This is a genomic window from Actinosynnema sp. NPDC002837 (assembly GCF_040295345.1).
In the GTDB taxonomy this organism is placed as follows: Bacteria; Actinomycetota; Actinomycetes; order Mycobacteriales; family Pseudonocardiaceae; genus Actinosynnema.
The window spans coordinates 1-57,671 of record NZ_JBEOVG010000022.1; the positions used below are offsets into that span (position 1 = coordinate 1).

Genomic DNA, 57,671 nt, shown 5'->3' on the forward strand with positions numbered 1-57,671 from the left:
GGGGGGGGGGGGGGGGGGGGGGGGGGCGGTGGGGGGGGGGCCGGGGGGGGGGGGGGGCGGCCCCCCCCGGGGCCGGGGGGGGGCCGGCGGCGCCCCGGTGGCCCGGCCCCCCCCGGCCCGGTGCCGGCGCCCGTGCTCAGCGCAGGCGCTTGATCTCGCCGCGGGTGCGGTAGAACGAGCCGCTGGCCGAGGTGAGCACTTCGGTGACCAGGTACCGGGCGCCGGGCACGCGGATGTTCTTGGGGAACTGCACGCCCCACGTCCGGTCGTAGCCCTCCGAGACGACGTGCACCCTGACCCGGCCCCCGACCTGCACGCACTCGACCACGACGCCGTCGCCCGGCGCGACCTGCGACACGACCTCGACCTCCGCGGTCGCCTCGACCCGGTCGATGGCGCCCGCCTTGATGTCCTGGCGCTGCGGCAGCTGCCCCTGTTCGGCCGCGCGCACGGCGGCCGGGCTCGCGTCGAGGCACGCGAGCGAACCGTCCGTGGTCACCAGGTAGAGCCGCTCGTCGCGGTACTGCATGGAGAACGCCGAACCGCACCCCGTCGCGAGCTTCCACAACCGGGTCCCGTCGGCGGCGAAGCAGTACACCGAGGACTGGTTGTCGCCCGCGAACACGAACTCGCCGTCGGGCGACGTGGCGCAGGAGAACACGGCCGCGTCGCAGCGGTAGTCGCCGGTCATCCGCCCGTCCGACTTGGCGAACCGGTGCACCCGGCCGCGGCTGGTGCCCGCGAACACGGCGTCGCGCTCCTGCCAGCCGAACAGCACCTGGCCGACGGTGTCGGCGTGCCACGCCCGGTGCCCGCGGCCGGTGTAGTGGGTGACGCCGCGGGAGTGGCCGTGGAAGACGCCCTCCGGCGAGCAGCGGACCATCCAGGCGCTGTCACCGGTGGCCGGCACCGACCACTGGAACTCGTCCTCGTGGTCCACCACGGTCACCCGGCCCTGGCGGTCGGACACGCCCAGCACGCCGTCGTGGATGTCGAGCCAGTAGATGTCCACGTCGTCGGCGATCTCGTAGGCCACCCGGGGCACCTTCGCGCCGAGGTCGTACACCTGGCCGTCGTCGCACCCCGCGTAGATCCAGAAGTCGTCGGCCACGATGCACTTCACCGCGTCGGGCAGCCCGAACCGCCCGGTGACCCGGCCGTCGTGGGTGAGGGTGTAGACGTCGCCGTTCTCGTTGCCGACCCAGGCGTGGTCCTCGCCGATGAAGATCCCGAACGCCGGCGCGCCGGAGGCGAACCGCCACAGCACCGGCGCCTGGGTCGCGGTGGAGCGGGTGCTGACGATCTGCCGCCTGCTCACCGACCGGCGTTGGCGCACGCCCTTGACGGCCGGCGCGTAGCCCTTGCGCACCTTCTCGCCGATCTTCTTCTCGGCGGCCTTGAGCGCCTTGGTGTGGTCGGCGAAGGTCGCGCTCCTGACCTGCCCCTGCTCCCCGATCCGCCCGTAGGTGATGGTGACCTCGGTGTCCTCGACCCGCACTTCGTAGAACTTGTGCGCGCCACCGTCGGCCTCGGACAGCTCCAGGTACGTCGTGGCAGACATGCGTTCGCTCCTTCTTCGCGTGATCTGTGGGCACGCTATCGAGCGACACCGACAATTCCGCGCGGAGGCGGCCTGGGCGCTGATCGGACGCGGTGTCGCCGCCGAAACCGAGCGTTCCTCGCACGAGTGCCGGTCGTCGCCCCTTGGCGCCCGGAATTGCGCATCCGATCGACTGGCAGTTTCCCGAGTGGCGGCAGGTCCTGGACCTGTACCGGGCCCAGAACCGCACCGCCGAAGCCGGCGACATCCGGCAGCGGCTGCGCGAGCACGTCTCCAGACCAACCGTCCTCTGTGGACTCCGCTCCCCGGCAGGCGTTGAGGTTGCGCAACTCCGACGCGGTGGATCAGCCGAACGGGCCGCGCCCGATCGACGTCATCGAGACGCGATTCGCCGGTCCGCACCACGTGCCCGGCCACGGCCCCGTGCCACCGTGGGTCGACCCACCGGCGGGAGGGGATGACGGAGATGGCACACAGGCGCGGGGCCACGGCCCTCTTGGCGGTCGCGGCGGTGACCACCGTGCTCGGCGCGGGCGTCACCGCGGCGGCACCGCTCGGCGCGGGCGGCGGCGACTGGCCGACGTGGCAGAAGGACCTCAAGGGCAGCAGGCACAACGCCGCCGAGTGGCGGATCACGCCGCGCAACGTGGACCGGCTGGAGCTGAAGTGGGCGTTCGCCTACCCGGCGAGCGGCACGCCGTTCCCCGTGCGCAGCCAGCCCGCCGTGGTCGACGGGACGGTGTACTTCGGCGGTCCGGACGGCCGGTTCCGCGCCCGTGACGCCCGCACCGGGGCGGACCGGTGGACGTTCGACCTCGGCGGCGTCGAGCCGGGCGCCAAGCCGCGGCCCGCCATACCGTGGGACGGACCGTCGGTGGCGGGCGGGAAGGTCTACTTCGGGGACATCCGGGGCTTCGTCTACGCGCTGGACCAGCGCACCGGGCAGCTCGCGTGGGCCAAGGAGGTCGACGAGCACCCGGCGGCGACGGTGACCAGTTCGCCGCTGGTGCACGACGGCCTGGTGTACGTGGGCACGTCCAGCGGCGAGAACTCGCTCAACAGCCCGGACGGCACCGCCGACGACCCGGACTACCCCTGCTGCACGTTCCGCGGCCACCTCGACGCCCTCGACGCCCGCACGGGCGAACTGGTGTGGCGGCACTACACCGTGCCCGAACCGCGGGCCGTCGGGACGTGGCCCAGCGGCGCCACCCGCCACGAACCGTCCGGGGCGGGCGTGTGGTCCTCGCCGGTGGTCGACCAGCGCACCGGCACGCTGTACGTGGGCACCGGCCAGCTCTACACCGGCACGACCGGCGACTTCGACACGCTGCTCGCGCTCGACCACCGGACCGGTGCGGTGAAGTGGCGCAACCAGGTCACCAAGGCCGACACGTGGCGGCTGCTGTGCAACCTGCCGGACGGCGCGCCCTACTGCCCGGGCCTGGCCGACGGCTCGGCGCTGGACTACGACATCGGCGCCACGCCCAACCTGTTCACCGTCGACGGGCGGGCGCTGGTGGGTGTGGGGCAGAAGCTCGGCGTGTACCACGTGTTCGACGCCGCGACGGGCGAAGTGGTGTGGCGGCGCGCGCTCGGCCTGCCGATCCCGGGCTCGGGCTTCGGCGGCATCCAGTGGGGCACGAGCTTCGACGGGCGCCGGCTGTACGTCGCGACCTACTTCGCCGACCCGGGCAAGGTGTTCGTGCTCGACCCGGCGGACGGGGACGTGCTGTGGGAGACGCCGAACCCGGCCGACGGCTGCACGACCGGCGGTGCGGCGGCGTACCCGGACCTGTGCACGCTCGCCCACGGTCCCGGCGTGACCAGCAGCCCCGGCCTGGTCTACGAGGGCAGCAACGACGGCAAGCTGCGGGCGTACTCGGCCCGTGACGGCCGGGTGCTCTGGACGTTCGACACGCTCCAGGACTTCACCGGCGTCAACGGCCTGCCGGGCCGCGGCGGGTCGGTCTCCGGCAGCGGCGGTGGCGCGGTGGTGTCCGGTGGCATGGTCTACGTGCAGGCGGGGTACTGGCCGACCCACCCGAACCCGAACGGCAGCGTGCTGCTGGCCTTCGGCCTGTGACCCGACTCGTCCGGCAGGTCGATCGGTGCCGCCCGGCCGCGGGGAATTGCTCATGCGCCCCGGTCACCGGCACGGATAACGTGGGGGACGTGATCACTTCACCGCGGATCGCGGCGGTCGCGTGCGCGGGCGTGCTGCTCGCCTCGTGCGGTGTGCTGGACGGTTCGGCCGCGGTCGAGGAGGAGCTGGATCGGCGGTCCGCGACCCTGGCCGACGCCATCGGCCACCCGCACCAGCCGGACGCGGCCGGTTTCGCCCGTGCCGCGTTGGCCACGAGCCTCGGCAAGTCGCCGGGCTTCAGCGTCCTGCGGGCCGAGGACCTCGCGCACCAGGACCCCGAGGACCCGATGGCGCGCCTGGTCTGGCGGATCCACCACGACGCCCACGACTCGGGTTGGCAGCAGACCCCGGCGTTCGACGCCTGCTACGAGGTGGAGTTCGACTACTACGGCGCGGTGTCGGAGCCGTCCCGGGTCGCCTGCCCGGACGACGCCACCCCGATCACGCCGCCGCCGCTGCCGAAGCGGGACGTCCCGTCGGACTTCGCACCGGCCCTGGAAGCCACCCTCGGCGCGCTGCCCGGGACGCCCGGCGAAGCCGAGGTGCGCGCCGCGCTCGCCACCGGTCTGCCCGCGCCGCGGGTGGACCCGGAGACCAACCTGGCGAGCATCCCGCCGCGGGTGCTGGTGCGCGTCCGGGGCTCCGACGTCGGCGTGGCGCTGTCGGCGAACAACGGCGGCGCCAAGGCCTGCTTGCTGGGCCGCCGCGTCGCCGGCGAGGTCCGGGTGTGGTCGCTGAACTGGCGCGAGCTGGGCCCGATGGAGAAGCCGTGCACCCCCGAGGCCGCCCTGGCCGTCTCGTGACACCTGACGAGCGGTGACCGCGACACCCGTCCTCCACGAGCGGCAACCGCGACACCACCGGCACCCGTCGCCCTCGACCCGACCTCGCGCACCCCGGTGTACCAGCCGTCACGCCGGCCGGCGGCTGCTCGTCGGGGGACTCGGTTGCGCGGTGTCCAGGTCGGTGGTTATGCTGCGTGACATCTCGTTCTCGCGGACGTAGGTGGCGTCAGCCCCTCCCGCGACATCTCTCGAAATCCCCGGCACCGGTCGGACGTGGCTCCTCGAGCCTTTCCCGACGTGGTCCCGGGTTCCCGCCGCGGCGTCGCCGCGCGTCCACCCATTCCCGCGATCAGGGAGAAAACCCTTGAACCACAACGATTTTTCCGACACCCGCCTCACCTCCGGCGTCCTCGACGTCGTGGACCGCCGCGCCGTCCTGCGCACCGAGGGCTACCTGCCCGGACCGCGGGACGTCGCCGTCGCGCAGCACCTCGTGGCCGAACACGGGCTGCGGCGCGGTGACGAGGTGCACGGCCGCGTCGCGCCACCGCCCAGGGAGGGCAAGGCGCCGTCGATGGTCACCGTCGAGGCCGTCAACGGCGCGCACCCGCGCCACGCCCGGTCCCGGCCGTCCTTCGCCGACCTCGTGCCCACCCACCCGCACGAACGGCTGCGGCTGGAGACGGAGGCACACGAGCTGACCACGCGGGTGGTCGACCTGGTGATGCCCATCGGCAAGGGCCAGCGCGCGTTGATCTTCGCCCCGCCCAAGGCGGGCAAGACCACCGTGCTGCGGTCCATCGCGCACGGCCTCGCCAAGAACCACCCGGAGTGCCACCTGATGCTGGTCCTGGTCGGCGAACGGCCGGAGGAGGTCACCGACCTCGCGCGAGCCGTGCCCGCCGAGGTCGTCGCCGCCACCTTCGACCACCCGCCCCGCCACCACACCGCGCTCGCCGAACTCGCCGTCGAACGGGCGAAACGCCTGGTCGAGCTGGGTCGCGACGTCGTGGTGCTGATGGACTCCGCGACCCGACTGGGCCGCGCCTACAACCTCGCCGCACCCGTGTCCGGCCGGACCCTGTCCGGCGGCGTGGACGCCGGCTCCCTCATCGGCCCCAAGCGGTTCCTGGGCGCCGCGCGCAACGTCGAGGGCGGCGGTTCGCTGACGATCATTGCCACCGCGCTGGTCGACACCGGCTCGGTGGGCGACTCGCTGCTCTTCGAGGAGTACAAGGGCACCGGCAACGCCGAGCTGCGGCTGGACCGCAAGGCCGCCGCCCGGCGCGTGTTCCCCGCCGTGGAGGTCACCCAGTCCGGCACCCGCCGCGACGACCTGCTGCTCACCCCGCGCGAAGCGACGGCGACCCGCCTGCTGCGCCGCGCCCTCGCCGGCAAGGAGGACGCGATCGACGTGCTCCTCGACGGCCTGCGCAAGACGAGCGACAACGCGGAGTTCCTCGTCCGCCTCACGAACACCACGCCGCACTGACGCCCACGCGCCCCGTCAGCGGCGCGACCCGACGCTGACGAAGGCGACCGCGCCGAGCACCACCAGGCACCCGACCAGTTGCGGCGCGCTCGGCCGCTCGTGCAGCAGCACGACACCCATGAGGATCGCGCCCACCGGCTGCAACAGCATCATCGTGGCGCCCGTGGCACTCGACAGCCGCGGCAGCGCCGTGGAGATCAGCAGCCAGCCCGCGATCTGGCCGATCAGCGCCAACGCGACCAGCCAGCCGAGCACGGGCCACCCCGGCGACAGGTCGAGCCGGCCCGTCGGCACGCCGATCGCCACCGCCGTCACCCCGGCCGACACGGTGGCCAGGAACAACGTGTGGTCGCGGGCGCCGGGTCCGGTGCTGCGCCGCATCAGCACCAGGTAGGCGGCGAACCCCACACCCGCGCCCAGCGCCAGCACCGCGCCCAGGACCGGGTCGGGGCCGAACGCCGGCGTCCCCGCCAGACCTCCCGCGAGCACGATCCCGCCCAGCAGCACGGGCGCGGCCCACACGAAGCGGTTCGACGGCCGTTCCCGGAACACCAGGTAGGCCACCGCGGGCACGATCACCACCTGCACGGACAGCAGCACGGTCGCGATGCCCGCGCCGACCAGGGCGATCGCGTCACCCCACAGCACGAAGTCCACGCCGAGCCCGACCCCCGCCAGCAGCGGCAGCAGCAACCGCCGCCGCGCCGTGCCCCGCCGCCGCTCCCACCACACCAGCACGCCCAGCACCGGCAGCGAGAACAGGCAGCGCCAGAACGCGCTGGTGCTGCCGCTGGCCCCGGACACCTTGATGAACACCGACGACAGCGCGATGCAGAGGCTGCCCGCCATCGCGAGCAGGGCCGGGTTCACCCGCGTGGCGGGCAGCACGGTCGCCGGTCGGGCTTCGGTCGTGGTCACCCGTCCACCCTGAGGTCCACCGACCATCAAGGACAAGCGAGTTGTCGTGAGCGGAATTCGGTAGCATCTCTACCGTGTTCGGTTTGGAGCGGATGCGTGCCCTGCACGCCGTGGCGACCCACGGGACGGTCGCGGCGGCGGCGACCGCGCTGCACGTCACCCCGTCCGGCGTGTCCCAGCAGCTGGCGAAGCTGGAACGGGAGGCAGGCCAACGGCTGCTGGAGCCGCACGGCCGCACCGTCCGCCTCACCACCGCCGGGCACGTGCTCGCGGGTCACGCGGCCACCATCCTGGCCCAGGTCGACAAGGCGCGGTCGGACCTGGAGCTGTTGCGCGAGGACATCACCGGCCCGCTGCGCATCGGGGCCATCCCCACCACCGTGCACGCCCTGCTGCCGCCCGTGCTGGCGACGTTGCGCGCCCAGCACCCCGGCCTGGAGGTGACCCTGCACGAGGGCGAGGCCGAGGAGACCATGCCGCTGGTGGTCGACGGCAGGCTGGACGTGGCGGTCCTGGAGAGCTGGGAGCACCGGCCCGTCACCGTGCCGCCGTCGACCTCGCGGACCACGCTGCTGTCCGACGTGGCGGACCTCGCCCTGCCCGCGGGCCACCGTCTGGCGCACCGCAAGGCCGTCGACCTGGCCGAGGTGGACGACCTGCCGTGGATCGCCTGGAGCGCGGGCTCGGGCTGCCACGACTGGCTCGTGCACGTGCTGCGGCAGCAGGGTTTGGGCGCGCGGATCACCTGCACCGTCGGCAGCTACCCGACCCAGCTGGCCCTGGTCGCGGGCAACGTGGGCGCCGCCGCGATCCCGCGCCTTGGCCGCGACTCGGTGCCCGAGGGCGTGCGGCTCCTCACCACCCGCCCGGCCCTCAACCGCACCATCTACGCGATCAACCGCGCCGAGGACGACGACCGGGGTGCGATCAGGGCCTGCGTGGACGCGTTGACGTCGGCGGCGACCGGGTTCCACCACCTCGCCTGACGGCGGGGGATCCGCGCGCCCGCCCCGACCGGACCGGCTCGGCGGCCCGGTCGAGGGTGAGCGCCCTGCTCAGACGCGCGTGAGCTGGAACTGCTGGTTCTGCCCGGAGTTGCACGGGTACTGCTTGAACTGCAGGTTCTCCTGCGAGCTGCTCGGCAGGTCCAGGCACTTGCCGGAGTGCCGCGCGACCAGCCTGGAGTAGCCGGAGCCCGCGTCGACCAGCGACCACTGCTGGTTCTGCCCGGAGTTGCAGCTCCACTGCACGACGGCCGCGCCGTCGGCCGTGCTGCTGTCGCTCACGTCGAGGCACTTGCTGGAGTGCCGGGCGATCAGTTGGTAGTAGGCGCCGCCCGCGGACTGCAGGCGGAACTGCTGGTTCGTGCCGCTGCCGCACGGGTACTGCATCAACGCCGCGCCGTCCGCGCCGCTGGCGTTGGCGACGTCGAGGCACTTGCCGGAGTGCCGCACGCTGATCCGGTTGTACGTCAGGGCCACCGGGCTGATCGTGCCGGTCGCCGTGTCGATGACGATCTGGCCCGCGTTCGACAGGCTCATGGTGGTGTTGTCGGAGAACGTGATCGGGAGCCAGACGTAGCTGGAGTCGCTCACGGGTCCGTTCCAGGCGCCGGCCCAGCGGTCGCCCATGTAGAGGTAGGACGTCGTCTGGGTGCCCTGGATCGGCAGCACGTACGCGGGTTGCGAGCGGTACGTGGTGGAGTCGCCCACGTTGCGCATCTCGCTCCACGGACCGGACACGCTGGTGGCGGTGGCGTACTTCGCCTGGTTCGGCGACCACCCCGTGGCGCCGGACGTGAGCATGAAGTACACGCCGTTGCGCTTGAACAACGCCGGGGCCTCGCGGTGCCCGCCCGGCCACGGGTTGCCGACCAGTTGCGCGACATTGCGGTAGTCGGCGTTGAGGCGGTAGATGTGCAGGTCGTAGTTCTCCCGCGCGGCCGAGATCATGTACGCCGTGCCGTCGTCGTCCTTGTACAGCGTGATGTCACGCGACATGTGCTGCCCGAGCGGCCGGAAACTGCCCTGGTAGGTGTAGTTGCCGTCCACAGTGGACGAGTACGCCACGGCGGCCCGTGCCTCGCCGTAGTGCTGGCCGTTCTCCCAGTGCATCCACATGACGTACTGGCCCGTGGACGCGTTGTAGATGACCTTCGGTCGTTCCACCCAGGACGTGCGCAGTTCCGAGTGGCTGTTCTGGGTGAGGACGTTGTTGCGGAACTCCCAGGTCTTCAGGTCGGTGGACCGGTAGACGGACACGGCCCGGAACAGGTTGTCCGGGTGCCGGTTCTCGCCGAACCAGTAGTAGTAGCTGCCGACCTTGATCACGCCACCGCCGTGCGCCTGGACGAGGTTGCCGCTCGTGTCGGTGAACTGCACCCCCACGTCCACGGTGACGGGCGCGGCGTGCGCCGTGCCGCCGGGTAGCAGCAGGGTTGCCAGGCCGACGGCCGCGGCGGTCAACGCCGCACGCCACCGCCTCGGGGACAAGCGGGACATCTGGACTCCTTTGTCCGGCCCACCACAGGGATCGAACGGCCGGCGCCCGGCGTGGGCGAATCCGCGCGCTGGCCCATCCGGGACGGGGCACCGTCCCGTTGAGCGGCCCTCGCGCGGTCGGGCCAAGGCGCTGTCGGGGGTTCCCGACGGGCGCCGTGCGGCGGCGTTGCCGTCCCACGCGCAATGTTTACGCAAACATCGGGACCAATGCTGGCAGTGCGCCGTGCGTGCGTCAAGACTCGGCCGGCGCGACGGACGCGTTGGCGTCGCGTGGGCGCCGCCGGCGTGCGTGCGATGGGACCGACTGGATCAGGTGGTCACCCGTCACGTGCCGCGGGCGTGGTTCACCAGTGGCGGTTGCAGCATTCGACGTGCAGCCCGATGAACGGGTTGCGGGCGTCCCCGTTGGACGTCCTGCAGCGGCCCAGCCCGATCTCCGCGCAGCAGTGCGTGTCGGGTGAGGTGGCGAGGTGGGCCGGGCAGTCCTCGGCGAGCGCGCGCAGCTGCTCGCCCCGGAGCTCGTAGGCGCGCCGACTGCCGACGACGAACAGGGTGTCCGCGGCGATGCTCCAGCGCAGGTGGTCGCGGAACTCGCGGTGGAAGGAACGCTCGTGCTCCTCGCGCCCGACCTGGCGGAACGCCTCCGGCGGCAGCGTCACCTTGTGGGTGGCGGCCGGTGACAGGCCGGCGCGGACCTGCTTCCACCGCGACACCGGGAACCGGAGGCTGTGGTGCAGCAGCACGAGGTCGAGCCTGCGGCCGCCGTACTCCTCGCCGCAGCGGGACGGGCTCGACCGCAGCGGCAGGTAGACGAGGCTGCGGGGTGAGCGCGAGGCCAGCCACCAGGCGGACGCGAGGTCCGCGGTCGCGGCCTTGTCCACCGACATCTGCGGGCTGTGCGAGGCTTCGTGCAGGGACGCGTGGGCGATCGGTCGCGAGGGACGGATCACCCGGTAGCTGTCGCCGCCCAACCGCACGGCGCTGACCAGCGTCCGCCACTCCCGCCCGGCCAGCCGCACTGGTCCACCCCTTCCCCGCCTCGATCGACGGCGACACGGTAGGCAGCGGCGTGCGCCGATGACCAGCGAATTGTTGGCGCGACCGACATCGCTACGCAGCGGAACCGTGCACTCGACCGGCTCACGTGGCGTGAATGATCGGGTGAACCCGGCTTCGACGCCTCCAACCCGGAGCCCGACGGCGCTAGCGTTCCCCGCGTCCGGCCGTCGAGCACGAGGAGGTCGTCGGATGCGCGGGTTCGCCAAGTTCGCCGCCGCCGTGTCGTCAGTCCTGTTGGCGTCGGCGCTGGCCGCCGCACCGTCCGCCCAGGCGGCCCAGGACGACGCCGCGGCGCGGAACAACCCCACCCAGTGCTCCGAGGAGCTGTACCAGGGCGACCGCAGGCTCGGGCCCGAGCGCCTGCCCGTGGCGGGCCCGGTCGGCCGCCAGCTGGTCGGGTACGACCGGACCGGCGGCCTGCCCGAGGCGGAGTTCTTCGACACCTACTACAACAGCGAAGCGAACTCGTGGCGCTACCCGCCGGCGGACGGCTACCAGCTCGACCAGGACGGCAACCCGATCAAGCGGCGGGAGACCCTGGACCAGGGTGAGCGGATCGACCGCTACGGCAGCGAGTACGGCGCGTTCCTCGCGCCCGAGGGCCTGCCCTACACCAGCCGCTCCATCCCGCCGCAGAACCTCGTCGGCACGCCGGCGGAGAACTGCAACTACCACGTCTACCTCGTCAGCAGGGACTTCGACGTGGACGCGGGCCCCATCGCGCCGTGGTTCGCCCAGTCCGGCGGCGGCACACAGTACCAGCTGAACCGCGCGTTCGTGCCGGACGCGCCGGAGCGGCTGAACGTGGCGTGGTTGCTGGAGCACGACTACCTCGAACGCCTCCGCTGACGGCGGCGTCACCCGGTGCCTCCCACGAACGTCAGCCGGTGCGGTGACGCGCCGGTCGGCGTTCGTCCTCGTGATCGGCGCCGTCCCTGATCACGGTCGGACCGCGCGTGTGAACGGCTCGATCGGCAAACCGTAGTCGACGGACCGCGCCCCGACCGCCACGATGGGGGAGAGCGCGGGAGGTGCGGCCAGTGGACCCGGCAACGCGGATTCCCATGGCACGAGGTCGATTACCGGTCGTCGGGCACGCCTGGCCGATGATGCGCGACCCGCTCGGCTTCCTCGGTTCCCTGGCCCGCCAGGGACCGCTGGTGCGCATCGCGTTCGGGCCGGTCAAGGCGGTCGTGGTCTGCGACGCCGAGTTGGCGCAGCAGGTGTTCCGCGACGACCGCACGTTCGACAAGGGCGGCCCGTTCGCCGACCGGGTGCGCGACGTGGTCGGCAACAACCTGTCCACCTGCCCGCACCACGAGCACCGCAGGCAGCGGCGGCTGCTGCAGCCCGCGTTCCACGTCGGCAGGTTCGACGCCTACGGGCGCACGATGTCCGCGCAGATCGCCGACCGGGTCGGCGCGTGGCGCGACGGGCAGGTGCTCGACGTGCCCGCGGAGATGGGCATGCTCGCCACCAACGTGCTCACCGCCACCATGTTCTCCGACACGCTGTCGCCCGCGGAGCTCAAGCAGTCGCAGGAGGACGCGGACGTGCTCGCCACCGACGTCCTGCCGCGCATGATGATGCCCAAGGCGCTCACCAGGCTGCCGCTGCCGGTCAACGTGAGGTTCGAGCGCGCGCACGCCCGGCTCAGGGCGATGGTCGAGGCGATCGTCCGCGCCCGGCGCGAGGAGGGCGGCGACCGGGGCGACCTGCTGTCCGCGCTCCTCGCCGGGTACGACGAGGAGTCCACCGGCGCGGACCGGACCTTGTCCGACCACGAGGTGGTCAACCAGATGCTCACCTTCCACCTCGCCGGCAGCGAGACGACCGCCGTCACGCTGGCGTGGGCGCTGCACCTGATCGCACGCCACCCCGACGTCGAACGCCGCCTGCACGCCGAGGTGGACGCGGTGCTGGCCGGGCGGACCGCGGGGCCCGGCGACGTGTCCGCGCTGGAGCTGACCGGCCGCGTGATCACCGAGACGCTGCGCCTGCGGTCGCCGGTGTACGTCCTCACCCGCGAGGTCACCGCCGACACCGAGCTCGGCGGGCACCGGCTGGCGGCGGGCACGGTGCTGGCCTACAGCCCGTACCCCATCCACCACAACGCCGACCTGCACCCGGACCCGCAGCGCTTCGACCCCGACCGCTGGGACCCGGCCCGCAAGCCCGCGCGCCACGCGTTCGTGCCGTTCGCCAACGGCGCCCGCAAGTGCATCGGCGACAAGTTCAGCCTGATGGAGGCGACGTTGGCGCTGGCGTCCATCCTCGCCCGGTGGCGGCTGGAGCACGTGCCCGGCGGCGAGGACGTCCGCCCCGCCGCGGCCGCGGTGATCCGGCCGCGCCGGCTGCGGATGCGTGCGACGAGCCGGGTGTCCTAGCCGCGCGGCCCGGGTCGATACGCTGGCTCCGTGACCCCCGATCTCGTCCTGCTGTCCGGGGTGTCCTTCCGCGGCCACGAGATCGCGGGTCCGCGGCTGCGCGGTCTCCTGGCCCTGCTCGCGGCCAACCTGCGCGCCGGCTGCGGCACCGGGCGGTTGGTCGACGGGCTGTGGCCGGACGAGCGGCCGGAGAACCCGCCCAAGGCGGTGCAGATCCTGGTGTCCCGGGCGCGGTCCCGGCTCGGGGCCGACGTGATCGCGCGGACCGCGACCGGCTACCGGTTGGCGCTGGCCGAGGACCAGGTCGACAGCTCGGCGGTGCTGGTCCGGGCCGAGGACGCCGCCCGGTGCTCGCGGGCCGGCGACCACGCCGCCGCGCTCTCGCACGCCGACGCGGGCCTCGCCCTGTGGCACGGCGACCCGGGCGACGACGCCGAGCCCGTCACCGCGTTGCGGGCGGAGCGGGACGCCACCCATCGCGCACTGGTGCGGGCCCGCGCGCTCGCCCTGGCCCGGCTGGACCGGCCCGCCGAGGCGGTGGGCCCGTTGGCCGAGCTGGCCGCGGACCACCCGCGTGACGAGGAGGTGCTGGTCGAGCTGTTGCGGTGCGAGGCGGCGACGGTCGGCCCGGCCACGGCGCTCGCCCGCTACGACGCGCACCGGCGGGCGTTGCGGGAGGAACTCGGCGCGGACCCCGGCCCGGCGCTGCGGGCGGAGCACCGGCGGCTGCTCCAAGGCGTGGCGCCCGCGGTCCGGCACGGTGTCGCGCACGAGCCGAACCCGTTGCTGGGCCGGGACGAGGACGTCGCCGCCGTCGAGGCGCTGCTGCGCACGTCCCGCGTGACGTCGATCGTGGGTCCGGGCGGCCTCGGCAAGACCCGGCTCGCGCACGCCGTCGCCCGCCGCGCGCAGGCGCCGGTGGTGGTCGTCGTGCCGCTGGCCGCCGTCGTCGCCGACGACGACGTGGCCCACGAGGTGGCGATGGCCCTCGGCGTCGGCGAGCACCGGTCGCCGGGCGGGCCCGTCACGGGCGGTGACGTCGCCGCCGCCATCGCGGCCAAGCTCGCCGCCGGCCCGTCCCTGCTGGTGCTGGACAACTGCGAGCACGTCGTCGCGGGCGCCGCCGACCTGGTCCGCGCCCTGGTGTCGCTGACCGCCGAGCCGCGGGTGCTGACCACCGGCCGGACACCCCTCGGCCTGTCGTCGGAGTCCGTCCACCACCTGCCGGAGCTGAGCCTGGCGACGAGCGCGGAGCTGTTCGCGCAGCGGGCGCGGGCGGCGCGGCCCGGCGTCGACCTGCCCGAGCCGGCCGTGGCGGAGCTGTGCCGCCACCTCGACGGGCTGCCGCTCGCGGTCGAGCTGGCCGCCGCCCGGGTGCGGATCATGTCCGTGGCGGAGATCGCCCGGCGGCTCGACGACCGGTTCGCCCTGTTGCGCGGCGGCGCCCGGGACGCGCCGCGACGCCACCACACGCTGCACGCGGTCGTGGACTGGAGCTGGAACCTGCTGGACCCGGCCGGTCAGGCGGCGATGCGCGCTCTCTCGGTGTTCACCGACGGGTTCACCGCCGACGCGGCGCGCGTGCTGCTCGACGGGCTGCCCACGACGACGGGTGAGGTGGACGTGGTGCTGGAGCACCTGGTCGACCACTCGTTGATCAAGGTGTCCGACACGCCGTCGGGCGCCCGGTTCCGGATGCTGGAGACGGTCCGGGAGTTCAGCGCCGCGCGGCTGACGGCGGCGGGTGAGGCCGACGACGTGACGACCGCGTTCCTGGCGTGGGCGCGGGCGTTCGGGCTCGCCGAGCACGCGAGCCTGTTCGGCTCCGACCCCTACGACACAGCCGCCGCGGTCAAGGCGGAGCAGGAGAACCTGCTCCAGTCGCTCCGGTCGGCGCTCGGGCGCGACGACCGGCCCACCGTCGCGGCGGTCACCGCGGTCCTCGGCGGCGCGTGGAGCCTCGAGTCGAACTACCCGCGGCTCACGGCGTTGATCCGGCAGACCTCGTGGGCGCTGTCGCACTACCGGCCGGAGCCCGCGTTCGTCGAGGTGGCCCGGACCGCCCTCACCGTGGCCGCGGCCTACACGTTCGGCGCCGAGGGCCCGAAGCCGCCGCGGTCGGTCGTCGCGCTGCGCCGGCTCCGGGTGGCGGAGCCGGACACGGTGGTCCGGGCGATCGGCTGGGTGGTCGCCGCGCTGGGCGACCGGGCGGAGCTGCACCGGCTGTGCGACAGCGCCGAGCCGCTGGTGGCCGGTGTCGCGAACGCGTTCGCCGGCTACCACTGGGAAGCCGTGGGCGACGTCGACGCGGCGCTGGTGGCCGCCCGGCGGGCGCTCGACGTGTTCACCGGGCACGACCTGCCGTGGCCGCGCTCGTTCGGGCACGGCCGGGTCGCCGAGATCTGCCTGCGCTCCGGGCGTGGCGCGGAGGCACGGGACCACCTGGTCGCCGCGCTGCCGCTGCTCCAGCGACTCGGCGCGCGGGTCGACGCGGTCGGCGTCCGGGCGTGGCTCGTGCTGGCCAACCTCCAGCTCGGCGACCCGGCCGAGGCCGAGCGGTGGCTGGACGGCCTCACGCAGGTCGCGCTCGACGAGGAGGAGGCCGAGTCGGTCGGCTACGATCTCGCCATCCGGGCCGAGGTGCGGTTCGCCCGCGGTGAGGTGGAGGCCGGCCTGCGGCTGTGGCGGCGGGCCGTGGAGCGGGTCGGCGACGCCCGCGTCCCGACCGACCGGGACCCGTGGGCGGTGCAGGCGCGGTCGGTGGCCGTCGTCGCGCACGCCCGGCACGACCGACTCGACCTCGTGGCCGACGTCGCCGACGCGCTGCCCGGACCGCTGGCCGAGCTGTTGACCCCTTCGCCGGACCCGGTGGCGCAGTCGCTCTGCGGCACCCTGCTGGTGGCCGTCGCCACGGCCGACCTCGCCCGCGCCCGGCGCGCCGGCGACCCGTGCCTCGCGCGGTCGGCGGCCCGGATGCTCGCGGTGGCCGAGCGGGTCGGGTTCTGGTGCGACTTCCAGCCGACGATGTCACCGGCCTCGATCCGGGCGGACGCCGAGCGGGCCGACCGGGCGGCGTACGACGAAGCCGTGTCGTCGTACGCCGCCCTGGACCGCGCCGGTCTCCGCGCGGTGGCACTGGACCTGGTGCGCGGGCGTCCGCTCGGCCGCTGAGCGCGGACCGCTCAGCGGGTGCGGTCCCGGTTGTAGAGCCGCTTCGCCCACGCGTACCCGGCCAGCGCGATCACGGCGCACCAGCCGAGCGCGACCACGGCGCTGGTCCCGATGGGCGTGCCGAGCAGCAGGCCGCGCAGCGTTTCCATGACCGGGGTGAACGGCTGGAGCTCGGCGAACCACCGCAGCCCGGCCGGCAACGAGTCGGTCGGCACGAACCCGCTGCCGAACAGCGGCAGCAGCGTCAGCGGCATGGCCAGGTTGCTCGCCGCCGCGACGGTCTTCGTCACCAACCCCATCGCGACGGCCAGCCACACGAGCGCGAACGTCGTCGCGGTGAGCACGCCGGCGACCGCCAGCCACTCGACCGCGGTCGCGTTCGGCCGGAACCCGACGAGCACGGCCGCGCCGAGCACGACGGCGAGGCTGAACAGGGTGTGCAGCACGCTGCCGAGCACGTGCCCGGTCAGGACGGACACCCGCGCGATGGCCATGGTCCGGAACCGGGCGATGATGCCCGTCGTCATGTCGATCGCCACCGAGATCGCGGTGCCCTGCACGGCGCCGGTGATCGTGACGAGCAGGATCCCGGGCGTGACGTAGCCGACGTAGGCGCCGCGACCGCCCGACCCGCCGCCGAGGCCGTCGCCCAGCATGCCGCCGAGCACGTAGACGAACAGCAGCAGCAAGACGATCGGCACGGCGAGCAGCATCAGCGTGACGGACCAGGCGCGGGACATGTGCCGCAGCTGGCGGCGCAGCATCGTGGTCGAGTCGCGGACGGCCAGGGTGATCGCGGTCATCGGGTGGTCGCTTCCGGTGAGGGGGGAACGGCGGCCGTGACGGGCCGGCCCGTCACGGCGAAGAACACGTCGTCCAGGTCGGGGGTGCGCACGGCCAGCCCGTCCACGTCGACCGAGGCGGCGTCGAGGCGGTCGAGCAGGGCTCTGAGGGAGCGGACGCCGCCGTCGCCGGGCACCCGCAGGACCAGCGGCTCGTCGGCCGGGTCCGGTGCGACGCCCAGCGCGGCGGCGGCGTCGGCCAGGGCGCGGTCGTCGGCGAACCGCAGCTCGACGTGCCCGCCCGGCGCCAGCCGCTTCAACTCGGCCGGGGCGCCCTCGGCGACGATCCGGCCGTGGTCGAGCAGCGCGATCCGGTCGGCGAGCTGGTCCGCCTCCTCCAGGTACTGCGTGGTGAGGAAGATCGTCACGCCCCGGGCGACGAGGTCGCGCACGATCTGCCACAGGTCGCGCCGGCTGCGCGGGTCGAGCCCGGTGGTCGGCTCGTCGAGGAAGACCACCCTCGGGTCGCCGATCAGGCCCATGGCGAGGTCGAGCCGACGCCGCATGCCGCCGGAGTACGTCACGCCCGCCTTCCTCGCCGCCTCGCCGAGGCCGAACCGTTCGAGCAGGTCCGCCGCGCGTCGCCGGCCCTCGGCCCGGCCCAGGTGGTGCAGGTCGGCCATGAGCAGCAGGTTCTCCTCGCCGGTGAGGAAGTCGTCCACCGCCGAGAACTGACCCGTGACGCCGATCGCGGCCCGCACGAGGTCGGGTTCGCGGCGCACGTCGTGCCCGCCGACGCGGACCTCGCCCGCGTCGGCGCGGATCAGGGTCGACAAGATCTGGACCACGGTCGTCTTGCCCGCGCCGTTGGGGCCGAGCAAGGAGAAGACGGCGCCCTCGGGCACGTGCAGGTCGATGCCGTCGAGCACCACCTGCCTGCCGTACGACCGGCGCAATCCGGTCACCGCGATCGCGGGGTTGTTCGTCATGCGGAGCACGGTGCCGCCGCACCGGATCACGACGGTTTCACCGCGGTTTCACCACCCTCCACCGGTCACGGTCGCCGGGCGGGCATGGCCGTCGGCCGAGCTGTCACCGACCCGGCTCCGTCTACAACGGACAGTGGTCCTTCGGGTCGACCTCTCGTCAGGGCGAGTAGACGTCGAAAATGTTGCGTGGAGCGAATTGGGACGCCTTTGACAGCAGATCACCCGGGAGGCCGATCCGATTGCTCCGACATCGGCACACCGGCCGATATCGCGACTGCCGGAAGTCCGTTGGCCGGGATTGCCGCCTTCGGGCGCGACCGGGTTTACCGCTACGGTTGGCGACCAGGAGTGGCTCCCTGTGGTTATGTTGGAGGGTGATCGTGCGCCGATCGGCGAGCGGGCCGATTGCCGCAGGTCGGGGCGAGGGGGTGGTGATCCGATGTCGGCGGGCGACTGCGCGGCGGACGCCATTCCCGGTCCGGTGGAATCGACCTGGCCCGATCGGAACGGGCGACAACGCGCACTCCACCGAATGGCACGGCCGACCGGCCGCGGCGGGCGGAAGCGGTGACGGCTGCCCCCGTCCCCGTCCGGGTGGAACTGCTGGGCGCCGTCCGGGCCTGGCGCAACGGGGTCGAGGTCGAACTGGGCACCGCCCGGCAGCGCGCGGTGTTCGCCCTGCTCGCCCTGCGAGCCGGGCAGGCCGTGTCCAAGGACGAGCTGATCGACGGCGTGTGGGGCGACTCGCCGCCCGCGACGGCCGGCGCCGGCCTGTACACCTACATCTCCGGCCTGCGCCGGGCGTTGGAGCCGGAGCGGCCCAAGCGGTCCGCCGGCGTGGTGCTCACCTCCGCCGGGTCCGGGTACTGCCTGCGCGTGCCGGTCGACGGCGTGGACGTCCACCGGTTCGAACGCCACCGCGAACGGGCCAGGGAACTGGCCGACCGCGAACCGGCCCTGGCGCTGGCCGAGCTGGAGCAGGCGCACGCGTTGTGGCGCGGTGAGGCGCTCTCCGGGGTGCCCGGCCCGTTCGCCGAGTCGCAGCGGTCGCGGTTGCACGAGCTGCGGTTGGCCACCGCGGAACGGCGGGCCGAGCTGGCGCTGGTCGTCGGGCGGCACGAGGACGTGATCGCGGACCTCGCCGCGCTGACCCGCGAGCACCCGGTGCGGGAGGGCCTGCGCGCCCTGCTCATGACCGCGCTGCACCGGGCCGGGCGGCAGGCGGAGGCGTTGGAGGTCTACCACGATGCACGCCGGGTGCTCGTGGAGGAACTCGGCATCGAGCCGGGCTCCGCGCTGCGGCAGGCGCACCGGATCGTGTTGGAGGACAAGGCCGACGACGTCCCGGCGCCGCGGGTCGGCGCCTCGCCGATGATCGAGCCCGCCGTGTTCGTCGGCCGGGAGGAGGAGGCGGACGTGCTGCGCGGGGCCGTCTCCGCCCTGGTCGCCGGTCGGGGTGGCGCGGTCTGGGTCGGTGGCGAGCCGGGCATCGGCAAGTCCGCCCTGCTGGCCACCGGCCTGTCCCGGGCGGCCGACGCCGGCTGTCGGGTGGCGTGGGCGGCGGGCGACGAGTTCGGGCCGCGCACCCCGCTGCGCGTGCTGCTCGACTGCCTCGACGTCACCGAGTCCTCCGGCGATCCGCGCCGGGCCGCGTTGGCGCAGGCGCTGCGCCGCCCGGCCGGCGCGTCCGACGACCCGGTGCCGCTGGTGATCGAGCGGATGATCGGCCTGGTCGACGAGTTGTGCGACGAGGCGCCGCTGGTGATCGTGGTCGACGACCTCCAGTGGGTGGACGAGGCCAGCGTCCTGCTGTGGCACCGCCTCCTGCGGGTGGTGCGCCAGTGGCCCCTGCTGCTGGTCGCCGCCGGTCGGCCGGTGCCGCGGCGGGCCGACGTGGACCAGGTGCGGCGCGCGGTCGTCGGCGCCGGCGGCCGGGTCGTCGAACTCGGCCGCCTGTCGGACGAGTCGGTCACCGCGCTGCTGACCGCGCGCTTCGGCGCGCCGCCCGGTCGGAGCCTGCGCGCGCTCACCGACCTGGCCGCCGGGAACCCGCTCTACACCAAGGACCTCGTCGACGTCATGCAGCGCGAACGCGCGGTCCGGGTGGTCGGCGGCCTGGCCGAGCCGGTCGCGGGCGCCGACCAGGAGTTACCCCGCTCCCTGGTGTCGGTGCTGGTCCGCAGGCTCGGCTTCCTGTCCGCCGCCACGACGGACGTGCTGCGCTCGGCGGCGTTGTTGGGCGACGAGTTCGCCCTCGGTGACGTCGCGACCGTGACGGGCCGCGCGCTGGGGAGCCTCGTCGCCGCGGTGGAGGAGGCGACCGCCGCCGGCGTGCTGGACGACGGCGGGTCGAAGCTGGCGTTCCGCCACCGGCTCCTCCGCCAGGCGCTCTACCTCTCCGTGCCCGCCGGTGTCCGGGCCGCGCTGCACCGCCAGGCCGCCGAGGCGCTCGCCGAGGCGGGCGCACCGGTCGAACTCGTCGTCGGGCAGCTGGCCGCCGCGCCGGGCACGGTGGACGAGTGGGCCGCGGACTGGCTGGTCGCGCACGCGGTGGTGCTCGTGAGCCGGGCGCCCGACCCGGCCGTCGAACTGCTCCGCGCGGTGATCGCCGAGTCCACAGTGGACGCCGAACGCCGTGAGCGGCTGGCCGCCCTGTTGGCCACCTTGATGTTCTGGCTCGGCCGATCGCCCCAGGCCGCGGCGAGGTACGTGCTGGCCCGCACCAGGGACGCCGACCGGGCCGCCGGGATGCGCTGGATCCTCGCCTACACCCGGTACCGGGACGGCCAGGTGAGCGAGGCCGTCGACGCCTTGCGCACGGCGGTGGCGGACGACGCGGTGCCGCCGTTGTGGCGCGCGCGGCTGGAGTCGTTGCTGGCGGTGGTGCAGCGGGAAGGACTCAACGACGTCGCCGCCGCCGAGGAGACGGCGAACCGCGCCCTCCGGCGTGGCGAGGACGTGGGGGACGACCTTGCCACGGCCCACGCGCTGCAAGGGCTGTGGCAGGTCAGCACGGTCCGCCGCGACCACGCGGAAGCCCTGGAACGGGTCGACCGCGCGCTGGCCCTGACCGACGGGCACCGGGACCTCACCACGCTGAGGCTCGACCTGCTGGACGACAAGGCGTTCACGCTGCAGAGCCTGGACCGGCTCGACGAGGCCGACGATGTGCTGCGCGCGGCCCGCGACCTGGCCCGGTCCGGCGGGCTCGGCCCGCACGTCACCACCGCCGTGCAGGACTACTGGCGCGGCCGGTGGGACCGGGCGTTGGCCGAGGCGGACGCCCTGCGCGACGACCCGCCCGCCGGGCTGCGCGAACGTGGGCCGCTCCTGCTCGTGCACGGCGTGGCCGCGCTGGTCGCCGCCCGACAAGGCCGGACCCGGGTGGCGGAGGACCACCTCCGCGCCGCCGCCGAACTGCCCCTCGTCACCCCGTCCGACCGGGAGAACGGCGACTTCCTGCTCGTCGCACGGGTGGTGCTGGCCGAGCACGCCGAACGGCTCGACGAGGCCTTCGCCGCCGTGGAGCCACTGCTGACCGCCCACCCCGCCCACCTGCCGCGGCGGCACCAGTGGCTGCCCGACGTGGCGCGGCTCGCCGTCCGGACCGGGCGGTCGGACCTCGCCGAGCGCGCGCTGGCCGCGTCCGTCGAAGAGGCTGCGCTGGAACGGGTTCCCGGCCGGGCGTCCACCGCCGAAGCCCGCTGTCGGGGGCTGGTGGAGGGCGACCCGGAGCCGGTGCTCGCCGCCGTGGCGCGGTACCGGTCCGCCGGACGGCCGGTGGAGCTGGCGGAGGCGTCGGAGGACGCGGCGGTGCTGCTCGCGGCCCGGGGTGACCGGGCGGCGGCCGAGGCGGCGTTGCGGGAGGCGTTGGCGGGCTACGAAGGCCTGGGCGCGGTGCACGACGCGCGACGGGCGCGCAACCGGATGCGCGGTGAGGGACAGGAGTTCGGATGGGTCGGTGCGGGCTGACGGGCTGCGGTCGGGTGGGGCGGTCGGTGAGGTGACGGTCGACGTGCGGCGGTGCGCGGGCAGGGTGTCGGACGAGAGGTGGTCTGCGGGATGACGGGCGCGTTGCGGGTCGAACTGCTGGGCACGGTGCGCGCATGGTGGGGTGAGCGGGAAGTGGAGTTGGGCTCCTCGCGGCCGCGGGCGCTGTTCGCGATGCTGGCGCTGCGTTCCGGTGGCGTGGGGCGTGACGAGCTGGTGGCGGGCGTCTGGGGCGCCGACGCGCCGCCGACGGCCGAAGGCAGCGTCCACACCTACGTGTCGACGCTGCGCAAGGCGCTGGAACCGGACCGGCCACGCGGCGTCCCGGCGCGGTCGCTGGTGTCGGTCGGCTCCGGCTACCGGCTGCTGGTGGACGGCGGGCTGGACGTGGCGGCGTTCGAGTCGATGCGCGACCAGGCCCGGCGGCAGCTCGCCGACGGCGACCCCGGCGCCGCCCGGCGTTCGCTGGACGAGGCGTTGGCGCTGTGGCGCGGCGAGGCGCTGGCGGGGCTGACCGGTCCGTTCGCCGAAGCGCAGCGGCGCAGGCTCGGCGAAGCGCGGACCACCGCGCGGGAACTGCGCGCCGAGGCCGCGCTGGCCTCCGGCGCGCACGCCGAGGTCGTCGCCGAGCTGGTCGACCTCGTGGCCGAGGAACCGCTGCGGGAACGGGCGCGCGAGCTGCTGATGCTCGCCCTGCACCGGTCCGGGCGCAGCGCCGAGGCGCTCGAGGTGTTCCGGGACGCGCGCCGGGTCCTGGTGGCGGAGCTGGAGGTCGAGCCGGGACGACGGCTGCGCGCCGCGCACGAGCACATCCTCAGCGGCACGGACCCGGAGCCGGTGACCGCCGTGCGGCGACCGTCCGTCGTGCAGCCGGTCGACCCGCCGCCCGACGCGGGGCTCGTGGGACGGGACGTGGAACTGGCGGCCGTGCGCCGGGTGGTCGACGACGTCACCACCGGCGCGGGGCGGCTGCTGTGGATCGAAGGCGAGATGGGCATCGGCAAGTCGGCGCTGCTGGCCGCGGTGCTGGAGCAGGCCACCCGGTCCGGGCACCAGGTCGCCCACGCCGTCGCCGACGAGCTGGGCAGCCGCTTCCCGCTGCGGCTCGCGCTGGACTGCCTGCGCGTCGAGACGCGTTCGCCGGACCCGAGGCGGGCGGCGACCGCGAGAGCGTTGCGCCAGGAGCGACCCGCCGGGTCGATCTTCGCCGACTCCGACCCGGTGTTCGGCGCGGTCGACCGGCTCGTCGCCCTGGTGGAACAGCTGTGCGCCGACGGCCCGCTGGTGTTCGCGCTCGACGACCTCCAGTGGTCGGACGAGACCAGCACCCAGGTGTGGCACCGGCTCACGACCGTGGCCCGACGCCTGCCGCTGCTGCTGGTCGGCGCGGCCAGGCCGGTGCCGTACCGGGCCGAGGTCGCGCGGCTGCGCCGGGACGTCGAGTCGGGCGGCGGCGCGGTGCTCGACCTCGCGCCGCTGGCCGACACCGAGGTGGCCGGCCTCGTCGGACGCCTCGTCGGCGCGTCGCCAGGGCCGGGGCTGCGCCGGATCGCCGCCCGTGCCGGTGGCAACCCGCTGTACCTGCGCGAGGTCGCCGACGCGCTCGTCCGCGAACGGGTCGTGGAGGTCGACACGGGGGTCGCGGACGTCGCCGCGCACGCGTTGGACCGGGTGCCGGTGTCGCTGGTGTCCGCGGTGACCGGCCGGCTGGACTTCCTGTCCGACCCGACCCGGGAGGTGCTGCGGTGGTCCGCCCTGCTCGGCGGCGAGTTCGCGGTCGACGACCTGTCGGTGGTGCTCGGCACACCCGTGTTCGACCTCGCCGGACGGCTGGAGGAGGCCGTGGCGGCGGGTGTGCTGCGTGACGCCGGTCCGCGGATGGCGTTCCGGCACCCGCTCATCCGGCAGGCCCTGTACGAGGGGACGCCCGCCGCCCTGCGCACCGCGTTGCACCAGCAGGCCGCGCAAGCGCTCGCGGCGTCCGGCGCGCCCGTGGACCACGTGGCCGAGCAGCTGCTGGCCGCGTCCGGCGACGTCGGTTCGTGGGTGGTGGACTGGCTGGTCGCGCAGGCGCCCGCGCTGGTCTACCGCGCGCCGTTGGTGGCGGTCGAGCTGTTGCAGCGCTGCCTCGGGTCGTCGGTGGCGCGGGACGAGCGTGACGCGACGTTGATGGCGCACCTCAGCAGCGCGTTGTTCCGGATCGGGCGGGACGCGGAGGCCGAGGAGCACGCGCGCCGGGCGTTGCCGCGGTTGCGGTCGCCGGACCTGATCGCGGAGGTGCGGTGGACGTTGGCGTACATGCCCTACCGGGGTGCGCGGGCGGAGGAGGCGGTGACGGCGTCGCGGGAGGCGTTGGCCGATCCCGTGCTGTCGGACATGTGGCGGGCGCGGCTGTTGTCGTTGCTGGCCTTGGTGCAGCGGGCGGGGATCGGTGAGCTGGACGGCGCCGAGACCAGCGCGCGGGCGGCCATCGAGGCGGGCGAGCGGGCCGCCGACCCGTTCGCCATCGGTCAGGCGCTGGAGGTGTTGTGGCAGGTCGAGGCCGTGCGCCGGGACTACCCGCGGGCCGTCGCGTACCTGGACCAGGCACTGGACGTGGTCGGCACCGACGTCAGCCTCACCGACCTGCGGCTGTTGTTGCTGGACAACCGCATCTTCACGCTCCAGTGCCTGGACCGGCTGGACGAGGCGACGTCGAGCCTGCGGGCCGCGTTCGAGCTGGCGGGTCGCGGGACGCCGGTGGCCGGCCTGCACCTCGCCGCCGCCGTGCACCAGTTCTGGCTCGGGGGGTGGGACGAGGCGGTGGGGCGGCTGGAGGCGGTCGTCGGCGATCCGGAGTTCACCGGCTTCGGCCTGCGCGAGGGCGGGCCCGTGCTGCTGCACGGCGTGGTCGCGCTGATCGCCGCGCACCGGGACGACGGCGAGCGGCTGCAGACCCACCTGACCACGGGGCTGACGTTGCCCTTGGTGACGGAGGCGTATCGGGAGAACTGCGACTTCCTCGTCGCGGCCCAGGCGATGGCGGCGGCGCGCGAGGGTGATCACGCGGGTGCGGTGGCGGTGCTCGGCGCGATCCTCGACACCCGGTACGCCGACATGATGCTGCGGCACCAGTGGCTGCCCGAGCTGGTGCGCCAGGCGTTGGCGTGCGGTGATCAGGCGACGGCCCGGGCGGCCGTCGAAGCGTGCGAGGCCGAGGCCGCTCGGGAGACCAAGGCGGCCCGTGCGGCTGCGGCGGCGCGGCGGTGCCGGAGCGTGCTGGCGGCGGACCCGGAGGGCCTGGTGCCCGTCATCGGCCACTACCGCGCGGTGGGCCGGACGTTCGAGCTGGCGCAGACCTTGGAGGACCAGGCCGTGCTGCTCGCCCGGCGCGGCGAGGCGGCGGAGGCCGCGGGCGTCGTCGGCGAGGCGATCGACCTCTACCGCGGTTTCGGCGCACGGTGGGACGTGAGGCGGGCCGCCGCACGGGTCGCGGAGGCGGGTTGAGCCGGGGTGCGAGCCGGGGGCGGATCCGGTGAGGTGATCTCAGCGACTCCTGATCGACGCGACCACCGGCTGCCGTACAACCGGGCAAAGGGAAGGGACGGATCATTGCCCTCACGGTCCTTCTTCCCGCGTAGTACCGACTGGCAACCTCGGGCGCGCCCGTCACATCGCCTCAACCGCCAGGAATCGAGGGCTCATGCGCGCGCAGGACCAGGAAGCGGCCGGCCCAGGTCGATCGCAGTCACGGCAGGTGCCCACGCGGGCTGCCGATCGAGCGCAGACGCCGGCGCAACCGGCGATACCCCTGACCTCGCAGTCGACCCTGCACCTGCAGCGCACGATCGGCAACGCCGCCGTAGCCCGCCTCGTCGAGTCCCAGCAGCAACAACCGCATTCCCACGGGGACGACCAGCCCGTGCAGCGCTCGGCCGTGCCCGACGTCCTCCGATCCCCGGGCCGCCCCCTCGACGACAACACGCGCACCGAGATGGAAGCCCGCCTCGACGCGGACTTCTCCGACGTGCGCCTGCACGTCGACACCGCCGCCCAACGGTCCGCAGCCGAGATCGGCGCCCGCGCCTACACCTCCGGCAACCACGTGGTCATCGGTGAGGGTGGCGCCGACACCCACACGCTGGCGCACGAGCTCACCCACGTCATCCAACAACGTCAGGGACCCGTAGCCGGGACCGACCGCGGCGACGGGTTGCGGGTCAGCGACCCGGGCGACAAGTTCGAGCGGGAGGCCGAAGCCGTGGCCTCGGGCACCATGCGACCTCCGGTGAATCGGAGCGCAGCCACATCGGAGGGCGCGGTGCAGCGGACGGTTGACGGCTCGGAGGGAAGGCTGACCGATACTGCGGAAGTTCTCGAGAAGTTGGGCATCGCGTCGGGGGATGAATGGGAGGTCGCCGCGGCCCAGTCGCTCATCGACGATCATGTTGCTCACAGTATGGTCCAGGGAACACCGGAGGCGGTGAACCGGGTCCGAAAGAGTTTGGGCGAGCGGGTCAAGCTGGCGAAGGCGATCATCTCCGTAGCGAATAACGGCATCCTCACGAAAAAAGACCGGGAGCGGAACGGTATTCAAGCGCAGCAATCAATCGACCCGGTCAACGCGACCGTTGCGAGCAAGATCAGCCTCAGCCAATCCGAGACCGGTCCGGAGAACAGTGCTGAACGGGTGGCGGGCCTGCTCGAGCACCAAGCGATGAGCGTCAGGATGGAAAAATATGTGGAAGAAAATGGCAAGCAGGTTCTCGAGGCGTGGATGGATCCTAAATCTTTCAAAAAAGGGGAGTATGTGAATGCCATCAAAAACGGGCTGGGGATGTCCGAGCGTGAGTGGAACGAGGTTGCAGATCAACCCAGGATGCAGAACGCAGTGTACCTGGAGGTCATGAAATTGCGCGGAAAAGGGCCGCATGCGGCCAAGGCGCTGGCAGAGCGGGCATCCAACTCGGCCATTTTTGGCGGGTCGACCAGTCGTGCGGAAGACCCAGAGGTTCAGCAAGCGTTCAAGGAAATGGGGCTTGATCGCCCCAAGGAGGGTTCGCACGAAGTTCGGGCAAGTCGCTCCATGCCTGCCAGTGCTCTGGAATTCATCCTGCTTCCTGGCTGCCTCTTGCCCTTCGACAAGTTGCTCCGCAGGGACATCGAGAATGATCTCCCCCTGCACTATGTCGATGGCACGCACACGGTCGGAGTCAGCTGGGCCCCGAAGGTGGGCATGCCGCAAGTGCGCTTCGACATCGAGTCTCCGAACTGGAAACAAAAACTGCAGGAGATCCTGGAGGAAGAAGAGCGGATCTTCGCCCACGTAACCCGTCCTCTGCAGTAGTCTCCGCCACAACCACCCAGTAATCGCCACAGTTCATGACCGTCAAAGGCTTTGAAGCCCTGAGGTGATCTCGGCTCCATCCGCCCAGACGGCTCCACGTGATCGCCTATCCCGCCATCTCGACGTTCCCCACGACCTGGTGACCAGCGTGTCGCGGCTGTCGGCCGCGGAGCGGCGGGCGCGTGGCACTCGACGCAACAGTTGAGCGCTGAGCTGTGGGAAGCAGGCCCTGCTCGCGTTGACGTGGTTCCGCTAGCGCGAAACATTCCGGTGCCGGGTGCCGGGTGCCGGGTGCCGGGTGCCGGGTGCCGGGTGCGGCAAGGCCTTCTACGCCGACCGGTGTCCGGAGAAGACCGCCGGCGTGAAGGGCGACCAGATCGATCTGCGGTCCTCCGGCAAGGCCCACGCCCACGGCGGCAACGTGCAACCCCTGTCCGCGCCGACCGGCATACCGCCAACTGGCCATACCGTTGTGGGCCAACGATGTCGCGCCCGGATCGCGCACGATCTCACCGCCGCCCGCACACAAGTCCTGGGAACCTCGTACTGGGCCTACTCCCAGCTCGACCTGCCCAGCTCGACCTGCCCACCCTGGCTGATCCAGGCCACGACGCCGCCGGAATCGGCGTGCACACCCTGGTCAACAACCCCCGGCAACCAAGTCCTCGACATCGACACCCGCACCCGCACCCGCACGCGCGACGCCCTGGTACGCGGCCTGCGCTGCCGGGGCGAACGCGGCTCCACCCGTCCTCATCGGACGCTGGCGCGCCCTTCAACACGTCACCACCAGCCCCAGCAAGATCGGTGACGTCGTCAGAGCAGCACTCGCCTCACACGCTTTGAACACGACCGAGTCACCTGCACGACCGTCTCACCTTCACGACCGGCTCACCTGAAAGTCGGTGAGATCACCTCAGTCGGCGAGATCGGCTGTATCGCGGAAGCGGGCTGACAGGAGGGCAGGCGGCTCGCAGGGCCTCGCAGGGCAGCGTTCGCGGCAAGGCGCAGGGCGTGGCCGGCAGGTCGTCGGGCGGAGTTGGCGGGTCGTCGGGCGGGGTTGGCGGATCGTCGATCAAGGTCCGGCGGGTTGTTGGGCAGTGCGGCGATGGCTAAGTGTGCGTCGTTGGGTGTGGGTCGTTGGGTGTGGGCCGGTGGGCGGGGGCCGGTGGGCGGGGGCCGGTGGGCGGGGGCCGGTGGGTCGCGGCGAGGAGTGATGGGCGAGGGCTGGGGGGCGTTGGGTGCTGGTGGGTCGGCGTTGAGGGCTGGTGGGGCGTTGGGTGAGGGTCGGTCGGTCGTGGGGTTGGGCTGAGGATGCGCGGCGGTGGGCTGGGCAGATCGTTTCGGGCCGTCGCGCCACACCTTCTTTTCCCGGCAACAAATTTACCGTTTCCATTCATCCCCGACGCCTGTGCCACTTTTGGGTGATCTCGGAACCAAGCGGGATGGGTTAGGGATCCGGGGTCTCGGTGGTAGTGGTCTCGTCATGTGAGGGAGCGTTGATGACGCCGTCCGACGACATCACCCACCTGGCCTCGCCATGCGGGCGGACCGGGTGGGGGGTGCGGGACTTGGCCCGGATGCCCCGCAGCGCCAGGTCGACCACGTGCCGAAGCGCGGCCGGGTCCTTCCTCGTCACGTCCTTCCTCACCGCGGGCTGAGCCTCCGACATCTCAAATCATCCCCTTCCGAAGGGCGTAAGCGACCGCGTGCGGCCGGTTGCGCAGGTTGAGCCGGGTGGTGATGCCGTAGAACACGTTCTTGATGGTCCGCTCCGAGTACGACAGCCGGCCCGCGATCTCGGCCGTGTCCAACCCGTCGGCCATCAACCGCAGCACGTCCGTCTCCCGCGCCGAGAGCCGGTCACGCCCCCCTTCCGGCTCCAGCACCTGCCGCTGCAACCGCTGCACGTGCCGCAGCAGCTCCGCCACCATGTTCGGCGGCATCGCGCCACCACCCGCCGCCGCGGTCAGGACGCTGCGCAGCACCAGCTGGTCGGTCACCGTGGCCCGCGGCAGGATTGCCACGATCCGGCACTCCACGGCCGTGAGCACGTCGGACTCACCGACCTCGTCGACGATCAGCACCACCGGCGCGCCGACGTGCGCGGCGGCCCGGCGCAACCGCGCCACCACCTCGACCCCCAGCCGGTCGACCGCCATGACGACGACGTCCGGCTTCGCGTGGACGGCGCCCTCCAGCAGTTCCAAGTCGGGCCTCGAACCGAGGTAGGTGATCAGGCCCGTCATGCTCAGGTGATCCGCCGCTTGGACCACGACCCGGATTCGCTCCACCGCTGCCTCCCGCAGTCTCGGATTGCACCACCGAGTCTGCGAGCCGAGGCTTCACGCGGTCTCAAGCCCGTCTAAAAGGATTCTTCACGGCCGCTGGATGATGTCCGGACGACGTGAAGAGACGCGCTCCGAACTCAACACCGGGGAAGGCCGCCGGTCAAGAGGCGCGAGGTGGCGAGAGGCGAGTCAAGAGGTGACCGGCGAGCCGCTCAGCCCCAGCTCGTCGACCTCGACCCAGTGCTCGTGCACGGACCGCAGGACGTCGGCCAGGTCGTGCGCCGGCCGCCAGCCCGGGTAGTCGCGGCGGAACTTGCGGGTATCGGTGATCCAGCACCGCACGTCCGCGAACCGGTGCTCGGGCACGTACTCGAACCGCACCTCCTGCCCGGTCAGGTACTCGTACCGGGCGATCAGCTCCAGGATCGACGTGCTCCGCTCCCGCCCGCCACCCGCGTGGTAGACCTCGCCGGGACGGGGGTCCAGGTAGAAGTGCCAGAACATCTCCACCAGGTCACGCGCGTCCAGCACGTCGCGCACCTGCTTGCCGCCGTGCCCGATCACCGGGAACGTCGCACCGCGCACGGCGCTGCGCACCAGGTGCGACAGGAAGCCGCTCTGCTCCACCCCCGCCTGCCTGGCCCCGGCCACGCTGCCGCACCGGAACACCCCGACCCGCAGCCCCAGCAGGGCCGCGTACGACTGCGCGGCGAGGTCGGCGGCCAGGTTCGACACCCCGGCGAACGTCCGGTTCCCGCCCAGCCGGATCGACTCGTCGACGCCGTGCTCGTGGTAGGGGTGCGCCGGGTCGATCTCCCACCTCGTGTCGGTCTCCACCAGCGGCAGGGAGTCCGACAGGTCGCCGTACACCTTCGTGGTGGACGTCAGCACGACCACCGCCGAGGGGCAGTGCCGCCGCACGGCCTCCAGCACGGTCATCGTGCCGACCGCGTTGACCTCCAGATCCGCCAGGGGCCGGTCGGCCGCCCACACGTCGCTCGGCTGCCCGGCCGTGTGCACGACCAGCCGCACGTCCGTCCCGTACTCGCCGAACAACGTGCCGAGCGCGCTTGCGTCGCGCACGTCCACCTGGTGGTGCCGGTAGTTCGGGATGCGCTCGACGTCGGCCAGGTTGTCCGCGACGGAGCCGGCCGGGCCGAACAGGCGCCGCCGCATCCCGTTGTCCACCCCCACGACCAGGTCGAACCTCGACGCGAGCGCCCGCACGGCCTCACCACCGACCAGGCCCGCCGATCCGGTGACCACTACCACGTCCACGTGCCGCTCCTTCCTGAAGTCTGCAATGGACACTCAAGGCCGGCGGAAGAACTCCACCTCGCCCAACGCGATGTGCCGCCCCTGCGCCTGACCAGCCGCCGCCCGCACCACCAGCCGGACCCGCACCACGCCGCTCACCGCCGTGTCGACGCGCTGCGGACCCACCCGGTCGGCCAACGGCAGCGGCACGGTGCGGCTGGACCCGTCCGCCGTGATGACCACCATGTCCATCGCGGAGACCCTCGCCTGCCCGGTGAACGCGCGCTCCTCCACGCCGGCGCCCGTGTGCACGACCACCGACAGCAGCCGGTACGGGGTCGCGAAGCCGAACTCCACCGCGTCGCCCACGGCCGTCGCGCCCCAGTACCGGTTCGACAGGCCGTCCACGGCCGCCGCCGCGGGGTGACCGGGCACCTCGGCGGTGGCGGTGGTGCTGGTCGGCCCGATCGCGACGGGGGTGGAGGTCTTGTCGCGCACGTCCTCGATCAGCGCCGACGCCGTCGGGTAGAACGCGATCACGGCCAGGAGCAGCACCGCGCCCGCGGCGAACGCGACGAGCCGGCGCAGCCACCGAGAGGTGTCGCCGTGCCACCGCCACCGCCGTCGGGCCTGCCGCCGCGGTTCGGTCACGCCGGGGCGCAACGGCGTGGCGCACCGGCGGCAGAACCGGCGTCCCGGCGGGTTCGCGACCCCGCACGCCGGGCACGGCGGCCCGACGACCACCTCGTCGTCCACCGCGCTGGGCAGCGGTCGTCGCGCCTCCGGCCGACCCGGCAGCACCGGCCCGGGCCGCTCCTCGGCCTCGTCCTGCGGCGCCTGCGGCACCTGCGGTTCGGCGGCCCAGCCCAGGTAGGTGCCGCAGTTGCCGCAGAAGTCGTCCGCGTCGCGCACGGGCGCGCCGCACTGCGTGCACAGGCGCATGTCAGTCCCCGTTCCCGCTCGGCACTTCGACGGCGCAGGTCACGTGCAGCGGGCACACCGCCTCGACCAGCGCCACCACCCGGTCCAGGTCGACCGCGCCGGACCGGCCGGGCCGCACCCGCACCAGCACGACGTCCGACGGGCGGGGCAGGGCGGTGTCGGGCGTGGTGGACCACGTCGCGCCGGGGCCGTCGACCACCTCCGCCCGCACGCCGAGGCACAGCTCCAACCGCGCCACGAGGCCACGTGCGGTGCCGCGCAGGCGGTGCAGCTCGACGGCGCGGCGCACCACCTCCCGGCGCAGCGGCTCCGGCCACGCCGGGTCGAGGTCCGCCGCGACCCAGGACGACAGCCACGTCACGAAGTCCGCGGGCGCGAGGTCCGGGTCGAAGTGCTCCGCCAGGTTGTCGAGGGTCGACAGGATCGCCGACAGCACGGCGTCCAGGCCCGAGGTGAACCGCTGGGCGAAGTCGTCGGCCGCGTACAGCGAGGGCAGCATCCCGCCCAGCGGGTACCGGCTGGGCAGTTCCGGCAGCGCGGCGCGGCTCACGACCCCACCACCACGATCTGGTGCTGGTAGGAGAACACCAGCGCGTTCGGCGCGACCTCGACCCGGTCCACCGGCGCGCCACGCGCCCCGGTGATCGGATCGGCCGGGAACAGCCTGATCTCCTCCACCAGCCGCACCCCGCCGACGCCTTGGAGCACCGCGAAGACCTCGCCGTACTGCACGGGCCGGCCGAACTCCCACCCGGCGCCCTCCGTGCCGCCGCGCAGCGGGTTGAGGTAGCGGTAGAGCGCGTCCAGCGCGTCCTCGCGCACCCGGTTGCCCTCGGCGGCCGGCGCCACCACGCGCGCGACCACCGTGACGCCCTGGTAGCGCGGCGGTTCGACGACCAGCCGGGTGCCGAGCAGCCGCCGTTCGTCCAACCGCCGCGCCACCGCCGACACCACGTCCTCGGTCGGCACCAGCTGCTCGAACCGCAGCCGGTCGCCCTGGTCGGCCACCGCGTCGGGCACCACCAGCACCCGGGCCGCGCCCGGACCGTCGGGCAGGCACCGCACCCTGGCCAGCGACGGCGCGGCCAGCTTGGCGATGTGCTCGTGGTCGGCGGCCGTCACCGCGCGTTCCTGCACCCGGAGCTGGTGCGGCGCGCGCACCTTCGCCTCCGCCACGGTCTCGCCGTCGACGCCGCCGCGGGCGGCCTCGCGGTTCTCCACCGCCGCCACGTACGGCACCGAGCTGCGCAGCGCCGAGATCGCGCCGCGCGCCACGTTGCCCGCCCGTCCGCCACCCGTGCGGTAGCGGGGCACCTGCACCACCGAGCCCTTGGGCGGCACGGCGCCGTAGCGGCGCAACGTCCCGTCCGCCTCGCGGACCGCCGGCGGGAAGTGGAACTCGCCGCGCACGGCGTCCAGCACCACGTGCCGGTCCTGCGGCGTCGACTCGCCGAAGTGGTCCACCACGGTCCAGTCCTGCCAGCCGTCGCCCGACGACACCCGCACCACCACCGGGTCGCCGTCCAGCAGCACGGGCGAGCGCGGCGCGGTGAACCGCTGCCCCGGCACGCCCGCCGTCTCGCCCAGCAGCACGTCGGTCTCCGTCTCGGCGTGCTCGGCCGCGGTGGTGCCGCCGATGGTGAACGCCTCGGCCTCGCGCACGGTCGGCGACTCCGAGTAGAACGGCTGCTCCCGCACCGGTTCGGTGACGCGGCAGCGCAGCCAGCCCGCGCGGTGGCCCGCCACCGCGGACTCGGTGTGCCCGGCGGGCACGTGCAGCACGACCTCACCGGGCCGGTTCAGGCCGCCGGTGCTGTCCTCGTCGACCTCGCACGGCTGCCAGTCCTGCCCGGTCCACGCCTCCCACACCAGGGGCGGCTGCCGCGGGTCGACGCCGATGCCCTCGACCCGGCTGTCCAGCCGCAGCACCACCACGCAGCGCGGCACGGCGGCCGACAGCCCGAACAGCGTCGCGTCGCCGGGCGTCGGCGTGGCCTGGAAGCACCGCACGTCCCGGCCCGCCTCCAGGTCTTTGGTCCGGTCGGTGTGCTCACCCGACGCCGCCCTGGTCACCAGCCGCCGGACCGAGCACGGCACCACGGTCAGCTCGTCGGTGGTGGCGAACACGACCGCCTCGGAGCTCTCCGAGCGCGCCGTGGCGACCTCGGTGCCGACGGGCAGCACGACGGGCTGCGGCTGCGGTGCGGACAGCCAGAACGTGACGTCGGCGCGCGCGGCGGTCGGCGGGAACAGCGTGACGCCGAGCAGGTCCAGGAACGCCAGGTGGTTGCGCTCGGGCACCCGGTTGAGCCGGTAGACGAGCTGGTCGACCATCTGCGCGAAGGTCTCGATGAGGGTGACGCCGGGGTCGGACACGTTGTGGTCCGTCCACTCCGGACAGCTCTGCTGGACGTACCGCTTGGCCTCGTCCACGAGCTGCTGGAAGCGCCGGTCGTCCAGGTTCGGTGCGGGCAGCGCCATCACTCCACGCCCCCCTCGGCCGGGATGGTGTAGAAGGGGAAGACCAGGTTGCGCCGGTCGTTGGTGGACCGGATGGTGTAGCGCACGTCGATGTAGAGCGTGCCGACCTCGACGGCGTCGAACGCGACCACCACGTCGTCGACCTCGATGCGCGGTTCCCAGCGGTCCAGCGCGGCGCGCACCTCGCGGGCGACGTGGCCCGCCGTGGCGCCGTCGGCCGAGGCGAACACGTGCTCGTGGATGCCGCAGCCGAACTCCGGGCGCATCGGCCGCTCGCCCGGCGCCGTGCCGAGCACGAGCCGGATGGCCTCGGTGATCTCCTGCTCGCGCTCGACCATCCCGATGCCGCCGGTCGGCCCGGTCCGCAGCGGGAAACCCCAGCCGCGCCCGATGAAGCTCTCGCTCATCACCTGCCCCCGATGAGCACGGTCGGCGCGCCGGTGAGGACGTTCGCCTGGCAGGTGGTGCTGTCGCCGACCCGTGCGGCGACGACCCCGCCGATGAGCACCTGGCCGCCGACGCGGGGCTTGACGATGTTCGCGGGCCCCAGGACGGCGTCCTTGGGGATGACGCACACGTGCAGGCTGCCGCCCACGGCGGCGGGCTTGCCCTCGATCAGGACGGTGGCCACCTTGGCGGCCACCGCGGGCGGCGGGGTGCCGACGGCGCCGCCGTGCGACGTCTTGTCACCCAGTCGGGCGGCGGGGAACATGGTGATCTCCTTCGGGTCAGTTGATCCGGACGATCGCGCCCTTGAGCACGGCCTGGGCCCGGCCTTCGACGGAGGCGTCGGCGCCGCTGACGGACACCGAGGTGGTCGCCTCGACGGACACCGTCTTGCCCTTGAGCACCAGGTCGCCGAGCCCGGCGTCGACGGTGATCCCGCGCGCGTCCAGGCTGATCGAGCCGAGCACCCGGCGACCCCGCGGCGTGCTCACCCGGATGTCGATGCTCCCGGTCTTCTCGTCCAGCGTGATGTCCAGCCGCTTGTCACCGGTCTGGAGGCGGACGCCGGCGGCGGTGAGGCCGTCCAGCAGCTCCAGCCGGTTGCCCGTGCGGGACACCAGCGACCGCCGGTTCACCCGGCCGCTCGTGCGGTCCACCAGCGGCACGTCGTGCGGCGAGGGCTGGTCGACGCCGTTGTAGAGCCCGCCGAGCACGTACGGGCGGTCCAGGCTGCCCTGCTCGAAGCCGACCAGCACCTCGTCGTTGACCTCGGGGCTGAACACGCCGCCGCCGCGGACACCGCCCCACTGCACGGTGCGGACCCAGTCGGTGACGTAGTTGTCGTCCAGCCAGGGGAACTTCAGCCGCACCCAGCCCCGCTGGTCGCGGCCGACCTCCTTGATGTCGGTGACGATCCCGGTGGCCAGGCCCGGCATCCGCGGCGAGCGGCCGGGCGCGTTGCCGCCCAGCGCCAACCCGGCCAGCGACCGGTCCGGCGAGCTGCTCACCGTGACGATGCTGCGGTAGCCGTGCTCGGGCTCCAGCACGTGCCGCACCGACGTCGCCGTGTAGTGCCCCCTGAACGCCGGCCCCACGTCGGCCAACGTGATCGGCACGCCCGCGCGCAGGTGCGGATGGCCCTTGGCGACCGCCTCGATCTCCGCGTACCCGGCGCTGATCGACTCGGCGAGCGACCGTGCCGCGGTGTCCGTCTCGGCCTGCGTGCTGTAGGGCGTGTCGGCCACGAGCGTGGTGGTCCTCTTGCCGGCCACGGACTCGCCGAAGCCGGGCAGGACGGTCTTGCTCCGGGTGGCCGGCTCGACCGCCACGAACGCCTTCTTCGTGGCCACGTCCCAGGAGCGCACCTCGACCCTCTCCACCTGGTCGGAGCCGGTCAGCGACGCGCGCAGGGCCAGCAGGTCGCCGTGCCGGAGCACCAACGGGCTGGTGGCGGTGAACGCGGGCGCGGTGGACGCGGGCTTGGGCTTGAGCAGCTCCAACGTGCCCTTGTCGTCCACCTGGACGGTCACGCCGTGCTCGCGGGCGAGCTGCTGGAGGAACTCCCAGTCCGACACGTTCGCCTGGCTGAGCTGCGTGTACCTGACGGGGGAGAGCTCGACGCGGCCGACGGTGAGCCCGGCGTTGCGGGCGACCTGGCGCACCACGGTGGCGGCCGGGACGTTGTGGAACGCCTCCACCCGACGACCCCGGAACAGCCGGTGCGCCTTGCTCATGGCGCGGATGACGGTGAACGAGCCGGTCGAGTCGCCGTCCGTCTCCAGCCCGGTGACCTCGCCGCCGAACAGCTGCTCCCGGGCCTTGCTCTCGACCGCCACCACGGACACCGTCAACGGGGTGCCGATCTTGATCTTGCTGGCGGTCAGCAGCTCGTGGTTGCCGTCGCGGTAGGTCAGGACGGCGAGGTCGGGCAGGCCGACGTTCTCGTCGACCACGCAGCTGACCAGCCGCTTGTCCCACGTGCTCGACAGCGAGGCCGCCGTCACGATCGGGTCGGCGGCGAACGAGCGGAACGACTTGCCGGCGGGCGGTGTCATCGGGCCTCCTCCATCGCGGGCACCAGCAGTTCCGCGCCCGGCACGAGCAGCATCGGGTCGTCGATGTCGTTGGCCTCGGCGATGACCCGCCAGGCGGTGGCGTCGCCGTACTCGCGCCAGGCGAGCTGCGGCAGGCTGTCGCCGGCCACGACGCGGTGCGTGCGGCGGGCCTCGCGCGAGCCGGACGTCGGGTTCTGGCCCGGGGTGTCGCTGCCCGCCTCCTCGATCGACAGCGAGCACTTCGCGCGCAGCGGCCGGCCGTCGACGTCGAACAGCGAGTAGTCCACCGACAGGTTCGACAGCACGCCGTCGAACGACGTGGTCTTGGACGTGCCCCACTCGAAGCGGACCCACGGGCTCGCGGGCTTCTTCGTCGCCAGGCTCTTCTTGGTCGGCACGCAGGCGGTGAGCAGCTGCTCCACCCTGGTCTCCACGGAGTTGTCGTGCGTGGCGGTGGCGTCGAGGAGCACGTCGACCGACAGGTTGCGCGGTCCGCTGCCGACGAACTCCGGCATCGACGTCTCGTCCGCCAGGCGGGACGGGTTGCGGCGCCACTCGGTGTTCTTGCTCAGCGCCAACGTGTTCGGGTTGAACTGGAACTTCACCGTGGCCAGCTTGGCGCCCGGCTTCGCGCCGGCCTGCGCGGGCGGCTCCATGATCACGAGCTGGGCGCGGGTGAGGCTCGCTCCCGGTTTGCCTGCCATGTCAGCCTCGTCTCAGGACGCGTCGATGCCTTCGTGGGCGAATTCCAACGTCTCCACCGCGGCCTGGGAGCTCGACGGGTCGAACGACGGGCCCTGCCAGCGGACCGGGACGATGCCCTGCACCTGCCAGCCCGCGATCCGGCTGCCGTCCGGGGTGAGGGCGACGATCTCGCCGTCCTTGCGCTCGACCTTCTTGATGACCTCGTTGAGCCACTTGACGACCTTGGCGGTGTCCGCCGTGACCGGGCGGGTCATGGTGATGTTGGACCACGTGATGCGGGTGGGCAGCTGCCAGGCGAAGCCGTTGTTGCCGCCCTCGGCGAACTGCTCCACCTCCATCTGCGCGCCCATGCCGTCGCAGGTGTGGAAGGCGCCGAGGTCGTTGCCCGCTATGGAGAGCCGGAAGAAGACGCTGGTGGCGAAGAGGGTGTCGGACATCGGTACCTCCTGGTTGGTCGGCCCGGGGTGTGGTCAGCGGCGGCGGTCGTGCAGCAGGCCCGCGCGCTCGCGGCCGTGGCGCAGCTCGGCGCGCAGGAGCCTGCCGACCGGTTCGAGCAGGCGGCGGGCCAGGTCGTCGAGGTCGGGGTGGGCCGGTCCCGTCGGTTCGGCGGTGGGCTTCGGGGTCGTGGTGCGTTCGGCGACGCGTTGGACGGGCGCGGGTTTCGTGGTGACGCGGATCGCCGGCGCCGGTTGGACCGGTTTCGGCGGTGTCTGTGGTGCCGGTGGTGTCGGTGGCTTTGGTGCGGTGACGGGTGGGTGGGTGATCCCTTGGTGCGCGGTGTCGGTCGGGTCGGCGGGTGGCGTCGGGCGGACCACGGCCGGCCGGCCGGTTCTGGCGGGTCTCGCACCGGGCAGCACCGGGTCCGGGTGCCTACGCGCGTCCCCCTTGGCCTGCGCGCGTTGGACGTCGGGCCCGCTGCCCGAGGGCCGGCGTGCCGCCGAACCCCCGGACGTCCACCGGAGTGGGACCGCTCGGGGCAGGTTCGCGGTGCTCGGCGGGAGGTCGGTGGTGGTGGGGGAGATCAGCGGCCGCCGGGCTGGGAGCAGGGGTGTGGTGGTGAGGTGCTGGTGCTGCACGGTCGGGCGGGTCAGCGGCACGACCGGCAGGGGTGCCTGGTCGGGTGACCTCGGTGGCCTGGCCGGGGCGGTGCGGTCGGCTTGGCGGTTCGAGGGCTTGCCGGCAGGTCGGCGGTCCAGGTTGCCGGCGGTCTCGCGGTTCGGGGTGTCGGCGATTGGCCGGTGCGGGGTGGTCGTGGTGGGTGGTGTTGCTCGGCGCTGCACCATCTCGCCGGTTCGCGCTGGTTCGTGGGTCGGCTTGGCGGCGGTGCCGTGCGGTAGGACGGCGTTGGCGGGAATCCGCGCCAGTGGCTCGCCCAGGACCGGTCCGGTTCTTGGTTTGCCTTGGGAGGGCGCCGGTGGTTTGTCGGGCGTCGGTCCGGGTTCCGGCTTGCGCTGGACTACGGCATCGGCGGGGAGGCGGTCGAGCGGTTCGCCCAGGATCGCCGTAGTCCGCGACGCACGCTGTGGCGCGGGCGTGGCGGCGGTCGGTGCGTCCGCCGGTGACGTGGTTGACCTGCGCCACACCGGAGCGGCGGGTTCGCCCGGTTCCGGCGGTGCGATCGGTGGCTCAGCCGTGGGTCGCGGTCCGGGCTGCGGTAGCGATTCGGCGCGTTGCACGGCTTGACCGACCAGCGGCGCCTGTTCGGTCGGCGGGGTGGGTGTCGGCTCGGCGGCCGGGGTTGCGGTGGCGGTGGCGGTGGCGGTGGCGGTCGGCCCGGTCCGGGTCGGTGCCGCATCGGGAACGGCCCGGCGCTGCACCGCCGGTTTGTTCGTCGTTCGGGCGATCGGGATGGGCCGCAGTGGCGTGACGTCCCGACGTGCCACGGTCAGTGGGGTGCCGACCGGGTGCAGGGAGACCGGGCCGGCTGGTGATCGCGGCGCGCTCGTCGGCTCCGGTGCGACTTGGCCGGCTCGGTCTGTCTGGACTGCTTGGCTGACTGGGGCGGCTGGAGTGGCTGGGACGACTGGTGTGGCCGAGACGACTGGTGTGGCCGGTGATCGCTGCGCGATTGTCGGCCTCTGCGCCACCGGGAGGAGGGGCGCGACCGGGATGGCGGAGGCGCGCGGGGTGGCGGAGGCGACCGGGGTGGCCGAGGTGAGCGGGGTGGCCGAGGTGAGCGGGGTGGTTGGCGGCTGCGCGGCTGTTGGATCGAGGGCCGGTTGGGCGGCGGCCGCGGTGGGGGCGACCTGGTCGGCGGGGCGGGAGGTTGGGGCAGGGGTGGCGGGGGAAATCGGGGTGGTGGCTGGTGATCGCTGCGCGATCATCGGCTCCGGGGCGACCGGGGCGACCGGGGCGACCGGGGCGACCGGGGCGACCCGAGCAACCGGGGCGAGCCGAGCAACCGGGTCGACCGGGGCGGGCCGAGCAACCGGAGCGACCGGGGCGGGCCGAGTAGCTGGGGTGACCCGAGCGCCTGGGTTGGTTGGAGTGGCTGGGTTTGGAGTGGCCGTCCGCCGCTGCGTGACGGCCGGCTTCGAGGTGGCCGGCGACCGCTGTGCCACCGTTGGCTTCTGGTCGGGCTGGCCGACCTGTGCGACCTTGCCGACTGGGGCGACCTTGCCGACCTGTCCGACTTTGCCGACCGGGGCGGTAGGGCTGGTGGTCGGGGTGGTGATCGTGCCGGTGGTGCTGGAGCTGTCGGTCGGGGATGGGGATTCTTGCGCAGCAGGGTTGTCGGGCAGGGCGACGGTGAGGTGGTTCGTCCCCGCGTAGCCGCCGGGTGCGCCGGTGGGCCGGGCCAGGCCGTGCATCACACCGACCGGAGCGCCTGGCAGGACCGCGTGGCCGAGGTCGCCGCTGAACGTGTGGTCCTGCCAAGCCGCCAGGCCGCTCCGGAACCGCAGTCCGTCACCCACCGCGATGCCCTTGCGCTGGATCACCCCCTCCATCGGTCGGGTCGCGCGCCAGCCACCGTCCGAATCGGACCCAGGAGCCGGAGCCGCAGCCGCAGCGGGAGCCGCAGCCGGCGTAGGCGCTACGGCCTTGCGGCGGAACCTGTCCCAGAAGCCCATCACGTCACCCCCCTTCGTTCACCCTGGTGTTGATGCGCGCGATCTCGCGGACCCAACGCCTGCGCTCGTGGTGCTCCAGGTCGAGGATCCGGTCTCGTTCCCAGTGGAAGTGGTAGGCCACGTACGCGACCTCCTCGTGCAGCCGGTCGGCCGCGTACGTCACGATTCCCCCAGGCGACCACCGGCCAGGTCGACCTCGAACCCGCTGCCGCACGACGGGCACGTCACCCCGGCGCGGGTGTGCCCCTCGCTGTTGATCCGCCGGTAGAAGTCCTGGAGGAACGCGATGTCCGTGGCGTACATCCGCTCCACCACGCCGACGTTCACCTCGTCCACCGCGCCCAGCTCGGTGATCACCATGCTGAGCAGCAGCACGCTGAGGTAACCCGGGTTCTCCTTGACCCGCAGGTCGATCTGCGGGCGCAGCTCGTCACGGGCCGTCGCCAGCCGCATCCGGCCGTTGCGGTGCACCACGCCGTCGGCGTCCACGTAACCGCGCGGCAGCTCGAACTCGAACTCGGTGCGCAGCGCCGGTTCCCGCGCCACGGCGGGCTGTGCCACCTCAGCGGGCTCCGCCAGCTCGTCCAGCGAGTCGAGCCCGATCACCCGACGCCTCATCAGTCCTCCAGGGTGATGTCCTCGAAGGTGATGGTCACCTTCTCCAACGCGGCGCTGGACTCGCCCGCCTTGAGCGACGGCCCCTCCCAGCGGCTGACCCACCCGTTGACCAGGTTCAGCCGCCGCTCGGTCTCGCCCTTGCTGTTCATGATCTCGATGGTGATGTTCTGGCGCGCCGTCTCGACGTCACCCTTGTTCACCGTCTCCTTGAGCCACTTGGTGAACTCCTTGCTCTTGTCCATCCCCCTGGTGACCGTGATCTCGCCGCCCTTGCGGGCGCCGGGCTGCTTGCGCAGCAACGGCTTGCCCTGCGGGGTCACCTGCGAGATCTCGACCACGTCCTCCTCGATCGTCACCCCGCTGACCTCCTGCAAGGACTCGACCATGTACGCGCCGAGCTGGAGGCCGAAGATGTGGGTGGAGAGTGCGTCGCCGTCTGCCATGACTGGTGCTGCCTTTCGGGGATCCGCGGGCTATTCGCTGACGAGGCTGGTGTTGTCGGAGAACTGGGCGAGGCGGAAGACCACGAACTCGGCGGGCTTGACCGGCGCCACGCCGATCTCGCACACCACCTGGCCGAGGTCGACCGACTCCGGCGGGTTGTTGTCGCGGTCGCACTTGACGTAGAACGCCTCGTCCGGCGTGCGGCCGAACAGCGCGCCCTGACGCCACTGCTCGGTGAGGAACGCGGTGATGTTGCGGCGGATGCCGGCCCACAGCCGGTCGTCGTTGGGCTCGAACACCACCCACTGCGTGCCCAGGAGGATGGACTCCTCCAAGAAGTTGAACAGCCGCCGCACGTTCAGGTAGCGCCACGCCGGGTCGGACGACAGCGTGCGGGCGCCCCAGATGCGGATGCCGCGGCCGGGGAACGTGCGCACGCAGTTCACGCCGACCGGGTTCAGCAGGTCCTGCTCACCCTTGCTGAGCGACACCTCCAGGTCGACCGCGCCGCGGATGACCTCGTTGGCCGGCGCCTTGTGCACGCCGCGCTCGGCGTCGCTGCGCGCCCACACGCCGGCGACGTGGCCGGACGGCGGCACGAACGCGTTGCGGCCGCTCGCCGGGTCGAAGACCTTGATCCACGGGTAGTACACGGTGGCGTAGCGGGAGTCGTGGTTCGCCTCCTCCATCCGCCACTTGTGCACGCGCTGCGGCGACATCCCGGGCGGGGCGTCCAGCACCGCGACCCGGTCGCCCATCTGCTCGCAGTGCGAGACGACCGCCGCCTGCACGGTCTGCACGCCCTCCAGGTCGATCAGGCCGCGCCGGTAGGCGCTCATCAGGTCGGGCACCGCGACCATGGTGACCTCGTCGATGTTCTCCAGGCCGCCGAACCCGGTGCGCGCCGCGGCGTCGCCGACGTACTCCTGCGCGTCGAGCGTCACGGGCCCGGCCGCCTTCGCGGCGGGCAGCGGGACCGACTGCTTGTCCGGCCTGGTCAGCGCCGTGCCGGACTGCTCGGTCACCTCGATCAGCTTCGACCGCTCGGCGACCTGCGTCACCACGTAGTTCTTGAGGTTCCTGCGGGTCGACACGTCGAAGGTCTCCACGACCTTGTCGCCCTGGCGGACCAGCAGCTTGAAGCGGTCCTCCGGCGGGTTCTCGCCGTCGGCGTCGGAGACCTCGACGGAGACGTCCGGGCCGGCGGCGGGCAGGGCGGAGATCCGCAGCCCGCCCAGCGTCACGGGCACCGGCGCGGCGGGCACGTCCTCGCCGTTGCCCGCCGGACCGCCCACCCGCACCACGTACGCCGCGCCACCGCCGTTGGCGAAGTAGCCGTAGACGGCGTGCGGGAGGTAGGCGTCCTCGGTGAAGCCGCCGAAGTCGCGCACGTACTGGTTCCAGTTGGTGACCAGGGTCGGCTGGTGGAAGGGGCCCTGTTCGGCGAAGCCGACGAAGGCGGCCACCGCGGTGCCGACTCCCTCGATCGGGCGGGCACCGGTCTGGACCTCCTCCACGTACACGCCGGGCGAGAGGTACTGCGGCATGGTCGCTCCTTGTCTGCTCTTCCGCTCTGGCACCACAAGCGTCGCCCGCGCACGCGTGCGGCGGCAGGACCGGCGGGCCCCGGTCGAGGGCACTCCCGCTGCACCAACAGGCAATCGGCGGTCCGGCTCCCGCCGCTGCCTCCTGAGGACGCGCTGTTCCGCACGCCGGCCGGACCGTTGCGCCGGTGCGGCCGGCCGGCCGTGGTCCGGGCACGCCGAGGAGCGCCCGCGGCGGGGCGGGCGCTCGTCGGCACACGGGTCGTCAGAGCTGGTCGGTCTCCGCCCACGGGCCGAACTCGCCGGGCAGCACGAGCCTGCCGAGCTTGCGGTACTCCTGCCGCACGGCGGCCAGCACGTCGGTCATCCGCACCGGCCGCTCGGCGGCGGCGGCCAGGTAGGCGGCGGTCACCGCGCACGCCCGGATCGACCCGCCGGCCAGCTCGAACCGCTCGGCGCAGAACGCCAGGTCGAGGTCGTCCGCCCGGGGCAGCCGCGAGCCGAGGCAGCGGTCCCACAGCGCGAGCCGCTGCGTCGAGTCGGGCACCGGGAAGTCGGCGATCACGTCGATCCGCCGGGTGAACGCCTCGTCCACGTTGGACCGCAGGTTGGTGGTGAGCACCGCGATGCCGTCGAAGGACTCCATCCGCTGCAACAGGTACGCCGACTCCATGTTGGCGTGCTTGTCGTGCGCGTCCTTGACCTCCGAGCGCTTCCCGAACACGGCGTCCGCCTCGTCGAACAGCAGCACGCCGTGCACGCCCGCGGCCTCGGTGAAGATCCGTTCCAGGTTCTTCTCCGTCTCGCCGACGTACTTGTCCACCACCGACGACAGGTCGACCACGTAGAGGTCCATGCCGACCGCGCCGGCCACGACCTCGGCCGACATCGTCTTGCCCGTGCCCGACTCGCCCGCGAACAACGCCACCACCCCGCGGCCACGGCCGCCGCCGGGCCGCATGCGCCACTGGCCGAGGACCCGTTCCCGGTGCCGGGCGCGCAGCACCAGCTCCTCCAGCTGCCGCCGGGTCGGCGCCGGCAGGACCAGGTCGTCCCAGTCGACGCCGGGGGTGATCCGCCTGGCCAACCGCTCCAACCCGGCGCCGTTCTGGGCCCGCACCCCGGCCCGGACGTGCCCCAGGTCGACGGGTCGGTCCTCCAGCAGCGCCAGACGTGCGGCGACGGTGACCGCGTGGTCCACCTCGTCGGCGCCCAGCCGGTACCCGGCCAGGTCGGCGACGAGCGCGGGATCGGCCGCCGTGCCGGTGACGTCGGCCAGCGCCCGCGCCCACCGCCGCGCCCGCCGGTCCGCGGTCGGCGGCGGCACGGGCACCGACACCACCGGGTGCGGCGTCCAGCGCGGGTCCCAGTGCCGCCGGCTGTGCAGGAACAGCGGCACGGCGCCGGCCAGCGCGGTGAGGTCGCGGATCAGCCGGGCGCGTTCGGGCAGCAGCGGTTCCAGCGGGCCGAGCACCAGTCCCGCGCCGCGCAACCGGGCCTCCCGGACGACCTCCGCGAGCGGCGGGTGCGGCCGGTCGACCAACGCCGTGACGTCCAGCACCACGGCGTCACGACCGGCCGCGGCCAGGGCGTCCACCGCGAGCCGGCCCGCGTCGCCGTCGGTGTCGCGCAGGTGGACCGACCGGATGCCGGCCGGCAGCCCGGCGGCGAGCCGTTCGGCCGACGGCTCCGGGTCGACGCCCGCGGGCGCCAGGCGGGCCGTGCCGCCGATCGCCGGGTCGGGCTCGTCGTCGCCGAGCAGGTGGGCGACCACCCGGTCGGGCACGCGCAAGGACCGGGACAACGCGGGCAGCGCGTCGTCGCGCACCTCGACCAGGCCGGCCGCGACCAGCGGCGCGGACGCGGCGAACCGGAACCGCCCCGCGCCGGCCGCGGGCAGCCCGCACAGTTCGAGCGCCAGCCCCACGGTCGCCCGGCGGCGGGTGAGGTCGTCGTTGAGGTAGCCGTAGAGGCGTTCGAACCGGGCGTCCACGTCCGGCGCCAGGGCCACCAGCAGGAACTCGACGTCCACCGGTTCGAGGTCGAACCGCCGCGCGAGGGTCAGCAGCCGGGGGCCCGGCTCGGGCACCAGCGCGGCGAGCACGTCGAGGTCCGGGGCTGCCTCCGGTGGCGGCAGCGGTTCGGGCTGCCCGTCGAGGATGCGCCGGACCGCGTCGGCGGTCAGGTAGAGGCCGCGGTGCGGGTCGTCCGGCGAGGGGTCGTCGGCCAGCCGCAGGGCGACCGCCCGGCGCACCCGCCACTCGACCGCGCCCAGCCTCGCCCACAGGTAGGCCAGGTCCCGCGCCTCGGACGTCGTCGACGTCGGTGTCGTCACGGTCATCGGTTCGCACCACCCTGTCGATAGCTGCCGGGCGTCACGGCGGTCCGCGCGGGTGAGCGGGCCGTCGTCGTCATCGGATCGGGCCGCCGCGTCGCCGCCGGTCGGCGGGTCGGGCACGGGCCGGCGCGAAACCGCCGTCGCCGGCGACGTCGTCGTAACGCAGCCTGCGGGCGTCCTCCTCGGGGCCGCCGACCAGGACCAGGCCGCCGGCGGCCGGCGGGGCGAGCGGGGTCACGACGCCGGCCACCGGCGCGGTCACCACCAGGTTGACGGCCGGCTTGAGCCGCCCGCCGAGCGCCGACCACACGTCCGTCGCCGCACGGCCCTCCGACACCGGGCCGCCCGACTCCAGCAGCACGCTCAGGTCGAGCTCGGCCAGCGACCCGGTCAGCCACTCCGACGCCAGCCTGCTGTGGCCCGCCAGGCACACCAACGCCCCCGACAGCAGCCGGTGCTCGTCCTGCGGCCGGTTCGTCCACGCCGTCACCAGGTAGGACAGCCGGAACCAGCGGGGCGGCCTGCGGTGCCCGACCAGCTCGCCGCCCTCGAACACCTCCAGGTCGCCCGCGCTGCGCCGGCTCTCGTCCTCGCGGATGTCGTAGAGGAACACGTTGACGGTCGGCGCGTTGCGCCGTGCCGTCCAGTCGGTGGTAGGCGCCTCGAACGCGAGCTCGCCACCGCCGCCGGGCACCCCGCCGGCCTGGAGCAGCCGGCGGATCCCCTCGTCGACCTCGTGGATCACGGCAACCTCCTCGTCGTCACCTGCGCCGCACCTCGTCGGGCGGCCCCACGGAACCGGGCACGACGAGGAACCCGGTGGTGGCGGGCTCGAAACCGGCTCCGGCGGCGGTGATCGTCCGCCGCCCGGTCTGGTCCTTGGCGAGGATGAGCAACTGCGCGGTGAACCCGCCGTCCGGGCGCGGCACGGTCGGCGTCGCGGCCGCGGTGATGCCGGGCGACCAGGACAGCCGCACCGGCACGCCGGGCGGGAAGTCCACGCCGCGCACCGACGTGACGAAACCGGGTTCGCCGATCGGCGGCACGGCCTCGATCCGGGGCCGCAGCACGCGCATCGGCGCGGCGGCCACGTTGTCCGCCGGGTCGGCGTCCGTGCCGGTCGTGCGCAACGTCCCGCGCACGGTGGTCTGGAGCGGCGCGTTCGGCGCGAGCACGACCTGCACCACCTGCGACGCGCCCGGCGGCAGGTCCGGCACCGGGCACCCGGTGTTCGCGCACCCCGGCGGCAGGGCCGCCACCGGCACCTGCGCGGGCAGCGCGAAGTCCAGCCGCAGCCCGGTGGCCAGGGCGCCGCCGCCGTTGCGCACGGTGTAGCTCACCGTCGCCCGTCCGCCCACGTAGGACGGATCCGGCTGCACCACCACGGCCAGCGAAGGACCGGCCGGCGGCACGGCGGGCGGCGGCGCGGGCGGCGGCGGTCCGGCCACCGGGTCGCGCACCGGGATCGCCGTCGCCGCGGCGTTGTCGGACGGCAGCACGTCGAGCACGGCGCCCGCCACCGACCAGGTGACGCTCCGCCGTCCGGGCACCACGCCCACCACGTCGGCGACGACGTCCACGGACGCACCGGGCCCCACCACCCCGAGGTCGCACCGCAACCCGGCCACGTCACAGGTGCCGCGCGCGGGGCGCAACGCCGCCAGCCGCACGCCGTCCGGGACGGCGACGGTCAACGCGGTGCCGGGGGAGGTGGCCGGACCGCGGTTGACCACGGTCACCGTCACCGGCGTGGTCGTGCCGGTGTCCGCGTCCGGCGTGGTATCGGGTGCCTGGACGGCCAGGTCGACCGTCTGCTGCCAGGTCGGTTCCTTCTGCCTGCCCGGCAGGTCGGCCGTGATCCGCCGCACCGCGCCCGTGCCGAGGTCGACCACCGCCAGCTCCTCCGGCGACGCCAGGTCACCCACGCGGCGCGCGGTCAGCACCACGCGGTCGCCGTCGGGCGAGAACGACACGTCCCTGGGCTGGAACGGCCCCGAAGGCGGCGCGGTCAACGGCGTGGCGCACGTGTTCGCCCCCGAGGGCAGCACCACGCGGCACCCGTTGTCCGCCAACGACACCAGCAGCACGCCGTCGGCCTCGCGGTTGAACGCCAACGCGCGGCCGTCCGGGCTGAACACCGAGCTGTCGTCGGTCACCTCGCAGTCGAACCCGCAGACCGCCGCCGACACGTCCCGCTGCCGGTCCAGCGTCCCGGTCCGGGCGGTCCACACGTGGTTGTCGCGCACCTCGCCGGTGGGGCCGTCGAAGACCCGACCGCGGGTGAACGCCAGCGTCGTGCCGTCGGGTGACCACGCGGGCTGGGTGTCCTCCTGGTCGGCGGCGGACGGCGGTGGCGTCAGCCGCCCCGCCACCGCGCCGGTCGCGGCCTCGACGACCACGATGCGGCTCGCACCGCCCTCGGGCCGCACGCCGCCCGGCGTGCGGCGGGCGAACGCCAGGAACCGGCCGTCCGGCGACCAGACCGCGTCGAACTCCCAGTCCGCCGGCTGCCGGTCCGCGACCGGCAGCCGCCGCGCGTTGCCGCCGTCGGCGTCCACCAGCCACAGCCGCTGCACCCGCCGGCCGTCGACGTCCTCGAACCGGCTCAGCGCGATCGTGCGGCCGTCGGGGGAGTAGGACTGCCGCTGCGTCCACGGGTCGTAGCCCTCGCGCGGGTGGAACAGCAGGTTGGGGTCGTCGGCGATCCCGGGGTCCTCGCGCAGCACCGGCACGCCCAGGTCGCGCGGGTCGGAGCCGTCCGGCCGGACGTCCTGCAGCGTCGCGGTGAAGTAGGTCTCGGCGGTCGTGCGGGCCACGAGCAGGTGCTCGCCGCGCGCGTCCACCAGCCACGTCGGCGAGGTGACCGCGCGGTTCTCCGCCAGCAGCAGGCCGGGCGCGGTCGTGACGGGCAGTCCCGGGCCGGTGTCGACCCGGTACACCTTCTCGACGTTCGGGTCGGCCGGGCACGAGCAGACCTGGTCGGTGCTGAGGAACAGCAGACCGGCGCCGTCCGGCAGCCAGACGGGCCAGCGGCCACGCCACCCGGCCTGGTCGCCGCCCAGCACCGGCGCGCCGACCCGACCACCGTCGAGCACGCGCGGCCGCGGGACGCCGCCGACGTCCAGGGTGTAGGCGATGCGGCCGTCCCGCGGGTTCCAGTCCGGCTCGCCCGCGTCGCCGTCCGGCTCGTCGGTGACCCGGGTGACCCGGCCGCCGCCCACCGGGACGCGGTAGATCTCCCGCGCGCCGTCGCGGTCGCCGGAGAACGCGACGCTCGCGCCGTCCGGTGCGAACGTCGGCCACGCCTCGTCGGACGGCGTGTCGGTCAGCCTGCGCAGCCCCGTGCCGTCCACGCCGACCAGCCACAGGTCGCGCGCGCCGTCCTCGCGCGAGTCGAACACCACCGTCCGCAGGTCGGGGGACAGCCGGGGGTGGCCCGCGTCGAGGCCCTCGGTGAGCCTGCGCACCGAACCGTCGGCCGCGCGCAGGTACACCTGCGGCTCCGGCCCGTCGCGCAGGCTGGTGAACACCACCAGCCCGCCGCGCGCCGAGACGTGGTCGTCGTGGTGCGCGGGTCCGGCGCCGAACAGCGGCGCGCTCGGCCGCGGCTGCTCGGGCACGGGACCGGTGACCGCGCCGATGCTGCGGTGCCCGGTGCCCGCGTAGGCGATCCGGCCGGATACGGGGTCGTCCTGGAGCACCGCCGCCGACACCGACGTGGCGACGTCGTGCACCGCGACGACCGCGGCGCTCAGCGCCACCGCCGCGCCGATCGTGGCGAGGGGTCGGGTCGGCAACCAGCTCGACAAGGTTCCACCTCCGTCTGGGGCATGTGCCGGAATCGTCGGCCGGCCCACCGCGCGGCGCGGAGGTCCGGGCGGGCACGGTCGGGGCACGACCCCGGGCCGTTCGGGCAACTCAGATCAGGCCGTGCCGCATGGCGTAGCCGACGGCGTGCGCGCGGTTGCGCAGGTTCAGCCGGGTGGTGACCTCGTGCAGGACGTTCTTCACCGTCCGCTCCGAGAACGACGTCTTGGCGGCGATCTCGGTGGTGTCGAAGCCTTCGGACACCAGCCGCAGCATGTCCGCCTCACGTGCGGTGAGCGTGGACAGCGACGGGCCGTTGGGGTCCAGCACGCTGCGCTGCAACCGGCCCACGTGGTCGAGCAGCGTGCCGAGCAGGTCGCCGGGCAGCACCGCTTCCCCTTTGACCAGCGCGGAAATCGTGCTGACGAGCCGGTCCTGGTGCGCCTCGGCGCGCCGGATCACCGCCGTCACCCCGCAGTCGATGGTGATCTGGAGCGCGTCCTGGTCGAAGTGCCCCACCACCAGGCCTACGCGCGTGGTGGTGGACTGCCTCAACCGGCGAAGCAACCGGGCCGCCTCCTCGTCCACCCGGTCCACGACGACGAGCGACACGGCGGCGCGCGCCTCCTCGTCCGGCCGCACCACCTCGACCTCGGGCCGCGGCCGCAGCTGGTGCGTGATGCCGGCCTTCAGCACCGGGTCCTCGGCGTACACGGCCACCGGAATCCTGGTCATGACAACCTCCTGTGGAACGACCGGACCGCGCGGTGTCGGCGACCTCGTCCGGACCATCGTGGGCCGGGCGAGGGCTTCGGGGCACCGGCGCGGGGCCTTCGGTGCACGGGTTTGCCCGCACAGTGCCCTTTTCTCCCTGTCCGGGCCGGTGGCGGCGTCCCTACCGTTCGTCGGGTGACCACAACGACCGAATTCGGTCTCCCCACCGTGGTTGTCACGCCCGGTCAGGAGACCAGCACGACGATGACGGTGCGCAACGACAGCGACATCGTCGAGGCGTACGAGTTCGAGGTGGTGGGCGGGTGCGCCCCCTGGACCACCGTCGAACCGGCACGGCTGTCGCTGTACCCCGGGACCTCGGAGCAGGTCGCCATAGTGCTGCGCCCACCGCGTTCACCCGAGGTGCGCGCGGGAGAGGTGCCGCTCGGCGTGCGGGTGCTGCCCGCCGAACGGCCGGAGTCGGCGGTCGTGACCGAGACGACCGTGATCATCGAACCGTTCGCGGAGCAGCGGGCCCGACTGATCCCCAAGCGCCGTCGCGCGTGGCGCAGCGCGCGCTACCGCGTCGAGGTGCGGAACAACGGCAACACGCCGACCGTCGTGACGCTCTCGTTGCCCGAAGCCGACGACCACCTGAAGGTCGCCGTGTCCACCGCGCCGTCCACTGTGGACCCCGGAGCGAAGGCCGAGCTGGAGCTGCGCGCCCGGGTGGCGAAGCTGCTGTGGTTCGGCAAGCCCGCGGTGTGGCCGGTGCGGCTGGAGGCGGTGGCCCTGGCGGCCGACGAGCGGCGCGAGCACGAGCTGGCCGGCGAGCTGGTGCAGCTCCCGATCCTGTCCCGATGGCTGCTGTCGCTGCTGGGCGCCTTGTTGGCGCTGCTGCTGGCGTGGCTGCTGCTGGTGCGCCCGGCGGTGCTCAGCGCCGCCCGGGAAGCGGCCGACGGCCGTGCCCAGGAGATCGCGCAGGCGGGCGAGCCGCAGGCGCCTGCCGAGCAGCCCGGCGGCGCGTCGGAACAACAGCCCGCCGGCGAGCAGGGGCAGCGGCAAGGCCAGGGCCAGGGGCAGGGCCGCGGCACGAGCGGTGGCGGCGAGCAGAGCTCGGGCACCATCGAGATCCGCGCCAACGCGGGTCAGCGCGCGACCGGCACCTATGTCGTGCCCGCGGGCAAGGTCTTCCACATCACCGACATCGTGCTGGCCAACCACCAGGGCGACGAGGGCGTGCTGACGATCGCGTTCGGGGAGCGCACGATCACCGTGATCGCGCTGGAGACGTTCCGCAACCAGGACTACCACTGGGTGACGCCGATCGACATCCCGGAGAACGGCACGGTGACCGCGACGGTCGACTGCGCCCGGCCCGGCACGCCGGCGAGCGGCCGGCAGGCGCCGAACTGCGCCCAGCTGCTCAACGTCAGCGGCGAGCTGGGCGACATCGCCGGCTGACCCCGACCTCGCGTCGTCGCTCCTGTGACCGCCGCGCACCCGTTGTGGTGCGCGGCGAACTCGTGCGTGGCGAGACTCGTGTGCGGCGAGACTTGGGCGTGGTGAGACTTGTGCGGCGAGACTTGGGCGTGGTGATGCTTGTGCGCGGTGGAGCCCGTCCCGCGCGGTTCACCGGGCGCGGCGGTTCCACTCGTCGAGCAGCGCGTCGATCCAGGCGAGCATCAGCTCGACCGTGGTGTGGTCACCGGTCTCCCGGTAGTGGCGGAGGTCCTCCACGGCCGCGCCCAGCTCGAACCGCAGGTCGCACGACGCGATGTCGCTCGGCGTGGGCGTCACGGCTCACGCCGGGGCGCGTTGCGGGCGGCCATCCGGAACGCCTCGATGTACTTCGGCAGCTCGACCAGCGCGCGCTCCCACGAGCCCGCCATGATCTGCTCGGCGAACACCGTGTCGACCACGAGCCGGTCGACCTCCGGGTCGATGTCGTCGCCCGCCGCGCTGCGCAGCCGCCTCGACACCTCGGTCCGGTGCGCCCGCGACCGGACGACCTCCAGGGTCCGCTCCAAGCCGGCGATGACCCGCTCGGCCTCCGCCGGCTCCACCACCAGCCACCCCTTGACCGCCAGTTCGAGGAACAGGTCGCCCGCGAACCTCTCGGGCGTGGAACCGTCCGCCACGCGACCTCCGTCCTCGTGGGACCACATCGCCTCGCACCTCCGCACCGGCACCGGGGCCGGTACCGGTCCTCCGGAACCCCCGTCCGCCCGGCGGCAGGGAGCCGGCTTGAGCCCACCACGTGGCACGGGCGCGCCGGAAGTCCGTCGGGGCAGGTCTGCCCGTCCGTACCCGGGACGTGCCTCGCGATGGTCGACTCGGCGGCCCGCGTGCTGGGCCGAACGGGTGACAGGTGGCGGACTGAACCGACACAGCGCGCGGAGCTCCACCGGGCACGCGTCGACGCGGTCAGCGGGTCGACCCGGCCGTCACTTCCGCAGGATCTCCGCCAACTCCCGGGCCACGGCGTCGGAGATGCGGTCCTGCTCGGTCACCACGCCCCTGACGGCCTCGCGGAACCTCCGGCTGAACTCGGTGTAGCTGCGCGTGACCGGCCGGAGCCCGGCGTTGCGCAACGCGGTCCGCACCTGCACCAAGTGCTCGCCCTCGGCCCGGTCGTACACCGAGTCCCGGGTCGGCGCGAACCCGCCGACCTCGGCGAGGATCTGCTGGCTCTGCGTGCTGGTGAGGAACTGGATCAGGGCCTGCGCGGCCTTCGGCTTGTCGCTGTGCGCCGAGATCGCGAGGTTCTGCCCGCCGAGCACGCTGCTCGCCTCCGACACGCTCGACCGGGGCAGCGGCGCGGTGCGGAAGGTGACGCCCTTGGCGTCCAGCACGTCCCGCAGGTCGGTCAGCTGCTCGTCGGCGACCGCCCAGTTCCGCATGAACGCCGTGCGCCCGGCGGCGAACTGCTCGACGGCGTGGGACGCGGTGGTGTCCTCGGGTCGCGGGTCGGAGAGGGCGACGCGCGGGGCCGTCGCCATCGCGTTGAGGTTGCGCATGCCCTCGTAGTCGTCCTCGGTGAACTGCACCTGGCTGCCGTCCGGGGTGAGCCTGACGCGGCCGTCCTCGGTCACCACGCGGCCTCCCGCCGCCCAGATGGCCTCCAGCGCCTCGACCATGAGCATCTCGTCCGAGAACTGCGCGGTGGTGGCCGCCTCCAGCTCGCCGAGCGCCTGGGTGGCGAGGACGCCGGAGTGCCCGTCCCAACTGGTCGGCGGGGCGAGGCCCGGGACGTCGGTGCGGTAGTAGAGCAGCCCGACGTCGGTGTTGAGCGGCAGCGCCCACAGCGGTCCGCCCACCTCCTCGCAGGTGCGCCGGACCGGCGCGACGAAGTCGTCCAGGCCGCCGGCGAGCTTCGACCGGTCCAGTTCGCGGAGGTAGCCGTGGTCGATGAACTCCCGCATCCACACCACGTCGAGGAGGTAGACGTCGGCCTTGTGCGCGCCGCCGTCCTCGACGTCGTTGACCATGCGCTCGTGCTGCTCCTCGGTCTCGCCCGCCGCGGTTTCGACGATGACCGGGTTTCGCGGGTGGCTCTCGTTCCACTGCTCGATCACCGTGGTCCGCGGGTCGTGGGGACTCAGGTCCGTCGCCGTCATGAGGACCAGCTCGCCGGCCTCCAGCGGCGGCGGCAGCAGCACGTAGCTGCCCAGGCTGAGGAGGAGGACCGTGACCAGGACGGCCACCGCCTTCCGCGGCCTGCCCAACGCCTTCCGGACGCGGTCCGCCGCGGCGGGGAAGGGCCCCTCCCACTGCCAGAACTCCCGCACCGCGCGCGGCAGGGCGTTGATCAGCACGCTGGACAGCACCAGCATCACCGCGGTCGCGGCGAGGTAGGGGACGCCGTCCGCCCGCCACCACTCGGCGACGTCCGCGACCAGGCGTGCCGACACCGAGGTGACCACGGCGGTCACCAGGACGAACAGGACGATGAGCGGAACTCGGAAACCGGGCCGCCGTTGGTCCGTCGAATCAGTCATGTCGCCCTCCGACCGAGCTCGTGAAAAGGGATAACACCGATTCCCGCACGGTGTCAACGACAGCTGAATCTCGAATGCGACCAAATTTCCGTAATAGTGCGGGAATGATTCCACGGTGGCTGGAAATCGCATTCCCCGCACGACGGCCGGTGAACGCACTTCGGGTCGCCCCTGTCGAGCGGCCGTCCTCCTGCTGCCCCTACGCCCTCGACCGGTCGGACACCGGTCCGCGGGCGGGCATCGGCGTCCGGCCGGGACACCACTTCGCGGGATCGTCAGCTGATCGGCAGGTCGGCCGGCGACGCCTTGCGGCAAGATCGCGGTACGGTGCCGGGACCGCTCGGCACGCCGGCACCGCGGTGTCGCCGCGCGGTGCGGTGTGCGGCGGTGACGAGCCGCTGTGCACTTAGGACAGCGCGTCCCGGACGAGGGGGTTGCCTTATCCGTCCTGTGTGGACCAAGACCGTCGCGGCCGGCGAACCGGGGGCCACGACGTGAGCTTCGGGGAGTTCGTGGTCGACCGGTGGAACCGACTGCTGGTCGAGGCCCTCCTGCACGTCAGCGCCGTGGTGCAGTGCGCCCTGCTGGCCGCGGTGATCGGTGTCGGCATCGGTGTCGCGGTGTACCGCAGCCCGCTCGGTTCGACCGCCGCGACGGCGTTGACCAGCGCGATCCTCACCATCCCGTCGTTCGCCCTGCTCGGCCTGCTGATCCCGGTGCTGGGGCTTGGCGTGCCGCCGACCGTCGTCGCGCTCGTGCTGTACGGGCTGCTGCCGGTCGTGCGCAACACGATCGTGGGTCTCGGCGGCGTCGACCCGGCCGTGCGCGACGCGGCCCGCGGCGTCGGGATGAGCAGGGTGGGCGTGCTGACCAGGGTCGAGCTGAGGCTGGCCTGGCCCGCGATCCTGACCGGGACGCGGATCGCCACCCAGATGCTGATGGGCATCGCCGCGATCGCCGCCTACGTCCGCGGGCCCGGCCTCGGCGTGGAGATCTTCGCCGGCCTGACCAGGGCGGGCAGCGCGAACGCGACCAACCAGGCGGTGGCGGGCACGCTCGGCATCGTCGTCCTCGCGCTGGTCCTGGACGGGATCTTCGCGCTGATCGGCCGCTACACCGTTTCCAGGGGGATCCGTGGCCAGTGAGATCCGGCTCGTCGACGTGACCAAGCGCTACGCCGGCGTCGAGGCGCCCGCGGTGGAGTCGGTCAGCATGACCATCCCGGCGGGGGAGACCGTGGTGCTCGTCGGCCCGTCCGGGTGCGGCAAGACCACCACGATGCGGATGATCAACAGATTGATCGAGCCGACCTCGGGTCGCATCACCATCGACGGCGCGGACACCCTGTCGTTGAACCCCGACGAGCTGCGCCGCGGCATCGGGTACGCCATCCAGCAGGCGGGGCTGTTCCCGCACCTGACCGTCGGCCAGAACGTCGGCACGGTCCCCGGCCTGCTCGGCTGGCGCCGCCCGCGGGTGGCCGACCGGGTGGACGAGATGCTGGACCTGGTCGGGCTCGACCCGGCCGAGTTCCGCGACCGCTACCCGCGGCAGCTCTCCGGCGGCCAGCAGCAGCGCGTCGGCGTCGCCCGCGCGCTCGCCGCGGACCCGCCCGTGCTGCTGATGGACGAGCCGTTCGGCGCGGTCGACCCGATCACGCGCGGCAACCTCCAGGACGAGCTGATGCGGCTGCAGTCCGAGCTGCGCAAGACGATCGTGTTCGTCACGCACGACTTCGACGAGGCGGTCAAGATCGGCGACCGGATCGCCGTGCTCGGCCCCCGGTCGCGCCTGCTCCAGTACGACACCCCCGAGGCGATCCTGGCCAACCCCGCCGACGACACGGTCGCCGGTTTCGTCGGCGCCGGCGCGTCGCTCAAGCAGCTCAGGCTGCGCCGGGTGCGCGAGGTCGAGCTGAGCCAGGCGGTGACCGCGCCGGCGACCGACCGGCCCGCCGACGTCCTCGGCAGGCTCGCCGGGTCCGGGCGCCGCCACGCGCTGCTGCTGGACGCCCGCAACCGCCCGGTGAGCTGGGTGCGCGGTCCGGGGCAACCGCGGCCCGTCGGCGACTCGGTGACGCTCCAGTCGACCCTCCAGGACGCCCTGGAGGCCATCCTCACCGAAGGCGGCGCGGCGGTCGTCACCGGCTCGCGCGGCGAGTACGTCGGGCTGGTCGAGATGGACGCCGTGATCGGCACGGTGCGGAAGCTGCGCGACGAGCACGCGGAGGCGGACGCGTGACGGCGGCGACCGACCTCCGGACCGCCGCCACCACGACCACCTCGCCGCCGCGGGCCGAACGGCTCCGCCTGCTGGTCCAGCCGGTCGTCGTGGTGGCGCTGGTCGGCGGCGTGCTGCTCTGGGCGTTCACCCGCGACCTCGACTCGATCGAGCGGCAGAGCCTCAACGCCTCCTCCCTGGCGTCCGCGACCTGGGACCACCTGGTGATCAGCCTGGTGGTGACCGGGCTCGTCCTGGTCGTGGCGGTGCCGCTCGGCATCGTGCTCACCCGCCGGTGGGCACGCCGGGCCGCGCCGCTGTTCCTCGGCCTCGCCACGATCGGCCAGGCCTCGCCCGCGATCGGCATCCTGGTGCTGTTCTTCCTGGTCTCCGGCCTGGAAGGGCTGTGGGCGGCGGTGCTGCCGATCGCGTTCTACACGCTGCTGCCCGTGCTGCGGAACACCATGGTCGGGCTCCAGGGCGTCGACCCGGCGCTCGTCGACGCCGGCCGCGGCATCGGCATGTCCGCCGCGACCGTGCTGCGGCGGATCGAGCTGCCGCTGGCCGTGCCGCTGATCCTGGCCGGGCTGCGCACGGCGCTGGTGCACGCGGTCGGCGTGGCCACGCTGGCGGTGTTCGTCAACGGCGGCGGCCTCGGGTTGCTGATCGACACCGGCTACAAGCTGGCCAGGGTGCCCGTGCTGATCACCGGCGCGGTGCTGGCGGTCGGTCTCGCGCTGCTCGTGGACTGGCTGGGCGCGCTCGTCGAGACCTACCTGGGACCGAAGGGGCTGCGATGAGGCGGATCACGCGACTGGCGGTCGTGGCGGTGGCGCTGCTGACGTCCGGCTGCGGCCTGGAGTCGTCGTTCGCGCTGCCGTTCGACGTGGGGCCGGGCTCGATCCGGCCCGTGCCCGAACTGGCCGGCGTGGAGATCGCGGTCGGCTCCAAGGACTTCACCGAGAACCAGGTCCTCGGCTACCTCGCCGAGGTCGCCCTCGTCGCGGCGGGCGCCGAGGTGCGGGACATGACCAACATCCAGGGCTCCAACAGCTCCCGCCAGGCGTTGATCACCGGCGACATCGACCTGTCCTGGGACTACACCGGCACCGGGTGGATCAGCTACCTGGGCAACACCGACCCGATCCCGGACGAGCGGGCGCAGTACGAGGCGGTCCGCGACGCCGACCTGGCCCGCAACGGCCTGGTCTGGCTGGACTACTCCGCGATCGACAACACCTACGCCTTCGCCGTCACCGAGGAGTTCGCGCGCGCCAACGGCCTGCGGACCACCTCGGACATGGCCGCCCTGATCGGCCGCTCGCCGGACGAGGCCGTGTTCTGCCTGGAGACCGAGTTCGTCAGCCGCAACGACGGGTTCCCGGGCGTGGCGAAGGCCTACGGCTTCGACGCCGCCGCGGCGGAGGTCAAGACCTTCGGCACCGGCACGATCTACACCGCGACGTCCACGGGGCTGTGCAACTTCGGCGAGGTGTTCACCACCGACGGCCGCATCGTCGCGCTGGACCTGGTCGTGCTGGAGGACGACAAGAAGTTCTTCCCCCGCTACAACGCCGCGGTCGTGCTGCGCCAGGACTTCCACGCCGCGCACCCGCAGGTCGCCGAGGTG

Annotated in this window: 45 protein-coding genes (1 of these 45 running past the window's edge); 16 read left to right on the forward strand and 29 right to left on the reverse strand. The window is 73.4% G+C overall.

What is annotated here, in order from left to right; translation table 11 throughout:
• Nucleotides 1-136: 136 nt before the first annotated feature.
• The gene (locus ABTZ99_RS17770) at nucleotides 137-1,561 is read right to left on the reverse strand and encodes a WGR domain-containing protein (RefSeq protein WP_498779675.1); all 1,425 of its coding nucleotides are present in this window, start codon (nucleotides 1,559-1,561) and stop codon (nucleotides 137-139) included.
• A gap of 466 nt (nucleotides 1,562-2,027) precedes the next feature.
• Here ABTZ99_RS17770 and ABTZ99_RS17775 point away from each other — a divergent pair, with 466 nt between their 5' ends.
• The 3 genes from ABTZ99_RS17775 to ABTZ99_RS17785 all read left to right on the forward strand — a co-directional run bounded on the left by ABTZ99_RS17775 (nucleotide 2,028) and on the right by ABTZ99_RS17785 (nucleotide 5,984).
• Nucleotides 2,028-3,647, forward strand: a complete 1,620-nt coding sequence (locus ABTZ99_RS17775) for an outer membrane protein assembly factor BamB family protein (protein WP_499612324.1) — start codon at nucleotides 2,028-2,030, stop codon at nucleotides 3,645-3,647.
• 89 nt (nucleotides 3,648-3,736) lie between these two features.
• Nucleotides 3,737-4,510: a hypothetical protein gene (locus ABTZ99_RS17780; RefSeq protein ID WP_499612326.1), complete on the forward strand. Its 774-nt coding sequence runs from the start codon at nucleotides 3,737-3,739 to the stop codon at nucleotides 4,508-4,510.
• A 346-nt stretch (nucleotides 4,511-4,856) separates the two neighbouring features.
• Complete coding sequence (locus ABTZ99_RS17785) at nucleotides 4,857-5,984, forward strand: transcription termination factor Rho, short form (RefSeq protein WP_499612328.1); 1,128 nt, start codon at nucleotides 4,857-4,859, stop codon at nucleotides 5,982-5,984.
• Between the two features lie 15 nt (nucleotides 5,985-5,999).
• Here the strand turns inward: ABTZ99_RS17785 and ABTZ99_RS17790 are convergent, their stop codons facing one another.
• Complete coding sequence (locus ABTZ99_RS17790) at nucleotides 6,000-6,929, reverse strand: DMT family transporter (RefSeq protein WP_499612330.1); 930 nt, start codon at nucleotides 6,927-6,929, stop codon at nucleotides 6,000-6,002.
• Nucleotides 6,930-6,976: 47 nt separating this feature from the next.
• Here ABTZ99_RS17790 and ABTZ99_RS17795 point away from each other — a divergent pair, with 47 nt between their 5' ends.
• The gene (locus tag ABTZ99_RS17795) at nucleotides 6,977-7,888 is read left to right on the forward strand and encodes a LysR family transcriptional regulator (protein WP_498779666.1); all 912 of its coding nucleotides are present in this window, start codon (nucleotides 6,977-6,979) and stop codon (nucleotides 7,886-7,888) included.
• 69 nt (nucleotides 7,889-7,957) lie between these two features.
• Here ABTZ99_RS17795 and ABTZ99_RS17800 read toward each other — a convergent pair whose 3' ends face one another.
• Both ABTZ99_RS17800 and ABTZ99_RS17805 read right to left on the reverse strand, forming a co-directional pair.
• Entirely contained in the window at nucleotides 7,958-9,403 is a 1,446-nt protein-coding gene (locus ABTZ99_RS17800; RefSeq protein ID WP_498779664.1) for an RICIN domain-containing protein, read from the reverse strand.
• Nucleotides 9,404-9,747: 344 nt separating this feature from the next.
• Nucleotides 9,748-10,422, reverse strand: coding sequence for a hypothetical protein (locus tag ABTZ99_RS17805; protein ID WP_498779662.1), 675 nt, complete (start codon nucleotides 10,420-10,422; stop codon nucleotides 9,748-9,750).
• A gap of 229 nt (nucleotides 10,423-10,651) precedes the next feature.
• Here ABTZ99_RS17805 and ABTZ99_RS17810 point away from each other — a divergent pair, with 229 nt between their 5' ends.
• The 3 genes from ABTZ99_RS17810 (at nucleotide 10,652) to ABTZ99_RS17820 (ending at nucleotide 16,020) form a co-directional block, all read left to right on the forward strand.
• On the forward strand, nucleotides 10,652-11,311 hold the full coding sequence (locus tag ABTZ99_RS17810; protein ID WP_498779661.1) for a TNT domain-containing protein: 660 nt from the start codon (nucleotides 10,652-10,654) through the stop codon (nucleotides 11,309-11,311).
• A gap of 215 nt (nucleotides 11,312-11,526) precedes the next feature.
• The gene (locus tag ABTZ99_RS17815) at nucleotides 11,527-12,849 is read left to right on the forward strand and encodes a cytochrome P450 (protein WP_499612333.1); all 1,323 of its coding nucleotides are present in this window, start codon (nucleotides 11,527-11,529) and stop codon (nucleotides 12,847-12,849) included.
• Between the two features lie 30 nt (nucleotides 12,850-12,879).
• Nucleotides 12,880-16,020: an ATP-binding protein gene (locus tag ABTZ99_RS17820; protein ID WP_499612335.1), complete on the forward strand. Its 3,141-nt coding sequence runs from the start codon at nucleotides 12,880-12,882 to the stop codon at nucleotides 16,018-16,020.
• Between the two features lie 11 nt (nucleotides 16,021-16,031).
• On the opposite strand, the gene ABTZ99_RS17825 is transcribed toward ABTZ99_RS17820, so the two are convergent.
• Both ABTZ99_RS17825 and ABTZ99_RS17830 read right to left on the reverse strand, forming a co-directional pair.
• The gene (locus tag ABTZ99_RS17825; protein WP_498779656.1) at nucleotides 16,032-16,823 is read right to left on the reverse strand and encodes an ABC transporter permease; all 792 of its coding nucleotides are present in this window, start codon (nucleotides 16,821-16,823) and stop codon (nucleotides 16,032-16,034) included.
• Entirely contained in the window at nucleotides 16,820-17,791 is a 972-nt protein-coding gene (locus tag ABTZ99_RS17830) for an ATP-binding cassette domain-containing protein (protein ID WP_498779654.1), read from the reverse strand. The genes ABTZ99_RS17825 and ABTZ99_RS17830 overlap by 4 nt, the downstream gene beginning before the upstream one ends.
• A gap of 567 nt (nucleotides 17,792-18,358) precedes the next feature.
• On the opposite strand from ABTZ99_RS17830, the gene ABTZ99_RS17835 reads away from it, so the two are divergent.
• The 4 genes from ABTZ99_RS17835 (at nucleotide 18,359) to ABTZ99_RS17850 (ending at nucleotide 27,918) form a co-directional block, all read left to right on the forward strand.
• Nucleotides 18,359-21,763 (forward strand): ATP-binding protein, encoded by a 3,405-nt coding sequence (locus ABTZ99_RS17835; protein WP_499612337.1) that lies wholly within the window; start codon nucleotides 18,359-18,361, stop codon nucleotides 21,761-21,763.
• Between the two features lie 90 nt (nucleotides 21,764-21,853).
• Nucleotides 21,854-25,267: an ATP-binding protein gene (locus ABTZ99_RS17840; protein ID WP_498779651.1), complete on the forward strand. Its 3,414-nt coding sequence runs from the start codon at nucleotides 21,854-21,856 to the stop codon at nucleotides 25,265-25,267.
• A 196-nt stretch (nucleotides 25,268-25,463) separates the two neighbouring features.
• A complete protein-coding gene (locus ABTZ99_RS17845) occupies nucleotides 25,464-27,107 on the forward strand; it encodes an eCIS core domain-containing protein (protein ID WP_499612339.1) in 1,644 nt (547 codons plus the stop codon).
• A 361-nt stretch (nucleotides 27,108-27,468) separates the two neighbouring features.
• Complete coding sequence (locus ABTZ99_RS17850; protein ID WP_499612341.1) at nucleotides 27,469-27,918, forward strand: hypothetical protein; 450 nt, start codon at nucleotides 27,469-27,471, stop codon at nucleotides 27,916-27,918.
• A 639-nt stretch (nucleotides 27,919-28,557) separates the two neighbouring features.
• Here ABTZ99_RS17850 and ABTZ99_RS17855 read toward each other — a convergent pair.
• From ABTZ99_RS17855 to ABTZ99_RS17950, 20 genes are all read right to left on the reverse strand, one after another.
• Nucleotides 28,558-28,746, reverse strand: a complete 189-nt coding sequence (locus ABTZ99_RS17855; RefSeq protein WP_498779646.1) for a hypothetical protein — start codon at nucleotides 28,744-28,746, stop codon at nucleotides 28,558-28,560.
• Between the two features lie 34 nt (nucleotides 28,747-28,780).
• Nucleotides 28,781-29,401 (reverse strand): helix-turn-helix transcriptional regulator, encoded by a 621-nt coding sequence (locus tag ABTZ99_RS17860; protein ID WP_498779645.1) that lies wholly within the window; start codon nucleotides 29,399-29,401, stop codon nucleotides 28,781-28,783.
• 186 nt (nucleotides 29,402-29,587) lie between these two features.
• A complete protein-coding gene (locus ABTZ99_RS17865; RefSeq protein WP_499612344.1) occupies nucleotides 29,588-30,676 on the reverse strand; it encodes an NAD-dependent epimerase/dehydratase family protein in 1,089 nt (362 codons plus the stop codon).
• Nucleotides 30,677-30,709: 33 nt separating this feature from the next.
• Nucleotides 30,710-31,597, reverse strand: a complete 888-nt coding sequence (locus ABTZ99_RS17870) for a zinc ribbon domain-containing protein (protein WP_498779642.1) — start codon at nucleotides 31,595-31,597, stop codon at nucleotides 30,710-30,712.
• A 1-nt stretch (nucleotide 31,598) separates the two neighbouring features.
• On the reverse strand, nucleotides 31,599-32,147 hold the full coding sequence (locus tag ABTZ99_RS17875; protein WP_499612346.1) for a phage tail protein: 549 nt from the start codon (nucleotides 32,145-32,147) through the stop codon (nucleotides 31,599-31,601).
• Nucleotides 32,144-34,078: a putative baseplate assembly protein gene (locus ABTZ99_RS17880; protein WP_499612348.1), complete on the reverse strand. Its 1,935-nt coding sequence runs from the start codon at nucleotides 34,076-34,078 to the stop codon at nucleotides 32,144-32,146. Before ABTZ99_RS17880 ends, ABTZ99_RS17875 begins: the two co-directional genes overlap by 4 nt.
• A complete protein-coding gene (locus tag ABTZ99_RS17885) occupies nucleotides 34,078-34,485 on the reverse strand; it encodes a GPW/gp25 family protein (protein WP_498779637.1) in 408 nt (135 codons plus the stop codon). The genes ABTZ99_RS17880 and ABTZ99_RS17885 overlap by 1 nt, the downstream gene beginning before the upstream one ends.
• Entirely contained in the window at nucleotides 34,485-34,790 is a 306-nt protein-coding gene (locus ABTZ99_RS17890; protein ID WP_498779636.1) for a PAAR domain-containing protein, read from the reverse strand. The genes ABTZ99_RS17885 and ABTZ99_RS17890 overlap by 1 nt, the downstream gene beginning before the upstream one ends.
• Nucleotides 34,791-34,806: 16 nt before the next feature.
• A complete protein-coding gene (locus ABTZ99_RS17895) occupies nucleotides 34,807-36,579 on the reverse strand; it encodes a VgrG-related protein (RefSeq protein WP_499612350.1) in 1,773 nt (590 codons plus the stop codon).
• Nucleotides 36,576-37,283, reverse strand: coding sequence for a CIS tube protein (locus ABTZ99_RS17900; protein WP_498779633.1), 708 nt, complete (start codon nucleotides 37,281-37,283; stop codon nucleotides 36,576-36,578). The genes ABTZ99_RS17895 and ABTZ99_RS17900 overlap by 4 nt, the downstream gene beginning before the upstream one ends.
• Nucleotides 37,284-37,295: 12 nt before the next feature.
• Nucleotides 37,296-37,721, reverse strand: a complete 426-nt coding sequence (locus ABTZ99_RS17905; RefSeq protein ID WP_498779631.1) for a phage tail protein — start codon at nucleotides 37,719-37,721, stop codon at nucleotides 37,296-37,298.
• Nucleotides 37,722-37,754: 33 nt separating this feature from the next.
• Nucleotides 37,755-38,381, reverse strand: a complete 627-nt coding sequence (locus ABTZ99_RS17910) for a hypothetical protein (protein WP_499612352.1) — start codon at nucleotides 38,379-38,381, stop codon at nucleotides 37,755-37,757.
• 1,978 nt (nucleotides 38,382-40,359) lie between these two features.
• A complete protein-coding gene (locus ABTZ99_RS17915) occupies nucleotides 40,360-40,518 on the reverse strand; it encodes a DUF6760 family protein (protein WP_230568861.1) in 159 nt (52 codons plus the stop codon).
• Nucleotides 40,515-40,973 (reverse strand): hypothetical protein, encoded by a 459-nt coding sequence (locus ABTZ99_RS17920; RefSeq protein WP_498779628.1) that lies wholly within the window; start codon nucleotides 40,971-40,973, stop codon nucleotides 40,515-40,517. The genes ABTZ99_RS17915 and ABTZ99_RS17920 overlap by 4 nt, the downstream gene beginning before the upstream one ends.
• Nucleotides 40,973-41,416, reverse strand: coding sequence for a phage tail protein (locus tag ABTZ99_RS17925; RefSeq protein WP_053717825.1), 444 nt, complete (start codon nucleotides 41,414-41,416; stop codon nucleotides 40,973-40,975). The genes ABTZ99_RS17920 and ABTZ99_RS17925 overlap by 1 nt, the downstream gene beginning before the upstream one ends.
• A gap of 30 nt (nucleotides 41,417-41,446) precedes the next feature.
• A complete protein-coding gene (locus ABTZ99_RS17930) occupies nucleotides 41,447-42,964 on the reverse strand; it encodes a phage tail sheath family protein (RefSeq protein WP_498779626.1) in 1,518 nt (505 codons plus the stop codon).
• Between the two features lie 262 nt (nucleotides 42,965-43,226).
• Nucleotides 43,227-45,302, reverse strand: a complete 2,076-nt coding sequence (locus ABTZ99_RS17935) for an AAA family ATPase (RefSeq protein WP_499612355.1) — start codon at nucleotides 45,300-45,302, stop codon at nucleotides 43,227-43,229.
• A 70-nt stretch (nucleotides 45,303-45,372) separates the two neighbouring features.
• On the reverse strand, nucleotides 45,373-46,044 hold the full coding sequence (locus ABTZ99_RS17940) for a Pvc16 family protein (protein ID WP_498779622.1): 672 nt from the start codon (nucleotides 46,042-46,044) through the stop codon (nucleotides 45,373-45,375).
• Between the two features lie 16 nt (nucleotides 46,045-46,060).
• Nucleotides 46,061-49,108, reverse strand: coding sequence for a hypothetical protein (locus tag ABTZ99_RS17945; protein ID WP_498779620.1), 3,048 nt, complete (start codon nucleotides 49,106-49,108; stop codon nucleotides 46,061-46,063).
• Between the two features lie 109 nt (nucleotides 49,109-49,217).
• Entirely contained in the window at nucleotides 49,218-49,841 is a 624-nt protein-coding gene (locus tag ABTZ99_RS17950) for a helix-turn-helix transcriptional regulator (RefSeq protein ID WP_499612358.1), read from the reverse strand.
• A gap of 174 nt (nucleotides 49,842-50,015) precedes the next feature.
• On the opposite strand from ABTZ99_RS17950, the gene ABTZ99_RS17955 reads away from it, so the two are divergent.
• On the forward strand, nucleotides 50,016-51,284 hold the full coding sequence (locus tag ABTZ99_RS17955) for a COG1470 family protein (RefSeq protein WP_499612360.1): 1,269 nt from the start codon (nucleotides 50,016-50,018) through the stop codon (nucleotides 51,282-51,284).
• Between the two features lie 168 nt (nucleotides 51,285-51,452).
• Here the strand turns inward: ABTZ99_RS17955 and ABTZ99_RS17960 are convergent, their stop codons facing one another.
• The 3 genes from ABTZ99_RS17960 to ABTZ99_RS17970 all read right to left on the reverse strand — a co-directional run bounded on the left by ABTZ99_RS17960 (nucleotide 51,453) and on the right by ABTZ99_RS17970 (nucleotide 53,821).
• Nucleotides 51,453-51,620 (reverse strand): hypothetical protein, encoded by a 168-nt coding sequence (locus ABTZ99_RS17960; protein ID WP_498779616.1) that lies wholly within the window; start codon nucleotides 51,618-51,620, stop codon nucleotides 51,453-51,455.
• Nucleotides 51,617-51,961, reverse strand: a complete 345-nt coding sequence (locus tag ABTZ99_RS17965; protein ID WP_499612362.1) for a hypothetical protein — start codon at nucleotides 51,959-51,961, stop codon at nucleotides 51,617-51,619. Before ABTZ99_RS17965 ends, ABTZ99_RS17960 begins: the two co-directional genes overlap by 4 nt.
• Before the next feature lie 306 nt (nucleotides 51,962-52,267).
• Nucleotides 52,268-53,821: an extracellular solute-binding protein gene (locus ABTZ99_RS17970; RefSeq protein WP_499612364.1), complete on the reverse strand. Its 1,554-nt coding sequence runs from the start codon at nucleotides 53,819-53,821 to the stop codon at nucleotides 52,268-52,270.
• 494 nt (nucleotides 53,822-54,315) lie between these two features.
• Here ABTZ99_RS17970 and ABTZ99_RS17975 point away from each other — a divergent pair, with 494 nt between their 5' ends.
• The 4 genes in view from ABTZ99_RS17975 to ABTZ99_RS17990 are tightly spaced (each overlapping or abutting the next) and all read left to right on the forward strand, a layout consistent with a single transcriptional unit that may run on beyond the window.
• The gene (locus ABTZ99_RS17975) at nucleotides 54,316-54,966 is read left to right on the forward strand and encodes an ABC transporter permease (protein WP_499612366.1); all 651 of its coding nucleotides are present in this window, start codon (nucleotides 54,316-54,318) and stop codon (nucleotides 54,964-54,966) included.
• Complete coding sequence (locus ABTZ99_RS17980) at nucleotides 54,956-56,062, forward strand: ABC transporter ATP-binding protein (protein ID WP_498779609.1); 1,107 nt, start codon at nucleotides 54,956-54,958, stop codon at nucleotides 56,060-56,062. The genes ABTZ99_RS17975 and ABTZ99_RS17980 overlap by 11 nt, the downstream gene beginning before the upstream one ends.
• Complete coding sequence (locus ABTZ99_RS17985; protein WP_499612368.1) at nucleotides 56,059-56,841, forward strand: ABC transporter permease; 783 nt, start codon at nucleotides 56,059-56,061, stop codon at nucleotides 56,839-56,841. Before ABTZ99_RS17980 ends, ABTZ99_RS17985 begins: the two co-directional genes overlap by 4 nt.
• A protein-coding gene (locus ABTZ99_RS17990; protein ID WP_498779606.1) for a glycine betaine ABC transporter substrate-binding protein crosses the window boundary here: on the forward strand, nucleotides 56,838-57,671 show its 5' portion. It continues 141 nt past the right edge of the window; only the first 834 of its 975 coding nucleotides appear in the window; its start codon is at nucleotides 56,838-56,840; the stop codon falls past the right edge of the window. Before ABTZ99_RS17985 ends, ABTZ99_RS17990 begins: the two co-directional genes overlap by 4 nt.

Excerpts from the sequence above, each read along its gene's own strand:
- ABTZ99_RS17920 (WP_498779628.1), bottom strand. The coding sequence starts at position 40,973 with ATGAGGCGTCGGGTGATCGGGCTCGACTCGCTGGACGAGCTGGCGGAG.
- ABTZ99_RS17810 (WP_498779661.1), top strand. The coding sequence starts at position 10,652 with ATGCGCGGGTTCGCCAAGTTCGCCGCCGCCGTGTCGTCAGTCCTGTTG.
- ABTZ99_RS17930 (WP_498779626.1), bottom strand. The coding sequence starts at position 42,964 with ATGCCGCAGTACCTCTCGCCCGGCGTGTACGTGGAGGAGGTCCAGACC.
- ABTZ99_RS17815 (WP_499612333.1), top strand. The coding sequence starts at position 11,527 with ATGGCACGAGGTCGATTACCGGTCGTCGGGCACGCCTGGCCGATGATG.
- ABTZ99_RS17770 (WP_498779675.1), bottom strand. The coding sequence starts at position 1,561 with ATGTCTGCCACGACGTACCTGGAGCTGTCCGAGGCCGACGGTGGCGCG.
- ABTZ99_RS17970 (WP_499612364.1), bottom strand. The coding sequence starts at position 53,821 with ATGACTGATTCGACGGACCAACGGCGGCCCGGTTTCCGAGTTCCGCTC.
- ABTZ99_RS17870 (WP_498779642.1), bottom strand. The coding sequence starts at position 31,597 with ATGCGCCTGTGCACGCAGTGCGGCGCGCCCGTGCGCGACGCGGACGAC.
- ABTZ99_RS17845 (WP_499612339.1), top strand. The coding sequence starts at position 25,464 with ATGCGCGCGCAGGACCAGGAAGCGGCCGGCCCAGGTCGATCGCAGTCA.
- ABTZ99_RS17935 (WP_499612355.1), bottom strand. The coding sequence starts at position 45,302 with ATGACCGTGACGACACCGACGTCGACGACGTCCGAGGCGCGGGACCTG.
- ABTZ99_RS17840 (WP_498779651.1), top strand. The coding sequence starts at position 21,854 with ATGACGGGCGCGTTGCGGGTCGAACTGCTGGGCACGGTGCGCGCATGG.
- ABTZ99_RS17890 (WP_498779636.1), bottom strand. The coding sequence starts at position 34,790 with ATGTTCCCCGCCGCCCGACTGGGTGACAAGACGTCGCACGGCGGCGCC.
- ABTZ99_RS17925 (WP_053717825.1), bottom strand. The coding sequence starts at position 41,416 with ATGGCAGACGGCGACGCACTCTCCACCCACATCTTCGGCCTCCAGCTC.
- ABTZ99_RS17950 (WP_499612358.1), bottom strand. The coding sequence starts at position 49,841 with ATGACCAGGATTCCGGTGGCCGTGTACGCCGAGGACCCGGTGCTGAAG.
- ABTZ99_RS17905 (WP_498779631.1), bottom strand. The coding sequence starts at position 37,721 with ATGTCCGACACCCTCTTCGCCACCAGCGTCTTCTTCCGGCTCTCCATA.
- ABTZ99_RS17800 (WP_498779664.1), bottom strand. The coding sequence starts at position 9,403 with ATGTCCCGCTTGTCCCCGAGGCGGTGGCGTGCGGCGTTGACCGCCGCG.
- ABTZ99_RS17895 (WP_499612350.1), bottom strand. The coding sequence starts at position 36,579 with ATGACACCGCCCGCCGGCAAGTCGTTCCGCTCGTTCGCCGCCGACCCG.
- ABTZ99_RS17900 (WP_498779633.1), bottom strand. The coding sequence starts at position 37,283 with ATGGCAGGCAAACCGGGAGCGAGCCTCACCCGCGCCCAGCTCGTGATC.
- ABTZ99_RS17825 (WP_498779656.1), bottom strand. The coding sequence starts at position 16,823 with ATGACCGCGATCACCCTGGCCGTCCGCGACTCGACCACGATGCTGCGC.
- ABTZ99_RS17885 (WP_498779637.1), bottom strand. The coding sequence starts at position 34,485 with ATGAGCGAGAGCTTCATCGGGCGCGGCTGGGGTTTCCCGCTGCGGACC.
- ABTZ99_RS17775 (WP_499612324.1), top strand. The coding sequence starts at position 2,028 with ATGGCACACAGGCGCGGGGCCACGGCCCTCTTGGCGGTCGCGGCGGTG.
- ABTZ99_RS17790 (WP_499612330.1), bottom strand. The coding sequence starts at position 6,929 with ATGGTCGGTGGACCTCAGGGTGGACGGGTGACCACGACCGAAGCCCGA.
- ABTZ99_RS17830 (WP_498779654.1), bottom strand. The coding sequence starts at position 17,791 with ATGACGAACAACCCCGCGATCGCGGTGACCGGATTGCGCCGGTCGTAC.
- ABTZ99_RS17880 (WP_499612348.1), bottom strand. The coding sequence starts at position 34,078 with ATGGCGCTGCCCGCACCGAACCTGGACGACCGGCGCTTCCAGCAGCTC.